This is a genomic window from Streptomyces sp. NPDC005576 (assembly GCF_042871745.1).
Taxonomy (GTDB): Bacteria; Actinomycetota; Actinomycetes; order Streptomycetales; family Streptomycetaceae; genus Streptomyces.
In genome coordinates, this window is record NZ_JBIAJC010000022.1 from 1 (window position 1) to 57,671 (window position 57,671).

At 73.2% G+C, this 57,671-nt stretch carries 42 protein-coding genes and 1 pseudogene (1 of these 43 running past the window's edge); 20 read left to right on the forward strand and 23 right to left on the reverse strand.

The features are described 5' to 3' along the window. Window positions 1-102 precede the first annotated feature (102 nt). Together ACFYPN_RS30420 and ACFYPN_RS30425 are read left to right on the forward strand one after the other, a co-directional pair. Window positions 103-2,130, forward strand: a complete 2,028-nt coding sequence (locus ACFYPN_RS30420; RefSeq protein WP_358760578.1) for an ATP-binding protein — start codon at window positions 103-105, stop codon at window positions 2,128-2,130. Beyond that, on the forward strand, window positions 2,124-3,659 hold the full coding sequence (locus ACFYPN_RS30425) for an ABC transporter substrate-binding protein (RefSeq protein ID WP_389302700.1): 1,536 nt from the start codon (window positions 2,124-2,126) through the stop codon (window positions 3,657-3,659). Before ACFYPN_RS30420 ends, ACFYPN_RS30425 begins: the two co-directional genes overlap by 7 nt. A 19-nt stretch (window positions 3,660-3,678) precedes the next feature. On the opposite strand, the gene ACFYPN_RS30430 is transcribed toward ACFYPN_RS30425, so the two are convergent. The 4 genes from ACFYPN_RS30430 to ACFYPN_RS30445 are packed head-to-tail and all read right to left on the reverse strand — an operon-like array spanning window position 3,679 to window position 8,808. Next, on the reverse strand, window positions 3,679-4,704 hold the full coding sequence (locus tag ACFYPN_RS30430) for a DUF5914 domain-containing protein (protein WP_389302703.1): 1,026 nt from the start codon (window positions 4,702-4,704) through the stop codon (window positions 3,679-3,681). Further along, window positions 4,701-5,756, reverse strand: a complete 1,056-nt coding sequence (locus ACFYPN_RS30435) for a phytoene/squalene synthase family protein (protein WP_389302706.1) — start codon at window positions 5,754-5,756, stop codon at window positions 4,701-4,703. Before ACFYPN_RS30435 ends, ACFYPN_RS30430 begins: the two co-directional genes overlap by 4 nt. After that, on the reverse strand, window positions 5,753-7,291 hold the full coding sequence (locus tag ACFYPN_RS30440; RefSeq protein ID WP_358760582.1) for a phytoene desaturase: 1,539 nt from the start codon (window positions 7,289-7,291) through the stop codon (window positions 5,753-5,755). Before ACFYPN_RS30440 ends, ACFYPN_RS30435 begins: the two co-directional genes overlap by 4 nt. Beyond that, on the reverse strand, window positions 7,288-8,808 hold the full coding sequence (locus ACFYPN_RS30445) for a polyprenyl synthetase family protein (RefSeq protein WP_389302709.1): 1,521 nt from the start codon (window positions 8,806-8,808) through the stop codon (window positions 7,288-7,290). The genes ACFYPN_RS30440 and ACFYPN_RS30445 overlap by 4 nt, the downstream gene beginning before the upstream one ends. Before the next feature lie 390 nt (window positions 8,809-9,198). Here ACFYPN_RS30445 and ACFYPN_RS30450 point away from each other — a divergent pair, with 390 nt between their 5' ends. Continuing rightward, window positions 9,199-10,779, forward strand: coding sequence for an SDR family oxidoreductase (locus tag ACFYPN_RS30450; RefSeq protein ID WP_358760584.1), 1,581 nt, complete (start codon window positions 9,199-9,201; stop codon window positions 10,777-10,779). 160 nt (window positions 10,780-10,939) lie between these two features. Then, a complete protein-coding gene (locus tag ACFYPN_RS30455) occupies window positions 10,940-12,319 on the forward strand; it encodes a cryptochrome/photolyase family protein (RefSeq protein ID WP_389302712.1) in 1,380 nt (459 codons plus the stop codon). 115 nt (window positions 12,320-12,434) lie between these two features. Here the strand turns inward: ACFYPN_RS30455 and ACFYPN_RS30460 are convergent, their stop codons facing one another. Both ACFYPN_RS30460 and ACFYPN_RS30465 read right to left on the reverse strand, forming a co-directional pair. Then, window positions 12,435-13,283 carry a DUF1206 domain-containing protein gene (locus ACFYPN_RS30460; RefSeq protein ID WP_358760586.1) on the reverse strand — a complete coding sequence of 283 codons (849 nt, stop codon included), beginning with the start codon at window positions 13,281-13,283 and terminating at the stop codon, window positions 12,435-12,437. A gap of 72 nt (window positions 13,284-13,355) precedes the next feature. Further along, on the reverse strand, window positions 13,356-13,889 hold the full coding sequence (locus ACFYPN_RS30465) for a DoxX family protein (RefSeq protein ID WP_358760587.1): 534 nt from the start codon (window positions 13,887-13,889) through the stop codon (window positions 13,356-13,358). Window positions 13,890-14,125: 236 nt separating this feature from the next. Between ACFYPN_RS30465 and ACFYPN_RS30470 the strand changes: the two genes are divergently transcribed. Beyond that, a complete protein-coding gene (locus ACFYPN_RS30470) occupies window positions 14,126-16,141 on the forward strand; it encodes an FAD-dependent oxidoreductase (RefSeq protein WP_389302716.1) in 2,016 nt (671 codons plus the stop codon). 37 nt (window positions 16,142-16,178) lie between these two features. Further along, window positions 16,179-16,787 carry a PadR family transcriptional regulator gene (locus tag ACFYPN_RS30475; protein ID WP_389302719.1) on the forward strand — a complete coding sequence of 203 codons (609 nt, stop codon included), beginning with the start codon at window positions 16,179-16,181 and terminating at the stop codon, window positions 16,785-16,787. Between the two features lie 67 nt (window positions 16,788-16,854). Here the strand turns inward: ACFYPN_RS30475 and ACFYPN_RS30480 are convergent, their stop codons facing one another. After that, window positions 16,855-17,961 (reverse strand): DMT family transporter, encoded by a 1,107-nt coding sequence (locus ACFYPN_RS30480; RefSeq protein ID WP_358760590.1) that lies wholly within the window; start codon window positions 17,959-17,961, stop codon window positions 16,855-16,857. After that, a complete protein-coding gene (locus tag ACFYPN_RS30485; protein ID WP_389302721.1) occupies window positions 17,958-18,857 on the reverse strand; it encodes a phosphatase PAP2 family protein in 900 nt (299 codons plus the stop codon). Before ACFYPN_RS30485 ends, ACFYPN_RS30480 begins: the two co-directional genes overlap by 4 nt. A gap of 184 nt (window positions 18,858-19,041) precedes the next feature. On the opposite strand from ACFYPN_RS30485, the gene ACFYPN_RS30490 reads away from it, so the two are divergent. The 6 genes from ACFYPN_RS30490 to ACFYPN_RS30515 all read left to right on the forward strand — a co-directional run bounded on the left by ACFYPN_RS30490 (window position 19,042) and on the right by ACFYPN_RS30515 (window position 25,478). Continuing rightward, window positions 19,042-19,686, forward strand: coding sequence for a TetR/AcrR family transcriptional regulator (locus ACFYPN_RS30490; protein ID WP_389302777.1), 645 nt, complete (start codon window positions 19,042-19,044; stop codon window positions 19,684-19,686). A 274-nt stretch (window positions 19,687-19,960) separates the two neighbouring features. After that, entirely contained in the window at window positions 19,961-20,974 is a 1,014-nt protein-coding gene (locus tag ACFYPN_RS30495; RefSeq protein WP_358760592.1) for an SPFH domain-containing protein, read from the forward strand. Continuing rightward, window positions 20,971-21,993, forward strand: coding sequence for a hypothetical protein (locus ACFYPN_RS30500; RefSeq protein ID WP_358760593.1), 1,023 nt, complete (start codon window positions 20,971-20,973; stop codon window positions 21,991-21,993). Before ACFYPN_RS30495 ends, ACFYPN_RS30500 begins: the two co-directional genes overlap by 4 nt. Before the next feature lie 258 nt (window positions 21,994-22,251). Beyond that, window positions 22,252-22,473, forward strand: a complete 222-nt coding sequence (locus tag ACFYPN_RS30505) for a hypothetical protein (protein WP_389302724.1) — start codon at window positions 22,252-22,254, stop codon at window positions 22,471-22,473. A gap of 532 nt (window positions 22,474-23,005) precedes the next feature. After that, window positions 23,006-23,752 carry a DUF4232 domain-containing protein gene (locus ACFYPN_RS30510; RefSeq protein WP_358760595.1) on the forward strand — a complete coding sequence of 249 codons (747 nt, stop codon included), beginning with the start codon at window positions 23,006-23,008 and terminating at the stop codon, window positions 23,750-23,752. A gap of 268 nt (window positions 23,753-24,020) precedes the next feature. Further along, window positions 24,021-25,478, forward strand: coding sequence for a serine/threonine-protein kinase (locus ACFYPN_RS30515; RefSeq protein ID WP_389302727.1), 1,458 nt, complete (start codon window positions 24,021-24,023; stop codon window positions 25,476-25,478). 213 nt (window positions 25,479-25,691) lie between these two features. On the opposite strand, the gene ACFYPN_RS30520 is transcribed toward ACFYPN_RS30515, so the two are convergent. From ACFYPN_RS30520 to ACFYPN_RS30530, 3 genes are all read right to left on the reverse strand, one after another. Beyond that, the gene (locus tag ACFYPN_RS30520; RefSeq protein ID WP_389302730.1) at window positions 25,692-26,585 is read right to left on the reverse strand and encodes an LAETG motif-containing sortase-dependent surface protein; all 894 of its coding nucleotides are present in this window, start codon (window positions 26,583-26,585) and stop codon (window positions 25,692-25,694) included. Between the two features lie 371 nt (window positions 26,586-26,956). Beyond that, entirely contained in the window at window positions 26,957-27,247 is a 291-nt protein-coding gene (locus ACFYPN_RS30525; protein WP_358760598.1) for a hypothetical protein, read from the reverse strand. 385 nt (window positions 27,248-27,632) lie between these two features. Further along, window positions 27,633-27,869: a hypothetical protein gene (locus tag ACFYPN_RS30530; RefSeq protein WP_358760599.1), complete on the reverse strand. Its 237-nt coding sequence runs from the start codon at window positions 27,867-27,869 to the stop codon at window positions 27,633-27,635. Between the two features lie 1,593 nt (window positions 27,870-29,462). Here ACFYPN_RS30530 and ACFYPN_RS30535 point away from each other — a divergent pair. After that, complete coding sequence (locus ACFYPN_RS30535; RefSeq protein ID WP_389302732.1) at window positions 29,463-31,658, forward strand: hypothetical protein; 2,196 nt, start codon at window positions 29,463-29,465, stop codon at window positions 31,656-31,658. Between the two features lie 87 nt (window positions 31,659-31,745). Here ACFYPN_RS30535 and ACFYPN_RS30540 read toward each other — a convergent pair whose 3' ends face one another. The 4 genes from ACFYPN_RS30540 to ACFYPN_RS30555 form a co-directional block, all read right to left on the reverse strand. After that, window positions 31,746-33,635, reverse strand: coding sequence for a hypothetical protein (locus ACFYPN_RS30540; protein WP_389302734.1), 1,890 nt, complete (start codon window positions 33,633-33,635; stop codon window positions 31,746-31,748). A 265-nt stretch (window positions 33,636-33,900) separates the two neighbouring features. Next, complete coding sequence (locus tag ACFYPN_RS30545; protein WP_389302737.1) at window positions 33,901-35,229, reverse strand: hypothetical protein; 1,329 nt, start codon at window positions 35,227-35,229, stop codon at window positions 33,901-33,903. Window positions 35,230-35,460: 231 nt separating this feature from the next. Beyond that, complete coding sequence (locus ACFYPN_RS30550; RefSeq protein ID WP_358762326.1) at window positions 35,461-36,111, reverse strand: response regulator transcription factor; 651 nt, start codon at window positions 36,109-36,111, stop codon at window positions 35,461-35,463. 294 nt (window positions 36,112-36,405) lie between these two features. Continuing rightward, a complete protein-coding gene (locus ACFYPN_RS30555; RefSeq protein WP_358762324.1) occupies window positions 36,406-36,690 on the reverse strand; it encodes a hypothetical protein in 285 nt (94 codons plus the stop codon). A gap of 583 nt (window positions 36,691-37,273) precedes the next feature. Between ACFYPN_RS30555 and ACFYPN_RS30560 the strand changes: the two are divergent. Both ACFYPN_RS30560 and ACFYPN_RS30565 read left to right on the forward strand, forming a co-directional pair. Next, window positions 37,274-37,630 (forward strand): annotated as a pseudogene (locus ACFYPN_RS30560) (cysteine/serine endopeptidase inhibitor); the annotation flags it as partial. A gap of 1,104 nt (window positions 37,631-38,734) precedes the next feature. Further along, complete coding sequence (locus ACFYPN_RS30565) at window positions 38,735-39,460, forward strand: polysaccharide lyase family 7 protein (RefSeq protein ID WP_389302780.1); 726 nt, start codon at window positions 38,735-38,737, stop codon at window positions 39,458-39,460. A gap of 81 nt (window positions 39,461-39,541) precedes the next feature. Here ACFYPN_RS30565 and ACFYPN_RS30570 read toward each other — a convergent pair whose 3' ends face one another. The 7 genes from ACFYPN_RS30570 to ACFYPN_RS30600 form a co-directional block, all read right to left on the reverse strand. Then, entirely contained in the window at window positions 39,542-40,444 is a 903-nt protein-coding gene (locus ACFYPN_RS30570; protein WP_389302740.1) for a hypothetical protein, read from the reverse strand. A gap of 256 nt (window positions 40,445-40,700) precedes the next feature. After that, window positions 40,701-41,363: a LuxR C-terminal-related transcriptional regulator gene (locus tag ACFYPN_RS30575; protein ID WP_358762319.1), complete on the reverse strand. Its 663-nt coding sequence runs from the start codon at window positions 41,361-41,363 to the stop codon at window positions 40,701-40,703. Between the two features lie 182 nt (window positions 41,364-41,545). Next, the gene (locus ACFYPN_RS30580) at window positions 41,546-42,385 is read right to left on the reverse strand and encodes a carbohydrate ABC transporter permease (protein ID WP_358762317.1); all 840 of its coding nucleotides are present in this window, start codon (window positions 42,383-42,385) and stop codon (window positions 41,546-41,548) included. Then, window positions 42,382-43,746 (reverse strand): ABC transporter permease subunit, encoded by a 1,365-nt coding sequence (locus ACFYPN_RS30585; RefSeq protein WP_389302743.1) that lies wholly within the window; start codon window positions 43,744-43,746, stop codon window positions 42,382-42,384. Before ACFYPN_RS30585 ends, ACFYPN_RS30580 begins: the two co-directional genes overlap by 4 nt. A 6-nt stretch (window positions 43,747-43,752) precedes the next feature. Beyond that, complete coding sequence (locus tag ACFYPN_RS30590) at window positions 43,753-45,075, reverse strand: ABC transporter substrate-binding protein (RefSeq protein ID WP_358762313.1); 1,323 nt, start codon at window positions 45,073-45,075, stop codon at window positions 43,753-43,755. Window positions 45,076-45,132: 57 nt separating this feature from the next. Further along, the gene (locus tag ACFYPN_RS30595) at window positions 45,133-46,782 is read right to left on the reverse strand and encodes an alpha-amylase family glycosyl hydrolase (RefSeq protein WP_358762311.1); all 1,650 of its coding nucleotides are present in this window, start codon (window positions 46,780-46,782) and stop codon (window positions 45,133-45,135) included. 254 nt (window positions 46,783-47,036) lie between these two features. Next, a complete protein-coding gene (locus tag ACFYPN_RS30600) occupies window positions 47,037-48,308 on the reverse strand; it encodes an ABC transporter substrate-binding protein (protein ID WP_389302746.1) in 1,272 nt (423 codons plus the stop codon). A 167-nt stretch (window positions 48,309-48,475) separates the two neighbouring features. Here ACFYPN_RS30600 and ACFYPN_RS30605 point away from each other — a divergent pair, with 167 nt between their 5' ends. The 3 genes from ACFYPN_RS30605 to ACFYPN_RS30615 all read left to right on the forward strand — a co-directional run bounded on the left by ACFYPN_RS30605 (window position 48,476) and on the right by ACFYPN_RS30615 (window position 52,075). After that, complete coding sequence (locus ACFYPN_RS30605) at window positions 48,476-48,991, forward strand: PadR family transcriptional regulator (RefSeq protein ID WP_358762308.1); 516 nt, start codon at window positions 48,476-48,478, stop codon at window positions 48,989-48,991. Next, window positions 48,973-49,737 (forward strand): ABC transporter ATP-binding protein, encoded by a 765-nt coding sequence (locus tag ACFYPN_RS30610; protein ID WP_358762306.1) that lies wholly within the window; start codon window positions 48,973-48,975, stop codon window positions 49,735-49,737. Before ACFYPN_RS30605 ends, ACFYPN_RS30610 begins: the two co-directional genes overlap by 19 nt. Before the next feature lie 67 nt (window positions 49,738-49,804). Beyond that, window positions 49,805-52,075, forward strand: coding sequence for an FtsX-like permease family protein (locus ACFYPN_RS30615; protein ID WP_389302751.1), 2,271 nt, complete (start codon window positions 49,805-49,807; stop codon window positions 52,073-52,075). 418 nt (window positions 52,076-52,493) lie between these two features. Here the strand turns inward: ACFYPN_RS30615 and ACFYPN_RS30620 are convergent, their stop codons facing one another. Continuing rightward, on the reverse strand, window positions 52,494-54,539 hold the full coding sequence (locus ACFYPN_RS30620; protein WP_389302754.1) for a cysteine/serine endopeptidase inhibitor: 2,046 nt from the start codon (window positions 54,537-54,539) through the stop codon (window positions 52,494-52,496). 445 nt (window positions 54,540-54,984) lie between these two features. Between ACFYPN_RS30620 and ACFYPN_RS30625 the strand changes: the two genes are divergently transcribed. Continuing rightward, complete coding sequence (locus ACFYPN_RS30625; protein WP_358762300.1) at window positions 54,985-55,131, forward strand: hypothetical protein; 147 nt, start codon at window positions 54,985-54,987, stop codon at window positions 55,129-55,131. Further along, window positions 55,128-57,671, forward strand: the 5' portion of a protein-coding gene (locus tag ACFYPN_RS30630; protein WP_389302757.1) for a hypothetical protein. It continues 267 nt past the right edge of the window; the window shows 2,544 of its 2,811 coding nt (coding positions 1-2,544); it begins with the start codon at window positions 55,128-55,130; its stop codon lies beyond the right edge, outside the window. The genes ACFYPN_RS30625 and ACFYPN_RS30630 overlap by 4 nt, the downstream gene beginning before the upstream one ends.

The window sequence follows — 57,671 nt, forward strand, 5'->3', positions numbered from 1 at the left end:
CACCCCCCAGGTCATCAAGATCGACAGGGGGACACAGTCATGCCGGGCCCGGAGGCCAGCGGCCCCATTGCAGGACCGCGAAAAAGATAACGGGGAGGCCGGATGCCCGACGACAGAGGTGGCAGTTCGGAGCGCGACGCCGCCGTACGGCGGTACGTGGCCGGATTGCTGAGCAGGGCTCAGGGGCCGCTGCGACCGGTTCCCGCACTGGTGCTGCTCGGGACGCGCGGCAGCGGAAAGACCTCCCTCGCGAGGCATCTGGGCCAGTGGGCGCACCGCGTGCCGCTGGCGAAAATAGACGTGGAGCCGGTCGGTGAGCGGGGTGGGACCGCCATCGACGTGCTGATCGAAATGGCTTTCCAGCTCGGCGCGCACCGCGACGGCATCCCGCGACTGGGCTTCCCGGCGCTGGGGGCACTGCTCGCCGCGGTCGGGACGGCGGTCGACGTGCGCAGCCGGGAGCGGGCGGTTCGCGAGATGGCGGACGCCCTGCGAGCGGGGCGGGCGCGGGAGTATTCGTACGAGGCGCTGGAGCAGGTCGTCGACGGCGTCGTCCAGATCGCCGGGATACCGGGACTGCCCTCACTGGGTCCCGTCGTCGTCACCCTCGTCGAGGGCGGGATACGCCTGCGGCTCAACCTGCGGCTGCGTCGCAGGTTCGCCGAGACGACGGCGGGAGGACCGGGGCGGGGCACGACGGCGGACTTCCTGGTCGGCGTCAATCAGCTCTATCACGGCTATCCCGCCCAGCGGGCCGAAGCGGAACGGGTACTGCTGGACTCCTTCCTCGCCGACCTCCGGGGTGCCTACGCTTCGGGCAGGTCCGACCGGCTGCGTACCACGCTCTGTCCGGCGCTCCTGGACAACGTGGACTCCCCCGTCGGTGAATCCTTCCTCACGCTGCTGCTCGAATCCCGGGAGCGCTCCGGCCTCCCGGACCCGCTTCTCGTCATCACGACCGCGCGCAAGCGGCCGGAGACACTGGTCCGCGCCGAGACCGGCAGCGGCCATCGCCCCGACTACCGCGAGAGCTGGCCCCAGCCCTCCCTCTTCCAGCCGCTGGCGGCGGGGCCCCAGGTACTGGTCGGCCAGTTGCGGGACCTCAGCCGCCGCGAGGTGGAGGCGCATGCCGCCGCCCTGCTGGACCAGTTGCCCGCCGGTTCCGTCCTTCCGCGCACGGACAACGCCGTGCAGTGGCTCGGCTGGCTCGTCTACGAGATCACCCGGGGCCACCCGGCGGGCACGGCCGAAGTGCTCGACTTCCTGCGGCGTACGCCGGCCGACATGCCGTGGGAGACCCGCGTGCACGAGTGCCTGGCACCACTCGACGGCAGTGTCCAGCCGGTGCCCCGCCTGTCCGTGGGGCCGCGGCTGCTCGGACTACTGCTCCGCGACTGCTCCGCCCAGCTCGCGCGGCTGATGCCGCGGGCCGCCGCCGCCGTCACGCTCGGCCGCGCCGAGACCTGCGAGTCCCTGTGGGAGGGACAGGAGCCGGTGCTGCGGGAGTTCGTCGGCTACTGCGCGGACGAACTGCGAACGGTGCCCGAGCCCGACGAGGGCCTCCCCGCGCTGCACCGGCTCACCCGCTTCCTGCTGCTGCGCCGGCTCGACGGCGCGCCGGAGAACGGCGGGCCCGGCTCGTGGACGGGCACGCATCGCGCACTGCGTGCGGAGGCGGCGGCACGGGGCGACCTGCGCGCCGTGGCTTACCACGACTTGGCGCTGGACGACCTGGACTCCGCGGTGGGCTATCTCCGGCACCGGTTCGACGAGGTGCGCGCCGACCAGTGGTGTGCGGACCTCGCCTGGCTGCAGCGCGCCCCCTGCCGCTGGAGCGGCGCGCTGCCGGAGGCGGCCCGCGACCGTTACGAGCGTCTCGTCGGTGTCGCCGAGGGCGATGCCCCCCAACGCGCCATCACCCGTCTCCTCGCGGCCGGGTGGATCACTCCCCATCCGCGGCCGGACGGGTCGGCCCAGCCGTACGGCGATCCGCTGGGTGATCCGTACGCGGAGCTGTACCCGGACATCGTGGAGGAGTTCCTGACACTCCGGCGGCCGATCGGAAACGAGCACGACCGCCATGTGCTGCTGCAGATGGCCCAACGCTACGAAAGGAAACCCTGGTGGTGACACTCGGCGACGGCTCCTTCGAACCCCGCGCGCCACGGCGGCTCAAGGCGCCGTGGATCGCGGCCGCCACGATCGTCCTGGCAGGAGCGGTGACGGGCGGCGTCGTGGCGTACCAGGCATGGCAGCAGAACGCGAAGGAGTGTGCGCCGCACATCCTCAAGAGGGGCGACCGCAAGGAGTGCATCGGTCTCAGCGACGGCTCCTTCTCCTTCGGACCCTCACTGGACGTGGTCATGGACAAGATCAAGAAGGAGAACGACCGTGTCCGGGCGTCCGGCAAACCGTTCGTCTCCCTCGCCTATGTCGAGCCGCTGACCACCGCGAAAGGGGAGGAGGAGACCAAGTACGGACTGCGAGCCGAACTGGAGGGGGCCTACCTCGCCCAGCGCGAGCTCAATGAGGCCAGCCTCGGAGGACACGGCGACCTGCCGCGGGTACGCCTGCTGGTCGGCAATCTCGGGCTCCGTTCGGAACAGTGGCGGCCCCTCACCGAGGAGCTCGTGGCGAAGTCCAAGGACAAGAACCACCTGATCGCGGTCGCGGGCTTCGGACAGAGCCGGGGCGGCACGAAGAACGCGGTCGACGCCCTGCGCGACGCGGGCATCCCCATGATGGGTGCGACGGTGACGGCCGACAGCCTCGCGGAAGCGGCGCGTCCCGGCTTCTTCCGGACCTCACCGCCCAACCGCGACCAGGCCGCCGCCGTGGTCAACTACCTGGTGAAGCGGCAGAAGGACGTCCCCGGTTACACGGTCGCCGTCATCCGGGACCGCAACGAGGACGACATCTACAACACCTCGATGTTCGACTCCTTCGCGACGGCAGCCTCCGTGAAGGGCCTGAAGACGGTGGGAAGTCCGCTGGAGTTCCTCTCCGGGGTGGACGGCATCTCCAACGCCTTCTCGTCGGTCGCCGACAAGGTGTGCGCGCTCAACCCCGATGCGGTGTTCTTCGCCGGACGTGGCGTCAACGTACGCAACTTCATCTACGCAATGTCCGCGAGCGAGCGGCGCTGCCCGGTCACCCTGATCACGGGCGACGACGCGGTCGGCGCGTACTTCGGCTCCCAGGACGGCGAGGCGCTCCACGACAAGCTCCGTACCGAGTGGACCGAGAGCAAGGTGACGGTCCTCTACTCCTCACTGGCGCACCCCTCTCTGGCCACCAAGCTCTACGACAAGGAGCACGACCCGCTTCCCGGCTTCCTCACCCTGTACAGCACGGAGTTCGGCGGCGACGACGCCGCCGCGCTCAAGGCCCTGCAGGACGGTCAGGTCATCATGGGACACGACGCCGTCTGGGCACTCGGCGTCGCAGTGCGGAACGCGGCGGGACCGGAGGGGAACGGCCAGGTCAACACGGGTTCCACCCTGCAGATGCTGCTCCAGCTCAGCGGGAAGTTCGCCGTGTCGGGGCTCAGCGGCCCGACCTCCTTCGCTTCGGACGGTAATCCCGACAACAAGGCGATGGCGCTCGTACAGATGGAACCCTCGGGGGGCTACACGTTCAAGGATGTCGTGCGCCCCTGATCCGCCGGGGCCGTCCCGCTCACCCCGGGAACCGCCCGCTGCTGCGCAGCTCCCAGCGGCGTTCGGCGTACGCGAGGTCGTCGCGCCAGAGCCGCCCCGCCGAGGCCCTCATGAGCGGGCGCAGCAGCGGGGCCGCCGCGCGGGCGACGGCGAATCCGCGCCGGTCGGACGCGGCGACGACCGCCTCCACCACGGCGGTGCGCGGCCGGCCGGCGGTGTCGGTGCCGAGGGGGGTGGCGTGGCTCTCGACCACGGAGCCCCGGCCCTCCCCCTCGGTGATGTGCATGACGACCGTACGGGGTTCGGGCGCCGTGAACACGGCTCGTACGGGCACGACGACGCGGCCCGCCACCTTGAAGGAGACGTCGACCGCGAACCCGTCCCGCCCGTCCCCGGCCTCGCCGCCGGGGACGTCGAGCACGGTCAGGTCCACGAAGGAGTACGGGTGGAACCAGGCGCCGTGCCAGGGGTCGAGGCGGTTGGCGACGACGTCCTCGGGTTCGCAGGTGCCGAATCCCTCGTACACCGCGTCGACCGCCGTCGCGGCCACCGGCCGTTCGGGGACGACGGGCCGGTCCAGCGGGGTTTCGCCGCCCGCTTCGTCGAGCCGTACCCAGGCGAGGACTCCGTCGTCGAAGGCGGGGTAGGGCTCCCAGCCGGCGAAGGGCCCGCCGTCGAGGGCGAGTCCGTGCCAGTGGCAGACGAGGGTGCCGCAGCGGACCGGGCTGTCCCGCAGCGGTGCGCCCAGGTGCGGGCAGGCGCCGGGGCCGGCGCGCAGGCGGCCCGAGGCGTCGCGCCAGGCGACGACCTCGGTGCCCTGGACGGTCCGTCCGAAGGAGCGGCCGGGGGTGATGCGGCGGGACGCGCCGATGACGTACCAGTTGCCGGAGGGTCGGCTCAGCGCGTGCTTGAGGGCGCCCGCGATGAGGGCGGGACGGGCGTCGCGCCAGGTGGGGCGCTGCTTCTCCCACGGCACCGGGTCGCGGCGCAGCCGCAGTGGGACACGTCCGCGGCGGCCGGGCCGGCCGGGGTGGGGATGCGTCATGCCACGTCCTCCCGTCCGGCCCGGGTGACGGCCGGGTCGCGGTGGGGCAGACCGGCCCGCTGAGCGTCCGTCACCGGCAGGGCGCGCGGCGGGACTCTCCGTCGCGGCGCAGGAGCGGTGCGGGCCCCGGAGCGTGCGGCGAGTGCGCGCACCAGGCCGTCCAGGGCGACCGTGGCGCGGCGGGCACGGGAGACGACCGCGCGCCGGTGGAGCACGGCGTAGCCGTCGGCCTCGACGGCGTCGAGGATGCCGCCGTACAGCACGAACGCGGTGCGGATGCAGGGGCGCGACTCGGGGGCGAGCAGCGCGATGCCGGGGAGCGCCCGCCGGTAGATCTCCCGGTTGTGCGCGGCCGCTGCCCGGAGCGCGGAGGTGATGCGCGGGTCGCGCAGGCCCGTCGCTCTGCTGTGCACCAGGAGTTCGCGGTCGACGCCGTGTGCGGCGAGCAGGTCGGCGGGGAGGTAGACGCGGCCCCGGTCGAGGTCCTCGCCGACGTCCCGGAGGAAGTTGCTGAGCTGGAAGGCGACACCCAGGTCGGCGGCGTACGGGGCGGCCTCCTCGCGTGGTCCGACCGTGCCGAGGACGGGCAGCATCTGGAGTCCGATCACGGCGGCCGATCCGTGGGTGTAGCCGCCGAGTTCCGCCCAGGAGGCGTACCCGGTCACCGTGAGGTCGCTGCGCATGGAGGCCATGAAGTCGGTGAAGTGGCGGTGGTCGATGCCGTACACGGCAGCCGTGTGGACCAGTGCCCGGATCACCGGTTCGTCGGCGGTGCCGTGGGCGAGGCCCTCGGCGAGCCGCTGTTCGAAGGCGAGCAGCGCCCGCGCGCGTTCCCCGGGGGTGGGGTCGCCGGTCAGGTCGTCCACGATGTCGTCGGCCCGGCGGGCGAAGCCGTAGAGAGCGTGCACGGCGGGCCGGCGGTCGGCGGGGAGCAGCCGGGTGGCGAGGAAGTACGTCCTCCCGTGGGCGGCGTTGAGCCTCCGGCAGGTGGCGTACGCGGCGCGCAGGGCGGGGTCGTGGATGGCTGCCGCGTCGAGTTCACGGGCGGTCATACGGAGGTGCCTTTCGGGACGGGGCGCGGGGTGGTCGCGGTGGCCGGCCGGGGCCGGAGCGGACCGGTGATCCGGGCGGCGGCGAGCTTCCCGGAGATCAGCACGGTCGGCACGCCGACGCCCGGGGTGGTGCCGCAGCCGGCGAGTACGGCGTTCGTGGTGCCCCGGACGAGGTTGCGGGGGCGGAAGGGGCCGGTCTGGGGGAAGGTGTGGGCGGCCGAGAACGGGGTGCCGGCCGCGTGTCCCTGGGCGGTCCAGTCGACCGGGGTGACCAGGCATTCCTCCTCGATGGCGGAGCCGAGCCCGGCGAGGCCCCGGCGTTCGAGTTCGGTGAGGAGGCGGTCCCGGTAGCGGGGGGCCAGTTCGTCCCAGGTGAGGGCGGACGGGCCGATGTCGGTGTTGGGGCAGGGTGCGAGCACGTAGTGGAGGTGCTTGCCGGGCGGGGCGAGTGTGGGATCCCCGGCCGTGGGGCGGGTGATGAGGAGCGAAGGGTCGCTCATCAGTGAGCCGGTGCGGGTGAGTTCGTGGAAGGTGCCCTTCCAGGCCCGGCCGAACGAGAGGGTGTGGTGGGCGAGTCCGGGCCAGGTGCGGTCCGTTCCCGCGTGCAGGACGACGGCGGACGGCGAGTGCCGCAGCCCGCCGGGCCGACGGGGTGTCCGGCCGAGCAGCTCGTAGCTGACGGGCAGGTCCGGGGTGAGGACGACCGCGTCGCACGGGATGCGGCCCCGGTCGGTGACGACGGCGGTGACCCGGTCGCCGGAACGTTCCAGCCGGCTGACGGACTCGCCGTAGCGGAACGCGGCACCGGCTTCGGCGGCCGAGTCCGCCAGGGCCCGCGGCAGGGCGTGCATGCCGCCGCGCGGGAAGTACACCCCGGCGACCGTGTCCATGTAGGCGATGACGGCGTACGCGGCGAGCGCGCGGGCCGGCGGCACTCCGGCGTACAGGGCCTGGAAGGAGAAGACGCGGCGGAGCCGTTCGTCGCGGAGGTAGCGGCCGATCCGCGCGTCGAGCCGGCCGAAACCGCCGAGCGCGGCGAGCCGTGCCAGGTCGGGGTGGAGGAGCTGGAACGGTGAGTCGAAGTTGGCGTCGATGAAGCGGCGCATCTGCACGGCGTAGAGGCGTTCCAGCCACTGCCGCAGACGTCGGTAGCCGAGCGCTTCGTCGCCGCCCGCGAACTCCTCCACGGCGGCCTCCATCGCCGCCGGTTCGGTGTGCACGTCGAGGGTGGAGCCGTCGGCGAACCAGGCACGGTAGGCGGGGTGGAGCGGGATCAGGTCGAGCCGGTCGGCGAGCCGGTGACCGACGGCGGCGAATGCCTCCTCGACGAGGTCGGGCATGGTGAGCACGGTGGGGCCGGTGTCGATGCGGTAGCCGCCGCGCTCCAGCAGGCCGGCGCGTCCGCCCGGCGTGAGGTCGCGTTCGACGACGGTGACCCGCCGGCCTGCGCCGAGCAGGTGGAGCGTGGCGGACAGGCCGGCGAGGCCGGCACCGACCACCACGACGTGGTCGGTGCGCCCGGGGACGGTCCTCATGGGGTGGTGTCTCCTTCACGAGCTTCACGAGCGGGGCCGGGTGCGGACGGTGGGGCGGGAGGCCCGGGTGGTGGGGTGCGCCCGCCCGCGGCCTCCCGCAGCAGCAGGCGCAGCTGCCGGGCGCCCTCCGGGTGGAGTCCGGCGAGGCCGAGGCGGGCGTCCGCCTCGGCGGCGAGCCGGTCCGCCCGGTGTTCGACGGCGGTACGCGCCCCGCTCCGGGTGAGCGCGTCCCGTACCCGGGCGAGGCCCTCGTCGGTGAGACCGGGGTCGCCCACGCCCGCGTCCAGGACCGCGAGCACGGCGGTGTCGCCCGCCGCCTCGGCGCGCTCCCGGGCGACGGCCACCAGATAGGTGGGCTTGCCGTCGCGGAGATCGCCGCCGGAGGGCTTTCCGGTGACCGCCGGGTCACCGAACGCGCCGAGCAGGTCGTCGCGGAGCTGGAAGGCGGTGCCCGCGCTGCGGCCGGCCGCGCAGAGAGCGGCGGTCGTACGCTCGTCGGCGCCCGCCAGCGCCGCCCCCAGCGCGATGGGGCGCTCCACGGAGTAGAGGGCGCTCTTGAGGCAGGCGGTCCGCAGGGCGTGCGCGGCGGTGCGGGTGGACGCGGCCTGCCCGTGCAGGTCGAGGTACTGGCCGGCCACCATCTCGGTGCGCATCGCCCGCCAGATCCTCAGGACCCGGGACCGGGTGGCGGGGTTCATCGGAAGCGCCGCGACGGTGTCGTCCGCCCAGGCCAGGGCGAGGTCGCCGACGAGGACGGCGGCCGAGGTGCCGAAGGCGGTGTCCGGAGGGCCGCCGGGGACGCCCGCCAGCTCGACGTGGACGGCGGGGCGGCCGCGGCGCAGCGGCGAGCCGTCCATCACGTCGTCGTGGACGAGGGCGCAGGTCTGGATGAGTTCGAGCGCGACACCGAGGCGCAGCGCCGCGCCGGTGGTGTCCGCGCCGCCGCCGCAGGCCCGCATCGCCCACCAGAGGAAGCGGGGCCGGGCGCGCTTCCCGCCGCCGAGCGTGAAGTCCGCGACCCGCCGGGCCACGTCCCGGGTGAAGACGGTGTCGATGGCGGAGGCCTCGGCGAGGTGCTCCCCCAGGACCGTGCGGGCGGTACGGAGGACGGCGCCGGCCACGTCCGCGTCGACGGACCCGACCGACTCGACGGGTTCGACGGGCTCGACGGGCTCGACGGGCTCGACGGATTCACGGGGTTCGACGCGTGCGAGGGGTTCGACGGATGGCGTGCCGGGCCGGGGCGCGGCGGGGCCGTCCGGGTCGCGGCCGCCGCGGGTCTCGTCGGAGCCGTCGGCCGCCCGCCGGGGCCCGTCGTGCGCCCGGGTGTGGCCGCCGGCCGCCGGGTCCTCGTGCGCGCGGACCGCAGCGCCGTGCGGCTCCCGGGCGTCCGGACCTGCCGGGGCCCCCTCGGCGGGGTGGGTCCGGTCGGGTGGCTGCGCGCCCCCGCCGGACCGCTCGGGCCGCCGGTGGTCGGGGTCGGCAGAGGCGGAAACCGCCGCCCGGGTGAGGCGCATCACAGGTCCTTCTGGTCGCATCGGTCTCCGTACCGCTCGGGCGGGTCCCGTACCGCCGAGCCGACGTGCCGGCGGTACGGGATCCGTCGCGGACCCGTGTCGTCCGGGCCCGTCGCGTCTCTTCCGCCGTCCCTCGTCCGGCGGATGCGGGCGGGCCCCGATCCGTGCCGGCGACGTGCCGGTGCCGCGGGCCCAGGCTTCCGAGGGGACCACGCCGACCGGCCGGGCAGTGGCTGCCGGGGCCGGTGGCGAGGCTCCTGAGCGGCCCCGCGACCCATTCGGCCGCCCCGACCGTGTCACGGTGCATCCACCGGGCCCCGCCGGGCGGAATGCGGTACGGGCGGGGACGGTGGAAGAAGACGACCGGAATCGACCCGAGGCGGAGGCGGCATGGAGACGGCCAGGGAGACGGCCAGCGGGACCGGGGACGACGGGAAAGGCCTGCGATGTCTGGTGACGGGGGCCACCGGCTACATCGGCGGCCGCCTGGTGCCGGAGCTGCTGGCGGCCGGCCACCGGGTGCGCGCTCTGGCGAGGACCCCTCAGAAGCTGCGCGACTACCCCTGGGCCGCCGAGGCGGAGGTGGTGCGCGGGGACGTCACCGATCCGGAGTCCCTGGCCGCGGCCATGCGGGACATCGACGTCGCGTACTACCTGGTGCACGCGCTGGGCACCGGTCCGGGCTTCGAGGAGACCGACCGCCGGGCGGCCCGGATCTTCGGCGAGCAGGCCCGTGCGGCCGGGGTGGGCCGCATCGTCTACCTGGGGGGCCTCACCCCCGGTGGCGTACCGGAGGAGGAGCTCTCCCCGCATCTGCGGTCCCGCGCGGAGGTCGGCCGCATCCTGCTCGATTCGGGGGTGCCGACGACCGTGCTGCGGGCCGCCGTCATCATCGGTTCGGGTTCGGCGTCCTTCGAGATGCTCCGCTACCTCACCGAGCGGCTGCCGGTCATGGTCACCCCGAGCTGGGTGTCCACCCGGATCCAGCCGATCGGCGTCCGGGACGTGCTGCGCTACCTCGCGGGCAGTGCACGGATGCCCCGGGACGTGCACCGCTCCTTCGACATCGGCGGGCCCGACGTCCTCACGTACCGGGTGATGATGGAGCGGTACGCCGAGGTCGGGGGCCTGCCGAAGCGGTTGATCCTGCCCGTCCCGATGCTCACGCCCAGGCTGTCCAGTCACTGGATCGGGCTGGTCACCCCGGTGCCCCGGTCCATCGCCCGGCCGCTCGCGGAGTCGCTGAAGTACGAGGTGGTCTGCCGCGAGCACGACATCGCGCGGTACGTGCCGGACGGGCCCGGGCAGCCCTTCCCCTTCGACAAGGCGCTCTCCCTCGCCCTGCGGCGGGTCCGGGAGGCGCAGGTGACCACCCGGTGGTCCTCCGCGTCGCTCCCGGGCGCTCCGAGCGACCCGCTGCCCACGGACCCGGACTGGGCGGGCGGCAGCCTGTACGAGGACGTCCGGGAGCGGGACGTGGACGCTTCCCGGGCCGCGCTGTGGCGGGTCGTGGAGGGCATCGGCGGCGACAACGGGTGGTACTCATTCCCGCTCGCCTGGGCGGTGCGGGGCTGGCTGGACCGGGCGATGGGCGGGGTGGGGCTGCGGCGGGGCCGCCGTGACGCCGCCCGTCTGAGGGTCGGGGACTCACTGGACTTCTGGCGGGTGGAGGAGATCGAGCCGGGCAGGCTGCTGCGGCTGCGGGCGGAGATGCGGGTGCCGGGTCTGGCCTGGCTGGAGATGTACGCGGAGGAGCGGGCCGACGGGCGCTCCCACTACCGCCAGCGCGCGCTCTTCCACCCGCGCGGGCTGCTGGGCCACGCCTACTGGTGGAGCGTCTCGCCCTTCCACGCGATCGTCTTCGGCGGTATGGCCCGCAACATCGCGCGCGCCGCCTCCCGCGATCCCGCCTCCTCCGGTGCGCGGGAGGAGACCGCGGCCGTGCGCCCGCGTCCTCGGGAACAGACCTGAGCCAAAAGCGCACCGCGGCGACCCGGGCGGCCGGTGTCCGGGTCGCGCGGTGCGCGGCGCATCCGGACCGCCGGGTGGTGCGGAAGCACCGGCCGTACCCCTTACACCCGTCGCACCAGACGTCCCCGTCCCCGTTCCGATCCCGTCCAGGAGTAGCGCCATGACCGTCTCGGTCGTCCTGTTCACCGCCGATCTGCGGCTGCACGACCATCCGCCGCTGCGCGCCGCGGCGGCCGCGGGCGACGAGATCGTGCCGCTCTTCGTCCTCGACCGGCGTGTGGAGGAGGCCGGTTTCGCGGTGCCCAACCGGCGGGCCTTCCTCGCCGACTGCCTGCGGGACCTGGACGCGGGGCTGCGCGACCGGGGCGGGCGGCTCGTGATCCGTACCGGGGACGTGTCCGAGGAGGTCTGCCGGGTCGCCGCCGAGACCGGTGCCCGGGACGTCCACATGTCCGGTGGGGCCAGCGCGTACGCCCACGCCCGCGAGGAGCGCTTGCGCACCGAGCTGGAGTCGCAGGGGCGGAGACTGCATGTGCACGACGGGGTGGTGACCGCAGTGGCGCCGGGCACGGTGCGGCCCACGGGGTCGGCGGCGAACCACTTCGCCGTCTTCTCCCCGTACTTCCGGCGCTGGTCCCAGGAGCGGCTGCGGGACCCCCTCGCACCACCGCGCGCCGTCCGGGTGCCGGACACCGCGCGCTCCGGTGAACTGCCCTCCCGGGCACAGGTGTCGGGGATCTCGCCCGGCTTGGCGGAGGGCGGGGAGAACGCGGGCCGCGCCCTGTTCGCCGCATGGCGGCGGTCGGGTCTCGGGTCGTACGACAACCAGCACGACGACCTCGCGGGCGACGCCACCTCCCGTCTCTCCCCGCACCTGCACTTCGGCACCGTCTCACCGGTGGAGCTGATCGAGCGTTCCCGCAAGGCCGGCGGGACGGGAGCGGAGGCGTTCGTACGGCAGTTGTGCTGGCGGGAGTTCAACTACCAGGTCCTCGCGGCCCGTCCGTCCGCGTCCCACGAGAACTACCGCTCGCGGGACGACGACTGGCGGGACGAGGAGGAGGCCCGGGACGACATCGAGGCATGGCGGGAGGGACGCACCGGCTATCCCGTCGTGGACGCCGCGATGCGTCAACTGCGCCACGAGGGATGGATGCACAACCGCGGCCGGCTGCTCACCGCCAGCTTTCTGGCGAAGACGCTCTACGTGGACTGGCGGATCGGCGCGCGGCACTTCCTGGACCTGCTGGTGGACGGCGACATCGCCAACAACCAGCTCAACTGGCAGTGGGTGGCCGGCACCGGGACGGACAGCCGCCCCAACCGGGTGCTCAACCCGGTGCTCCAGAGCCACCGTTACGACCCGGACGGGACGTACGTACGACGCTGGGTGCCGGAGCTGGCCGGCATCGGGGGTGCGGCGGTGCACGAGCCGTGGCGGCTTCCGGAACCGGATCGCGTGGCGCTGGACTACCCCGCTCCGGTGATCCACCTCCCGGACGCGCTGGCCCGGTTCAAACTGGCGCGCGGCCTGCGCTGAGCACCCGCCGCCGACCCCTCCCGGCCGCGCCCGCGCCGGGGAGACGGGACGGCCCCGCCGGGGGTTCGGTTGCCCGGCGGGGCCGTGTGAGGGGTGCGGGGGAAGTCAGGGGCAATCAGACCTTGCGCCAGCGGGCGTTGGCCCAGGAGAAGACGCCGAAGGCCGCCAAGCCGAGGGCGATCAGTGCGAGCAGCCAGGGTCCTGCGGGGGTGTCGGTGAAGGAGCGCAGGGTGTCGTCCATGCCCTTGGCCTGGCCCGGCTCGTGCTGGACGGCCGCGGCGATGGCGAACCCGCCCGCCGTGCCGAAGACGACGCCCCGGGCGACACCTCCGGCCACACCGACCACGTCGACGGCACGGCGGACCTTCTCGCTGCTGCCGGACATGTCGAGGTGCTTGCGGAACTTCAGGGTCACCGCGCGGAAGATCAGCCACAGCCCGATGCCCACGACAACGGCCCCGGCGAGCCCCACGATCCACTGACCGCCGGGCCAGTCGAGCGCCTTGGCGGTGACGTCGTCGGTCCGCTTGTCGCTGGACCCGCTGCCGCTGCCCTTGTCGCCGACGGCGTAGGAGATCACGGAGTACGCGACGAACGCGTAGAACACGCAGCGTCCGCCGGCCATGATCCGCTTCGTGGGCTTGTGCCCGTCCGGACCGGCCTGGCCGAACACCGCCTCGGAGAGCCGCCAGAGCGCCATGCCCACGAGTCCGATGCCGAGGAGCCACAGGAGGACCCCGCCGAGGGGCTGCTCGGCCACTTGCTTGAGCGCGCCGCCCCGGTCGGCCTGCTTCCCGCCGTCACCGTTGTTCGAGAACGCCACGCGCAGGGCGAGCACTCCGATGAGCAGATAGATGACACCGCGCGCCACGAATCCGGCACGCGCCGCCGTCTCGACCGCTTTTCCGTTGGCCGCACTCCGTGCCTGGCCTCTTCCGTGTTCCGCTATCGCACTGGTCTCCATGGACCGACGGATGCCCCAGTTCGGCGGATCAATGCCGACGGATCGCCTATCGGGGCTCCGGCCCCCGGGCCCTCAGACCGCTTCGGGCCCGTCCGGTACCGCGGCCTGCGCCTTCGCACGCTTGCCAACCACGGCAGCCGCGGCGACGGCGCTGCCGAGGAAGGCCAGCGCCACCGCCCACGGCTTGTCGAGCACGTGGCAGGTGGCGTGGTCGAGGGAGTAGTCACCGGCGCCGGTGAGGCCGATCGCGGCGGCGGTGAACCCGAGGAACGCCGGGTACTCGTACCCGCCGCCCTGGGCGAAGAAGCCGGCCGGGGCGTGGACCGCGACCGCGCCCGCCATCGCGCCGGCGGCGGCTGCGCCGGCAGCCGGCGTGGCGAGGCCGAGCGCGAGCAGCACTCCGCCGCCCATCTCGCCGAGTCCGGCGGCGACGGCGCTGTGCTTGGGGGGATGGAAGCCCATGGCCTCCATGGCCGCGGTGGTGCCTTCGACGCCTCCGCCGCCGAACCAGCCGAGGAGCTTCTGGGAGCCGTGGGCTGCGAGGACGGCGCCGGTACCGACGCGCAGGACGAGCAGGCCGAGGTCACGCCGGTTGATGCAGGCCATGGGAACTCCCGGGGACGAGGGGGCGGGCTACCGCTCCACTGTCGCCCGGCGCCGAAGCGGGGGCGCGACCGGTTGGGCCGTACGGAGGATGCCCGGGAGGGTGTCCGGGCAAGGGCGGGCGGGTCCGGGAGGGGTCCGGACCGCACGAATGCGACGCAGGTCATTGTGCAACTTGTTGCACAACAGCGTTCCGGTCCTCTACAACTGGCGTGACGACACCGTGCGAGGAGACCCCGATGAGCCCCTACCCCACGCTGCTGAGCCCGCTGGACCTCGGATTCACCACCCTTCCCAACCGGGTGGTCATGGGGTCGATGCACACGGGACTGGAGGAAGCCGAGAACGGCTTCGAGCGGATGGCCGCGTTCTACGCCGAGCGCGCCCGCGGCGGCGCCGGCCTCATCGTCACCGGCGGCATCGCGCCCAGCGAGCGCGGCTGTTCCGTGCCCGGCGGCGCCAAGCTGACCACGGAGGCGGAGGCCGAGGAGCACGCCCGGATCACCTCGGCGGTGCACGCGGCGGGGGGCCGGATCGCCATGCAGATCCTGCACTTCGGCCGGTACGCCCACCACCCGGACCTGGTGGCGCCGAGCGCGCTCAAGGCGCCGATCAGCGGGTTCACCCCGCGCGCGCTGACCGACGAGGAGGTCGAGGAGACGATCGAGGAGTTCGTCCGGGCGGCCTCCCTCGCCCGGCGGGCCGGTTACGACGGGGTCGAGATCATGGGCTCCGAGGGCTACCTCATCAACGAGTTCATCGTGGCGGAGACCAACCACCGCACCGACCGCTGGGGCGGCTCGTACGAGAACCGCGTCCGTTTCCCGGTGGAGATCGTGCGCCGGGTGCGCGAGGCCGTCGGCGAGGACTTCATCCTGATCTACCGGCTCTCCATGCTCGACCTGGTGCCGGACGGATCGACGCTGGAGGAGGTCGTGCACCTCGCCCGCGCGGTCGAGGCGGCCGGGGCGACCATCATCAACACCGGCATCGGCTGGCACGAGGCCCGCATCCCCACCATCGCCACCTCGGTGCCGCGCGGCGCGTTCACCTGGGTGACCGAGAAGGTGCGCGGCTCGGTCTCCGTACCGCTGGTGACGAGCAACCGCGTCAACACCCCCGAGGTCGCCGAGGAGATCCTCGCCTCGGGCCGCGCGGACATGGTCTCGATGGCCCGTCCCTTCCTCGCCGATCCCGACTTCGTGGCGAAGGCCGCCGCCGGACGCTCCGACGCCATCAACACCTGCATCGGCTGCAACCAGGCCTGCCTGGACCACGTGTTCAGCCTCAAGATCACCTCCTGCCTGGTCAATCCCCGGGCGTGCCACGAGACCGAGCTGGTCCTCTCCCCCACCCGGACCCGCAGGAGCGTCGCCGTCGTCGGCGCCGGCCCGGCCGGTCTCGCCTGCGCGGTCACGGCCGCCGAACGAGGCCACGCGGTCACCCTCTTCGACGCCGCCGACGAGATCGGCGGGCAGCTCAACGTGGCGCGCCAGGTGCCCGGCAAGGAGGAGTTCGACGAGACGCTGCGCTACTTCCGCACCCGGCTGCGCGAGCTGGAGGTCGACGTACGACTCGCCACCCGCGCCGGGACGGGGACGCTGGAGGGGTACGACGAGGTGGTGCTCGCCACCGGGGTCGAGCCGCGCACCCCTCCCATCGAGGGGGTCGATCACCCCAGCGTGGTCAGTTACCTGGACGTGCTGCGCGACAAGGCGCCGGTCGGCGACCGGGTCGCGGTCATCGGGGCGGGCGGGATCGGCTTCGACGTCGCGGAGTACCTGACCGACTCCGGGGAGGGGACGAGCCGGGACCCGGAGGCGTTCCTGCGCGGCTGGGGCGTGGACACCACCTATGCGCACCGGGGCGGGCTGCGCCTGCCGGAGCGCCCGAAGCCGCCGCGCACGGTCCATCTGGTCCAGCGCAAGGCGACCAAGGTCGGGGCCGGGCTCGGCAAGACCACGGGGTGGATCCACCGCACCGAACTGCGTCACCGCGGCGTCACCATGATCGCGGGTGCCACCTACGACCGCATCGACGACGACGGACTGCACCTGACCGTCGACGGTGAGCAGCACGTGCTGCCGGTCGACACCGTCGTGCTCTGCGCGGGGCAGGAGCCGCGCCGCGACCTGTACGAGGAACTGCGCGCGGCGGGCCGGCCGGTGCATCTGATCGGCGGCGCCGACGTGGCCGCCGAACTGGACGCCAAGCGGGCCGTCCGCCAGGGCACCGAGTTGGCCGCAGCGCTCTGAACCCGGTCCTCGTGCCCGCGTTCGTAGGATGCACCCCATGTCACTGCCGCACGCGATCCTCACCGCTCTGCTGGAGAAACCGTCGTCGGGGCTCGAACTGACCCGCCGCTTCGACCGGTCGATCGGCTACTTCTGGTCGTCGACGCACCAGCAGATCTACCGCGAGCTCGGCAGGCTGGAGCAGGCCGGGCGGATCCGGGCCCTGCTGCCCGACCAGCCGGCCAGGGGCAGCAGGAAGGAGTACGAGGTGCTGCCGGCGGGCCGCGAGGAGCTGGCGGCCTGGGTCGCGCTCTCCGAGGCCCCGAAGCCGGTCCGCGATCCGCTGCTGCTCCGGATGCGGGCGGCGGCGGTCGTCGGGGCACCCGGGCTCGGCGCGGAGCTGCGCCGCCATCTGGAGCTGCACCGGCGGCAGCGGGCGGAGTACCTGGAGATCGAGAGGCGCGACTTCCCGCCGGAACGCCGGACGGGCCAGGACGACCGGCTCCGCCACCTCCTTCTGCGCGGCGGCATCGACCTGGAGAGCTTCTGGATCACCTGGCTGACCGGGGCGCTCGATGAGCTCGACGGGCCCGTCGGGGGCCCCGTCATGAGTGCCGTCGAAGGCCCCGCCGCGACCCCCGTCGACGGGAGTCCGGGGAGCCCGTGACCCGGCGTCCGCAGAGCCCGTGACCCGCAGGACGCCGGGCCCGGAGGGACGCGTTCCCGGTGTCCGGTCAGCTACCGGCCGCGGCAGCGGGTTCGGGGCTGTCGGCCGCCGGGCGCTCCCGGACTCTGGGACTCCCGATGACCGTGCGCCGCCGTACCCCGGCTTTGCGGCGGATGCCCGAGGCTGCCGGCACCGCAGAGGCCGGGTGGCGCCCCGGCACGGCGACGGGCGCGGGCACGGGTGCGGACGCAGGGGAGGACGCGGGCAGGGGGTGTGCCGGACCGTGCGCTTCCGGGAGCGCCGACGGCCTGGGTGGCGCTGCCGGCGCCACCGGCTCCCCGGCAGCGGTCCTGGACTGCGCCCTGCTGAGCAGGATCACTCCGTACGCCGAGAGGACGACGCCCGCGACCGCCGGGATCAGGCTGAGGGGGCCGCCCTGGAGGCGCTCGCCGAGCAGGACCATCCCGATCGCGGCGGCGGCCACCGGGTTGGCGAGGGTCAGTACGGCGAGCGGCGCGCCGAGACCGTCGCGGTACGCGGTCTGGGAGAACAGCAGCCCGCCCATCGAGAAGGCAGCGACCAGCAGGGTCACCACCACGGTGCGCGGGGTGAACAGGGCGCCCGAGGCATGGTGGGTGAGGGCGACCGTCAGGGTCTGGGTCAGCGCGGAGGCGACACCGGAGGTGATCCCGGAGGCTGCGGCGTGCCGCAGTCCGGGGCGGGCTCCGGGGCGGCCGAGGGCGGACACCACGGCCAGGGTGACCGCCCCGACGCCGAGGGCTTCGGCGAGGCCGAGGGTCTCGTGCGGCGCGGCGCCGCCCGCCGCCGTCAGCAGTGCGGCCAGCCCGACGAGGGTCAGGACCGTGCCCCGCCACTCGGTGCCGCTGACCTTCCGGCCGGCGGTACGGGCGCCGAGCGGTACGGCCGCCACCAGGGTCAGCGCACCGAGCGGCTGGACCAGGGTGAGCGGTCCGTACCTCAGGGCGGCGACGTGCAGCAGAGCCCCGGTGGCGTTGAGCCCGACCGACGCCCACCAGGCGCCGCGCCCGAGCAGCCGGAGACCACCGGCGCCGGGTTCGGTGCGTCCGGCGAGGCGGGACTGAGCCACGGCCGCGGCGGCGTAGGCCACGGCGGAGACGAGGCAGAAGAGGATGGCGACGAGCGTGGCGTTCACCGTCCGGCTCCCGGTGCGACGAGGGTCCGCTGCTGGGCGGACGAGCTGCCGGCGTAGGCCCGGGGGCCGGCCGGGGCGGGCATGCCGGGGTCGTAGGGCGGGTGGCCTGCGGCGGGAGCGAATCCGGCCGGGGTCACGGAGGGCCACGTACCTCGGAGGCGTACCGCCCGGGAGGGCCGGTACAGCGGGATCGCGGCCAGCGCGAGCGCGAGGAGGGCCGTGACGACGAGGGCGTCGAGCCAGTAGTGGTTGGCGGTGCCGACGATCACCAGCAGGGTGGCGAGGGGGTGCGCCGACCAGAGCCAGCGCCATCGGGAGCGGCCGGCGGCGACGAGTCCGATCGCCACCATGAGGGCCCAGCCGAAGTGGAGCGAGGGCATGGCGGCGAACTGGTTGGCCATGGTGTCGGTGGTGGGCGTGGCGCCGTAGACCGTGGGTCCGTACACCTGGCCGGTGTCGACGAGTCCCGCGGCGGCCAGCATGCGCGGCGGGGCCAGCGGGAAGAGCAGGTGGAGCGCGAGGGCGGCGCCGGTGAGCGCCGCGAGTATTCGGCGGGACCAGACGTAGTGGTGGGGGTGCCGCCAGTACAGCCAGATCAGGAAGAGCACGGTGGCCGGGAAGTGGACCCACGCGTAGTAGGTGTTCGCCAGGTGGATCAGGGTCTCGCTGTACAGCAGGACTCCCTGGACGTCTCCCTCTCCGGGCAGGCCGAGCGCGCGTTCGAAGTTCCAGACGTGTCCGGCGTTGTGGAAAGCCTCGTCGACGTGACCGTTGGCCGCTTGGCGGCCGAGCTTGTAGACGAGGAAGAGCCCGACGACGAGCAGGAACTCGCGGACGAGGGGCGGGCGGGCCGAGGCGTCCGACTCCCGTCCCCCAGGCGTTCTGCGGGCGTACATCACCCGTGCCCCTAACTGACGGTTGCGGAGATACACCGGGCATGGTCCAGTCCACACCCAATCGATACGCCAGTGTACCGATACGCAAACGTATCGGTACACTGGCGTATCGAAGCGCTTTACCGCCGAGCCCCAGGAGGAACGAACCGTGCCGACCCGGGACTCCGCGCAGGGAACTCAGGAAATCCCGGCACCCCCGGACGCCGGGGCGCCGGAGACCGCGGCGCCCTCTCCCCGGTCGCCCCGCTCGAAGATCACCCCGGAGCGGGTCCAGGAGCTGTACGCGGCGGTGCTGGAGCTGCTCCGCGAGAGCGGGTACGAATCCCTCACCATGGAGGGCGTCGCCGCGCGGACCCGCTGCGGCAAGTCGACCCTCTACCGGCAGTGGGGATCGAAGCCCGAGCTGGTCGTCGCCGCGCTCCACAGCACCCGGCGCGGATCGCTCGCCCACATCGACACCGGAACCCTGGCCGGGGACCTGCTGGCGGCGGCACGGGCGATCGGCGCCCGTTCCGGCCTCGACACGACCCTGGTGCACGCCCTGAGCCACGCCGCCCTGCAAAGTCCCGAGCTGCTCTGCGCGATGCGTGAGTCGCTGGTGATGCCGGAGATCGCGGCGATCGAAGCGATGGTCCGCAGGGGCCGCGAACGCGGGGAGATCGCCCCCGACTGCGCGACCGCCGAGTACGTCGCGGCCCAGTTGTTCGGCCTGGTCCGCGTACGGCCGCTCCTCGACAGCCTGCACGCCGACGAGGAGTACCTCGCGCGTTTCACCGAGAGAGTCATTCTTCCCGGCCTCGGTCTGGAGACATCACCGACCGAGTCCTGACAGAACGTGGGCCGTCCATCCCAGCGGAGGGAACGGCCCGCTCGCGTCGCACCGTGGGGACGGGGGCGGCGCACTCCGACGGCCGGCGACTTCCACCGAAGCCGCCGGCCGTTCGTGTGCCCGGAGAGCTCCGGGGCTCCCCTCCGACTCTCCCTCCGACCCATCCATCCGCACCCCCTTGCCCTCCCCTTGTCGTCCTCTTGACGATATCCCCTGACAGGCCCTATCGTCCTACTTGTCGTCATCCTGACGAGAAACGGAAGGGGCCGTTCCCATGGCCGACATCACACGGCGCTTCGGCTGGCGCCATCTGCGCTCCGCACCCACCGCACACATCCGTCACCACAAGCGCGGCACACTCGCCCATGACGGGCCCGGGCTGAGCTTCTGGTACCGCTCGCTGAGCGCCGCGCTCTCCGAGGTGCCGGTGGACGACCGGGAGCTGGCGATGGCGTTCCACGCCCGTACCGCGGACTTCCAGGACGTGACCGTGCAGGCCACCGTCACGTACCGGGTCAGCGACCCCGCGCTGGCAGCGGCCCGTCTGGACTTCTCCGTGGACCCGGACACCGGGGTGTGGCGCGGCTCCCCGCTCGAACAGATCGCGACCCTGCTGACCGAGACCGCGCAGCAGCACACCCTGGACGCCCTCGCCCGCACCCCCCTGGCCACCGCTCTGGTGGACGGCGTGGCCCTGGTGCGCGAGCGCGTGTCGGCCGGACTCGCGGCCGAACCCCGGCTGCCCGCGACGGGGATCGACGTGGTGGCGACGCGGGTCGTGGCCATCCGCCCCGAGGCGGAGGTGGAGCGCGCCCTGCGCACCCCCGCCCGTGAGCAGATCCAGCAGGAGGCCGACCGGGCCACCTACGAACGCCGCGCGGTGGCGGTCGAGCGGGAACGCGCCATCGCCGAGAACGAGCTCGCCAGCCAGATCGAACTGGCCCGCCGGGAGGAGCAGCTGGTCGACCAGCGCGGCACCAACGCCCGGCGCGAGGCCGAGGAGAAGGCGGCGGCCGACGACGTCCGGGCCGGCGCCGAGGCGTCCCGCTCGGTGCGGCTGGCCAGGGCCGAAGCGGAGGCCGTACGGGAGACGGGCGCGGCCCGCGCCGACGCCCAGGCGGCCTGGCTGCGCGTCCACGCGGAGGTCGACGCGGCCACCCTGCACGCCCTCGCGGCGACCAGACTGGCGGAGAACCTGCCGCACATCGACAGCCTCACCCTCTCCCCCGACGTACTGACCGGGCTGCTCTCCCGCCTCGGCCGCCCCGGCGGCGGGACCCCGGCGTGAGCCTCGCCCCCCGTGCCGTCCTCGTCCACCGGACCACGGAGTACGAGGAGCTGCTCGCCCGGCACGGTACGCACGGCCAGGCCGCCTTCTTCCTCTCCACCCGCGGGCGTTCCCTGGACGAGGTGGCTCAACGGCACCACCGGACGCAGCGGGCCCTGGCCGACGTGGCGTCCGCCGTGCCGCTCACCTGGCGGCGCTCCCGGGTGGAACGCGCGGACCTGGACCGCTTCCTCTTCGCGCCGGAGGACGTGGTGATCGTGGCCGGGCAGGACGGGCTCGTCGCCAACGTGGCGAAGTACCTCTCGGGCCAGCCCGTGATCGGCATCGACACCGAACCGGGGCGCAATCCCGGCGTCCTCGTGCGCCACCGCGTCGCGGACGCCGGGGCCCTGCTCCGCGCGACGACCGCAACCGCGGCCGGTCGCCGGGTGGACGAGTTGACGATGGTGGAGGCGGTCGCGGACGACGGCGAGCGGCTGGTGGCCCTCAACGAGATCTACCTCGGCCCCCCGGGACACCAGACCGCCCGCTACCGGATCGGGCCGGACGCGCCAGGCGCCGGCCCCGCGCGCGGGGGGCCGGGAAGCTCCGGCGCTCCCGTTCCCGGCGCCTCCGGTGTCTCACGTCCCGGTGCCTCGGGTGCCGGCGTCGGCGGTTCCGTTCCCCGTGCCTCCGGTGCCGGTGAGGCGCAGGCATCCTCGGGCGTGCTGGTCGGCACCGGTACGGGCGCCACCGGCTGGCTCCGATCCCTCTGGCAGGAGCGCGGCAGCGCCCTGCGGCTGCCCGCCCCTTCGGACCCCCGTCTGCTCTGGTTCGTACGCGAGGCCTGGCCGTCGCCCGTGACGGGGACCTCCCTGGTCGCCGGTGAGCTGGGGCGGGGTCAGGGACTGCGGCTGACCGTGGAGTCGGACCGGATGGTGGTGTTCGGCGACGGAATGGAGTCCGACGCGCTGGAACTGACCTGGGGCCAGTCGGTGCGGCTCGGCATCTCCCCGACCTCGTTGCGGCTGGTCGGCTGAGGGGGCGGTCGGCGCTTTCCCGCCCTTCGCACGGTGGGGGGTAGGGTGCCCCTCCGATCACGGGATCGCCGAAGGGATGGCCATGGCCTGGGGTCCGGCCGGGGTGCTGAAGCACCGCAACGCACGCGTCTGTCTGGCGGGGGTCCTCGTCTCCGGGTTCGGCGACTCCGCCATGTTCCTGGCCGCCGGAATCTGGGTGAACTCACCGGCTCCGACGCTCTCGCGGCCCTCGTCACCTTCTGCGCGTGGGTCCCGGCGATGGCCGGCCCGCTCATCGGCACCCTGGCCGACCGGGTACGCCGTCGCCCTCTTCTGATCACCGCCTGCCTCCTGCTGGCCGCCGTGATGACCGCCCCCCTCGCCGTAGGCTCCGCCACCGACGTCTGGCTGCTCTTCGCGGTCCTGAGCCTGGTGGGTACGGGCAGTGTGCTGATGGACGCCGACCGTCCGGAGACGACCAACCGGACGAGCGGCCCGTGACGCACCCACGCGGCGGCGCCGAAGCGGCTCCGGCCCCGCCACGTAAGTGACGGGGCCGGAGCAGGGTCCGGCAGGCCGGGCGAGTCGGGAGTGCCGCCGCCACCCGCTGCCACCCGCGGCCACCCGCGGCCACGAGGAGGCGTATCAGCGGGTCGTCACGGCATCGCCCGGTGCGCCGGCCCACACGGCCTACACCGTGCGCGCGAGGGACGAAGAACGGCCCCTCAGGTCTGTGGCTTCTTGCGGTGGTTCGCCGCGTGCTTGCGACGGGCCTGCTTCTTCCGCCGACGCTTCGATGACATGGCCACCTCCAGCAGTATCGGGATGGTCGGGAGGCTGCTGTTCCGACCGGTCCATGGTCCCAGCACCAGGGGCGCCCCGCGATTCGGAGATTCCGGGCGCGCGCTCGTCGGACTCGTACCGGCCCCGATCCGTACGGGCACTTCCCGGTCCGGTCCCGATTCCGGTGCTGTTCCCCCACGGAAGCCACGACGGAAGGTTCGGACGGCGCAGGACCGAGCAGGCGGGAGACATGGACTCTTCCTCGCACACCCCCGTACCTCCAACCGTCCACTCGGCCGCCCCGAGGTCCCGCGCGCGGGCCCCGCGGCACGGCGGATTCCGCAGGTTCGGCCTCGTCCCGGTCCTGGCCGCTTCGATCACTCTCGCCGTGGCCGGTTGTGGCGGCGGCTCCACCTCGACCGATCCGGCCGGTGCGAGCAGCTCCATGGCAGGCGGAGCCACACCCGAGGCGCCCGGCACGTCCGTCGAACCCTCGGCGGGCAGCCCCTCGGCATCGGCCACCGGCCCCTCCCCCTCCACTCCGTCCGATCCCGCCGAGCCTTCCGCCACGTCCGGAGCCGGTGCGGCGAGCGCCGTGCAGCGGTGCGCCGCCGAGGCGCTGACCCTGAGCCTCTCCCCCGCCGACTCCGGCGCGGGCCAGGTCTACTACCGGCTCACGTTCACCAACACGTCCGCGAAGGCGTGCACCCTGAAGGGCTACCCGGGTGTCTCGTTGATCCGGCGCGACGGCAGTGCGATCGGGGTGCCGGCCACGCACGAGGGAACCGCCGGAACGAGTACGGCGCTCGGCCCGGGCAGAACGGCAGAGGTCACCCTGCACACCACCAACCAGGGCATCTCCGACTCGCCGTGCTGGGGCCGGCCCGATTACCTCAAGGTCTATCCGCCGGGCTCCACCCGGGCGCTCACCCTGCGGACCGCACAACCCCTCGTCTGCGGCGACCGTTTCACGACGACCGCGGTGGTGGGCGGCTGACCCCGCCGCCCGGCCCGGTGCAGCCCCGTCAGCTGTCGGGGGAAGGCCGCCGTGCTGCCACGGGGCGACGGCTTCGTCGATCCGGTCGGGCGCGCACGATGCCGCGCTCGGCTTCCCCCGTCAACGCGCCGACGCACGTGGACGCCTGGACCCCGGAGGTTACGGTCCGGCGGAGTGCGGGGTACTCGGGTCTTTCGCGGGTACGCGCGTTCGGGGCGGGTCGGCGGCGACGCGCTCCTGGCCGGGGCTGCGACGCAGGGGAGAGGGAATGACACTTCATCAGGACCTGTTTCCGCTCGAGGACTCCGTTCGGGCCACGCCCCCCGAATGCTCCGCCGAGGTCCTGGGCGGACGCTACCGGGTGGAGGAGCTGCTGGGTTCGGGCGCCACCGCGTACGTCCACCGGGGGTTCGACCTGCGGTTGCGACGACCTGTGGCGATCAAGATCTTCCGGCCCGATACCGCCGTCGACGCAGAGGAGAACCTGCACGAGGAAGCGTCGATACTGGCCCGACTCCACCATCCGGGGCTCGTCACCGCGTACGACACCGGTCGGCACGACGACCGCGCCTTCCTGGTCATGCGGCTGGTCGAGGGCGAGACGCTGCGGGACCGCGTCGCCAGGGGTCCCCTGTCCCCGGCGGCAACCGCCGCGATCGGCGCCGGCGTTGCCGAGGCGCTGGCGCACGTGCACGAAGCGGGCATAGTCCACCGCGACGTCAAGCCGTCCAACATCCTGCTGGATGCCACGCAACGGCCCTGTCTGGTCGACTTCGGCATCTCCGGCCTTCCGGATGCCTCCGCCCGCAGCGATCGCGCGCCCATCGTCGGCACTGCTTCCTACCTTGCTCCCGAGCACGTCCTGGGCCGTCCCGTGGGCAGGGCCGGCGATGTGTACGCCCTCGGGCTGGTGCTCCTGGAATGCCTCACGGGCCGGGTGGAGTACGACGGAGCCCCCATCGAGGCGGCGATCGCCCGGGTACTGCGCCCTCCCGTCTTCCCCGCCTGGCTGCCGGAACCCTTGCTCCTGCTGCTGCGGGACATGACGTCCCCGGACGAGGAGGAACGCCCCACGGCCCGGACGTGCGCCCGCGCACTGTCGGCACTGGCCGACGGAGCGCCCGTCGGGGTCGTGTCGTCGGCGCCCGCCGCGCACGCGCCGACGCTCGGGAGTGCGCCGAGGCAACCGGGCTCACCCACCGGTCTCCGGCGCACCGTGCGGCGCGGGCGGCTGGTGACGGCCGGAGCGGGTGTCGTGATGGCTGCCGTCGTGGCGACAGCGTTCACCGTCACCGGTAACTCCGGCCCGCAGGAGGCCGGGCGGAGCCCGGCCGGGAACGCCGTCGCGTCGACCGGGACGTCGAAGTCGTCCGAAGGGGCCGAGCCGCGGAAGGCGGACGCGGCACCCGCACCGCCCTCCGCTCCCCGTCCCCCTGGCGGGGGCCCCGCCGAACGCGCGGACCGGGACGGTTCGGGGACAGAAGCGGAGCAGTCCGGACGCGGGGACCGCGCCTCCGATACGCCGACGGCAGCGGCGGCGACTGCAGGGACGGCAGCGACTGGGACTGCGACGACTTCTCCAGCGGCGGCAACGCGGGGCGGCCCTGGCCCGGGTGCCAGCCACCTCGCGCCCGGGCAGGTCAAGAAGGCGGCAGCCGGTGAGGGCCGAGGGACTCGGCCCACCGGCGGGGCCGCCGCGTGTGCTCCGTGCAAGAAGAACAAGTGACCCTTTGAACGTGCCCGGCTCGCCCGGTGGAAGCCGCCTGTGACATGTCGCCGGTGACGCGCTGCCACAAACGCGCACCGGAGCGAGCCCGGTTCCGCGCCACTGGACGCGCCGGACGACGGGGGGGAGCGCCGGATCGAAAGACAAGGGCCCAACGGCACTACACCGTTGGGCTCTTGCGGTCATGTCGTCACGACTCCTCGCGTGAGGTGGTCAGTTGGCGATGCTCTGACGGCGCCGACGGGTGAACACGAACAGCCCGACGCCGATCGCCACCAGTACGGTCGCCGCGAGGGCAGTGACCAGGGTGGTGGTGCTGTCGCTGCCGGTCTCCGCCAGCGTGCCGGGGACGGTCGAGCTGGTGGGCGGCTCGTCCGGGGTGGTGGCCGCGGGAGGGGTCGTGGAGGCGGACGGGGACGGCGTGCCACCGGCGGGGGTCTCACTCGGGGTGGGCGCCGGGGGGACGGTGCCGGGGGTCTCGCTCGGAGTCGGCGTGCCGGCGGGCGGGGGTGTGGTCGCCGCGGGCGGGGGTGTGGCCGGGGTGGTCGTCGTGGGGACCGGAGGAGGGGTGTCGGTGGGGGGCGTGGGGGCGCAGGCGGTGCCTCCGTTCCAGTGCGCGATGAGGTGGTCACCTATCTGGGAGTCCGGGTAGTGCGGCACGGGGGCGTCCTTGCCGTCGTACTTGCGGTCGCCGCTGTAAAGGTCGATCTGCCCGAAGCACTCGCGCGCGAAAACGGTCACCTCCAGCGCCGTCCGGGCCAGGTCCCTCGTGAGGACCGTGGTGTCCCAGCCCAGGAACTCCTGGGTCCCCGAGCTCTTCCAGTCCGGCCCCTCGGTGCTGTACGAGGCGAGAGAGATGGCGTACTGGCATCCTTCCGCCGGCTGCCCCTTGAGGCGTACGTCGATCCTGGTCGCGGGGGCCTCCTGGGCGATGGACCCACCGCTGAGCCAGTGCTGCCCGCGGTCCGCGGTGTACTCGATGCCGATGCGGTCGCACGCGTGCGCGTCCCGCGCCTGCGCGGACACCGCACCGCACAGGGGCAGTACGGCGGAGAGGCCGAGGACGGCGGCGACGCTGCGGGAGCGTCTGAGGAAAGGCGAAAGCACCTGGTGCTCCTGAACTTCGGAGGAATGAGATCGCGGCGGGGACGGACCGAGGGGCCGGTCGGCGCGTGCCCGGAACGTAGGCTCCAGGGACTCCGTCACCACCGGCTGCGCGGCACAGCCTGTCCGCCGCCTGCCCGGACATTCCACAGGCACCGAACGTCAGCCCTCACGGCTCCGGCCGAACTCTGCCCCTCCGCCGGGGGACGCTGCCCGCCCACGCGTTCCGGTCGCCCCGACCGGCGACCGCGGTGCGCGCCCCCCTCTGTCTCCCCGGCCTTCTGCGGCTTGCCCGTCACCCAGTCACCCCGTCACCCGACGGCTGTGACCTGCCCCCGGCCGGTCGCGGGCCGCTGACCGGTCGGCGGATCAGGTCACTTGTTCCACAGCGGGGTACCGTGGGACACGGCGGTGACGTAGTCGTCGCGGTAGGACGAGACAACTCTCTGCGCCTGTGCGGCGAAGCACCGCATGTTCGCGGTGGCTTGGTTCCACTGGTCCTTGTTCGCGTCGAAGAGCTCTTTGACGGAGCTGTCCCACCCGCTGACCGCCACGGTGTGGTCCGATGCGAATTGCTCGCCCAGTGCCTTGATCTCCGTCTGAACGACCGCCAGTCGGTCGAGCACCTCATTGACGGCGCCCCAGTTGATCATGTAAGTCGGCATGTTCTTCCTCCGGTTCAGGTGAGTGCGCGTGACATGCGGTCCTGTCCCGCCGACCGTTGACGCGAAGCCGACAGAAGTCGCTTGCGGGAGCTTGGCGGACCACGCCCGGGAACACCGTGCGGCCCGATCCGCCGGACACTGCCCGGGAACCTCCGGCAAGCCCTGCCCCGTCGTGATGTTCGGCCCACACGTCTGCCGCGTGGCCGCCCCCCGCCCCCGTACGTCCGCCACCGGGCCCGCCGACCGCCGGGCGGTCGCACGCGCTCGACATCGCTCGTCGCGGTGCGGGCGTCGCCGGTCGTGGTGGTGCGGGTAGTCCCGTGATCCCTCAAAGGCGCGCGGCAGCCATCGAGGTGGGGTCCGACCTTGATCCGCCGGACAGCTCTCAGGCGCCGGCGAGCCCGGCGGAGTCCGCCACGGCCGTTCCGCCCTGCCGGGCGACCGTGGCGGCCGCCTGCGTGCCCACCGAGGCCGCACGGTGGGCCACGACGTGCTCGCGCATCTGGTCGAGCACGCCGCCCACGACCAAGTAGTTACCGAGCCACGCGTCCATCGCGGCCTTGAAGTCGGCGCCCGCCTCTCCCACCCAACCGGCCCCCGCCTCCGCAGCCAGCGACTGCATGCGCGTGAATGTCGCTCGGTGGCTCTCCAGAGCCGACAGGTGGATCCCGCCGGGCTCATGGGCACTTTCGAGGCTGCACGCCTCAATTCCCGAACTTGCGAACATTTCGGGCCCTCCGTATGAATGGGTAGGATTGACGGAGCTTTCGCTCCGCACGATTCATCCTGCCCGCACCTCTGAGACGGTGACAGCTCAACGGGTTCGGCCTGCACGCTGGGACACACCCCCTGCCCCTGTGACCCAGAGGCGAACGCGGGGTTACGCCCAGCGCCATCGGGTCTGCCCGGTGGGCCCACCCGGCCGTCCGCGACCGGGCGGGCCCCGTGACCCGATCACCCGGTACCCGGGGGCCCGGATGGACGGGTGCCACGGCGCGCGTCCCGGCCCGCCGCCGGACCCGACGCCCACGTACCGGTTCCCCGGGCAGCCGCGACCGTGCCCGGGGCCGGGCCGCCCGGGAAAACAGATGCACTCGGGCGGTATGACGCCGCGAGGTGCGGTGCCTCGCGACGCCCGGGCCCTGGCGGGAATGGCCGGACCCGGCTCAGGGGTACGGGTAGGCGGTCCCCGCTCGGCGGCGACGGGCGCAGGAGGGGGCCCGGGGACGGCGGCGGTGCCCCTACCGCTCCTGCGTTGGATGTCAGCCGCAGCGCTGTCGTGCGGGAACGCGCGGAGGGCGCCGGGCGCCGCATCCACGCTCGCGCCGTCACGTGTGCCGGAGGGCCGACGACCGCTGGTGCCGCGCCCGGCCCGTCGGCGAGCTCGCCCGCTGAGGTGCCTCGCGGTGCGATCGCCCCCGCGTACGGGGAGATACACGGGGTCGGACTCGCACCGCGGGGCACCCAGTGCCCCTGCCGGCACTCGCCGGACATCAGGCGTCCGGTGGGAGCGGTCGATCGCGGTCGTGGAACCCACCCTCCGCTCCGACGCTGCTCGCGCGGCCCGGTGCGACTCGGCGGCGGCCCTCCGACGGGGAGAACCTAGGAAGGAGAGCTCGGACGATCCAGCGTCTGCGCGGCGTCGTGCCTGGTCGGACACGGGGGCTGCCCCGACTCCCGGTGCGCGGGGAAGCACCGGGGGCACAGTGATCGCACGGGCAGGTGCGCGAGGCGGTGGCAAGCCGGGCGGAGAGAGTCCGCACGGACGGGCACAACCCCTTCCCCGGAAGCTCCGAGAGGGTCGTTCCCACTCGTTCTCGCCTACTATCGGCCCGGACACCACCGAGCGGCGACAGGGGTCGGCGCGGTACGCGGAGTCTCGGTCGTGCCCGGCCGGCCCGGCTGAAGGCGCGACGCCTGCACGGCAGTCGGCGCCTTACGTCGCCCGAGGGGCCCGCGTCGGTAGTGCGAGGCCGCTCCGGACTCCTGCGGGTACCGCCCCGGACACCACGCCCCCGTCCGGTGCGGTGTCCGCAGGACGCCGGACACCGCTCAGGCACGACCACGGAGATACCGCGGATGAAACGCAGTCAGACGGCCCGGACGGTCCGTCCGCGCCTCTCGGCTCCGGCCCCGTCGTCGACGGCGGTCCCGGAGGTCGCGCACGCGCCGCACGGTGTCGCCGGGCCAACCGCGCGCTCCCGAGGAACCGCACTTGACGTCTCGGAGCGCTGACGGTGGCGGGGCCGCCAGGAAACGCCCATGGCTGCCGTCGAAAGCCCGTCAGGCGTCGTCGGCCGTAACCCCCGTCGCCGCATCCCCCGCCACCGCACCCACGCCCTCCGCACCGCGTGCGGAGGGACTCGGGGTCCGGCGGGTCAACCACGCCTGGCTGGTCCACCCGACAGCCGTCCCTGATCGCCGCTCCCTGCTGTTCGCCGCCGGTCTCGCCGCCGACCCCGAGTACGCCCTGGTGGTGGTGGACCTTCCGGACAACGTGCCGCCGGAGGCGGTCGAGGAGGCGGTGGCCCGTGCGGTGCCGGTCGGACCCCGCGGTCTGCGGGTGGTGTTCGGCCGGGCGCCGGCGCGGGGCGCCACCCCGGCAGGAATCCGGCTGGCCCGACGGCTGGGGCAGCACGTCGTCGTGCCCGACGGCCTCGTGCGACCGTCCGCGGGGGGAGTGCTCTTCATCGGCGCGGACCGGGGCCGGGGATGGGTGCTGTGCACACCGGAGGGACAGGTCCACTACGTTTCCCGCCGGTTCCCGCGCCCCGGCTGGGACGGGAACGTGCCGGGACGGCCCCGGCCGGTGGGCCCGGCCGCCGTCGCGGAGCCGGTGGGCGCCGGGGTGTGGGTGCGCCCGGTCCTCGAGGACGCCTCCCAGCACCGGCACCGCGGCCTGCTGGCGTCCAGGCTGCGGTGCCGGAGCGACGCGCCCACCGTCGTGGTCGGTACCCCGGGCTCGCCGATGCCCGCTGCGGCGGACCTGGCCCACTTCCTGCGCGGGCTGCGGGGGTCGCCCGAGAGCACCGCAGCCGCGCCGCGCCTGGTGTTCTACGGCCCTGCGCAGCCCCTCGGCGCTCCGCCGCCGGCAGGGGTGCTCGCCGCCCTGACCGGCGAACCCGTGCACGTCACCAATGGCTTCCCCACCGGCGATCCGCTCGTCGGCCGGCCCTCGGCGGACCAGGTCCTGCTCCTCACGGCGGAGGGAACACCGGGACGCCCCGTCCTCGCGCGCGAGTTCCTCCACCTGCCCCCGGAAACGCTGGGGCCCTCGCACCCCCCGCTCGCGACCGACCACCGCTGGCCCCTGGACCACCTGCCCATGCTCCGTCAGGGCCTGCACCACGGCGGGTCGGGCACGGTGCTCGAAGTACTGCCCTGGGGGCTGTGGATCCGGCCGTCCACCGAGCCCCCGCACGCCGACGAGGTACGCCAGGCCCCCGCCCATCCGCACCACGAGCTGGTCCTGTGCGACGACGGCGTCCCCGAGGCGCTGCCCAGGCTGCGGCGGATCGCCGACGACGTCCTGCGCCGTCTGCCGACGGGGGGTGCTCCGCCCGTCCGGGTGCGAAGCGGCGCCCGACCGTGGCGGATCGCGGAGGGTGCGGAAACCGCGGCGGTCGGCGCGATACGGCCGGAGGCGGCCGCGCCCGTAACGGCCGGGCCGATGCCCGCGCGCCCGGTTTCGCGCCGGGACACCGCCCTCGTCGCGCGGGCGCTGTGGCAGGAACCGGGGATCGGCGGCCTGCTGCCCCGGGAGACCGTCCTGGCCGGACTCACCGCGGTGCGGCTCCGGCTCACCGTCGCCGGGAGCGTGGGCGGGGCAGGGAGCTCGGCCGCCCCGCACGAGGTCGAACCCTCGGCGCTGGCCGCTCTCTCCCTGCTTCCCTTCTACGACGGGGTGGTGGCGCTCCGGGTGGACCTCGCCCCCTCGGCGCTCCGCCGGTACCGGGAGGAACGCGTGGCCACCGCGAACAGCGTGTGTGCGGCCTCCCTCACCGGCACGCCCGGACGGCCGGGCAACACGGACGTCCTCATCAGCTCGGCCACCGGCCGCCGCACCGCCCTGCTGGAGCCCGAGGTGCCGGACCGGGTGCTGTTCCCACCGGGGACACGGTTCGACGTCCTCGACGTCCGCGTGCGGCCGGGCGAGCGGGCGGTGGTCATGCTGGGCGAGCTTCCGCCGACGGGGTTCTGCGGTACCGGCCGCACCGGTGCGCCGGCTCTGCGCGACCTCGATGCGGCGCTGCGGATCTGGCGTCAGGACGAGGTGAGCGGCATGGTGCGCGGCCCGGTGGGGGACCCGTTCGCGGTTCCGCCGATGCCGGAGGTTCCGGGCGACCGGGACGGCGTGAACGGCCGGGCTCGCACACCGGCCCGTGCCGGGGCCGGTACGCGGCTCGGATGACACGAGGCACGGCTGCCTCCGGCGGGATCGCGGCGCCTCCACCGCGCCGCGGGCCGTCCGGCCCCGGCGGTTCGGGGCCCGGTCCGCTCAGGTGCGCGGGCGGGACAGCCATTCCTGCCAGGCGCGGAGGTCGCGCGCCGCCGCCCTGTCGAGATCGTCGTCGGCGGCCGGCTCGCCCGGAACCGTCTCCCGCATCATGAGGAGTCCCGGGGTGGTGTCGTGTCCCACTACCCGGAACCGGGTGCCGGGCAGGAAGAGCACCCGGTCCGGACCGTCGGGATCCAGCAGCCCGGTGCGGCGGCCGTTCACGGACCAGATGAGGACATCGGTGTTGCCCGGAACGTCGGCGGGCCCCAGCGTCGATGCCTCGCAGGCGTCCGGGTCGGTCACCGCTGCCCGGCCTTCGTACCACCGGCGCGTCCGCTCGTCCAGGGTGGCCCGCAGGCCGGTAGGACCACGGTGGACCGGGAGCATCCGCAGTCCGCGGTCGAGCAGTCCGGGATCGGGAGGGGGGTGCGGGGCGGTACGACCGTCCGCGTGCGTTCCGGGGCCGTCCGGTACGCCGTGTCCCGCCAGACGGCGGAGTACCGCCGCCAACGCGGCGGCCGGGTCGGGTTCCCCGTCGGCCAGTTCCGGGTGTGCGCCGAGCAGTCGGGCGGCGCGGGACTCCACGCCAAGCTGCCCCGCCGCCCCGGTGGCGGCCGGCGGCCACGCCCCCGGTCGGTCGACCCGCCGGGCCGGGGGCGTGGGGCGGCAGACCCCGAGGCGTACGCGGTCCCGCAGTTCAGGGGAGAAGGAGCGCACCAGCTCCCGTGCGAGCCGCTGGAGCCGGGGCAGCTCCTCTGCCGAGCCGGCGTCGCAGAGCACACGTTCCCGCTCGGGGTCGGGGTCGGCGTCCCGCACCTGCGGGGCGTGTACGGGGGCCGGCGACGGACGGATCCAGAGGCCGCTGCGGACCACTTCCACGAGGACGTCCTCGGCGAGGCGGTGAACGCCGGGCCGGATCTCCGGAAGACCGTCCAAGGGCCACCGGTGCACCGCCGCGTACGGCACGGGCGGCGGACCGGGGAACTCGGCCGGCGGTACGTGGACGAACTCGTGCGCCCACAACGGACGGCCCGGACTGCCGTCGGCTCCCACCAGCAGCACGTCGTCGTCTCCGGAACCCTGGACCATGCCACCGTGGAACCGTACGGGCTCGCCGACGGCCTGGGCGAGGACGTCGCCCAGGTGGCGCCCGCCGCTCAGCCGTGCGGGGCCGTAGCAGAGGAAGCGCACCGCCGACCGCGAAGCCGGGGGGAGGCTCTGCCAGAACCGGGCGATGTCCGCCACCGACGGGGCCGGACCCGCCGGGGTTCCGACCGCCACGGTCAGCAGATCCGCGGAGACCGCGATCCCACTGGTGAGGCGCGTCCGGTGCAGGTCCAGGTCGGGGTACTCCCCCGCCGGCCGCAGCCAGACACCTGCCGGGACGGGTTCCACCACGCTCCGCCCGAGCGACCGTGGGCCCGGGGGCACGACCGGCTCCCACTCGGGCTTGGGGAAAGCCCGTGAATCGGGCACCTCGGGCGCCCCCGGTACGCACCGAACCCATCCCGGGCCCTGCTCGGGACCTATGTGGAGGCCGCCCCCCGGAGTCGGCAGGGGGATGCCCTCGGCCGCGATCACGGTCCGGCCCAGGTGTTCGGCGAGGTACCGGGCGACGGCCACCGCACCCTGGAGCGGTGGTCTTGCGAACACCAGCCGCAGACCGCCTGTCCCGGCCGGGACGACCCGGGCGAGCCGGTCGAGGATCGCACCGTCCGCTCCGTCCGGCAGGTCGACGACGAGGACGGTGCAAGCGGTGTCCGGTGCGATCCGGGCCGTGAATTCCAGGGCACGTGGATCCGCGGGGCCCGCCGTGGCCAACAACCATGCGGTGCCCGCGCGGCGTGCGGTGAAGACCGGGCCGCCGTGGCCGGACCCGCTTGCGGGCACGGACGGGCGGCCGGTTGCGGGCACACGGGCGGGCCCGGGCGCACCGATACCGGAGGGCGGGCCGGGCGTCGCCGGAACCTGGGTCCGCCACGCCCCGGGCGGGGGCGCGGCGGACACCGCTCGGGCGGGGGCGGGGGCTGCCGCCCGCACTCGGCTCATGTCCTGGCACTCGGTCGGCCCGCGCCCGTACACCCGCGCGGGAGGCCGTCGACGACCGGAGTCGTGCGGTACCGGGGCACGGTGGCAGAGGATCGCCGGGAGGACATCACATCGCGGTGCCGCTGGACCACAGCACCGTGCCGCCCTGTTGGACGACCATGTTGCCGTCGGCCCTCAGCACCAGCGACGCACCGTCGTGTCCTTGGGTCCGCGAGGACCAGGCGGTGCGGGAGTCCTGGGTGTAGACGGCCAGGTTTCCGTCCGCCTGGAACACGGCCTTGGCGCCCTGGCCGACCGTCCCGGACCACCACAGCGGGGTGCCCTGCTTGTCGTAGAGCACCAGGTTGCCGTCGCCCTGGAAGGCGAGCACGACCCGGTTGGTGGACCAGGACTGGCCGGCCTCCAGCACGCTGGTGCTGTTCACCACGGTGGTCGTCCACTGCTGGGCGGGGGCGCTGGTCCTGGGGGCCGTGCCCGGCTGCGCGCTCGCGCGGGCCGTCGCGGTGGGGCGGGAGGGGGAGGCGGGCTCCAGGGACGGCGCGGTCGCGGTCGCCGTCGCGTTCGCGGGCACGGTCGCCGCCACCTCGACGATGGTGTCGTGTCCACCCTGGCCGGTGGCCCTGCCGTGTGACGCTCCCGACGCGCCCGGGCTCGGCGACACCTTCGGCGCGCCCGGACGACCGGAGGCCGGTGCGGCCCCGGCTCCGTCATCCGGCTGTCGGTCCTCGGCCCCGGCCTGGACCGCGGGCAGGGGCGGCGCGTCGTCACCGAACAGGTGGGGGGCAAGGAAGAGCAGCGCGCTGAGCAGCCCCGCCCCGGCAATGATCGGCTTGGCCAGGTGGCCGCGCGAAGCGGGGCCACGGGTGGCTCCGCCCGAACGCCCGCCACCCGAACGGCCCTCGCCGTCCGAACGGTCGGTGCCGCCCGAACGGTCGGTGCCGCTCGGACGGTCGGTGCTGCTCGTGCTTCCGGCGCGTACTGAGCGGCGGTCCCGCCGCCGTCCCCCCTCGTCGGCGGGGGCCGGCCCGGACGCGGACGTACGCAGCGGGGAGCCAGGCGTGTCGGCACCGGCGGAACCGAAGTCCCGTCCGGCCCCCGGGGCACCCGCCTCGCCCGCACCGCGGGGGGTGCCGGGGCGGTGCGGGGTCCAGGTCCCCGTCTCCGGGCCTGCGGCGTGGAAACCCTCGGCGGGATCGGTAGGGGCGAGGGAGTGCGGGAACGCCTCCGGACCCGCGAGGAGGTTGTCCCCCACCGTCGGCTCCTCCACCGGCGGAAGCTGCCAGGGCAGTTCGGTCTCCCAGACCGCCTCTCCGCCCGGTGCGCCGGCGAACTCGTCGGAACGGCCGGCCTGCGGCTCGCGGTGGTTCATCTCCACGCCCTCCCGGTCCTCACCACGGGTGAGGTCGTCGGTCATCGGCCATGGGCCGTCGGTCATTGCCGGGTCCGTCCCGGCCCGTGTGTCGACGGGGCAGGCGCGGCGTCACCCGTGTCTCTCGGCCGGGGAGCTTCCACCCACCTCACCGGCACCGGTCGCGCGAGAGGTCCACACGGCGCGCCCCGACGGCCTCTCGGCAGCCTAGGGAGGACGGGTGGTCGATGCGGGCCCGACCATGCGGGCCTGCACGGACGCACACCACTCCTACCCTTCTCGACAGGTGACCGCCGGTCAGAGAATGCCCATCCGAATGGCGTAGGCGACGGCATGCGTGCGGTTGCGCAGATCGAGACGCTTGATCACCGCCTGGATGACGCTCTTGATCAAGCGCTCCGAATAGCTGAGCTTGTTGGCGATCTCCACGGTGTCCATCCCCTCCGCGAGGAGTTGGAGTACGTCGAGTTCGCGCTGGGACAGCTCGACCGGCAGCAGTCCGGTGGGGCACTCGTCCTTCTGCATGGTGCGCATGCGGTCCAGCAGCATGTTCATCAGGATCGGCGGCAGAACGGCACGCCCCCGATGCGCCTCGACGGTCGCAGCGAGGATCTGGCTGAAGCTGGTGTACGGCCGCACCAGGAAGCTCACCAGACCGTGGTTGACCGCGAGTGCCAGCTGTTGCTCGGTGATGTGGTCCGCGACGAGCACGATGCGCAGCCGTCCGCCGGTGGCCTGAGCCGCCCGGCTCATCATGGACAACGTCTTGCCGCTGACGGTTGCCGTGAGGACCACCAGGATGTCGGCATCCTCCATCTGGTGATCCGTCACCAACGTGACCTGGTTGTCCGCGCCCAGAAAGGCGGCCGTCCCGTCGCGGGTGAGGAGGTCGTCGGCCAGGACGACGACCCTCGGGACGGGACGCACTTCGTCTGTGTGATCGGGCATGGGACTCCTTGTCGAGGGCGCGACACCGCGCGGAAGGAGCGCGAGACGGCCCGGCATCCGCACCATTGCCGATCGGGGAGGGGTCCGTCCTGTCAAGGACGGACCATGCCTCGGAGAGCGCGCTTTCCTTCTCTCGACTCCGATCTTCACAGCTCTCCGGAGGCGTTTTCGCCCAACCTGCTTGCCCATGCACGATCAAGCAGAAGCAGTGCACTGTCGGACAAGCCACTTCACGCCGGACGAACGTCGCGCTGGGAGCACCCACCGCTCGGTGAGATCGGCCCGACGGAGGCGTTACGGCCGGTCGGCCGGCGGTCGGACCGGCGGGGTCAGCGGCGGTACGCGGGGCGGTACCTGCGGACTCCCCACGGCTCGCCGCACGGGCACGGGCGAGGGCGGGGTGTCGGCGGTCGAGTCGGCGCGCGAGGCGCGCAGGGCGTTGTTGTAGGCGCGTCGCAGGTGTTTCGCCGCAGCGCACGGCGTCGTGTCCGCCGCGCACTGCCGACAGGCGCGGAGGTGCGCCTCGTAGGGGTCGCGCGCTTCACCGGGGGACGACTGGGCCGGGACGGTCGGTTGCATGGGGGTGGCTCCTGGCGGACGCGATCCCGCGGGCCCCGGAGGGGCGGGTGTCGGGTGGGTGCTTCGAGGGGAAGTGGGCGCCGCCCGACAGTGCCCGGACCGCGCCAATTCATGATCATCTTATTACTCCGGGCAGGGCGAGGCAGATCGGGGATCCCTGCACCAGAGGACTTCGGCCCTGCCCCGGACACGCTTGTGGAACGCTGCGGTCCGGCGCCCGACAGGGGTACCCCACCGGACGCACGCCCGGGCGCCCGCTCCCCCGGCAGCCCGCCGGAGCGGGGAGCGGAGGGGAGCGGGGCCTCCCCCGCCGAAGCGCCGGTCCTCAACCACCCGGCCGTGCCACCAATGGCCGAAGAGGCGGAGTGAATGGCTTGTGGGGCAGACGCTCCCGCCCATCGCCGCCCTGCCGTTCCGCTTCTCCGATGATCGGCCCAGCGCGGCGTCCGTGTCCGTCCTGGACCACCGGGACCCCGTGGGGCGCGCCGGACGGGGCGGAGCGTCGCCCGGGCTTCCCGGCCGCAAGCCGATCCGCATCACACGAGAGCGATCAGGAGATTGCGTGTCCATCCGTAATCGGATCATGGCGGGCGGTGCAGTCGCCTTGGTGACCGTCACCTTGGGAAGCGTGTCATGGGCGCTGGCCGACGATCCGCTCAGCACCCAGACCATCTCGGGTCAGATGACGTACTACAACGACAAGGGGTACGGCGCCTGCGGCACGCAGGTCGACGCGGCCACCGAGGACCTCGTCGCCGTCTCCCACACATGGTGGACGTCCGCGAATCCCAATGAGGACCGGCTCTGCGACGGCGTCGAGGTACAAGTGACGTACAACGGCAAGTCGATCACGGTGCCGGTCAAGGACATGTGCCCGTCCTGCGACGCCGGCCACCTCGACCTCAGCCAGACGGCGTTCGAGAAACTCGCTCCTCTGGAGAAGGGCCTCGTCACGGGTATCTCCTGGAAGTTCCTCACCGATGACGGCAAGGCCATCGCGCTCCCGTCCCCGTCCGGTGGGCCGGAGGGCAGCGCGGCACCGACGTCGGGCGGGACGGGCTGGCCCTCGCGGTACGCGGCTCCCTACGTGGAGACGTGGGGGTCGCCCTCCGAGCTGGAGAAGGCGCGGCAGGCGGGCCTTCGTTACGCGACACTGGCCTTCATCCTGGACGGCGGGGGCTGCAAGGCCACCTTCAACGGGAACACGCCGGTCACGGACGAGGGCTGGTTGTCGGCGGTGAAGGCGCTGCGTGCCTCCGGCGGCGACGTGATCGCGTCGTTCGGCGGAGCGTCGGGTACGGAGCTGGGGCAGGCCTGCGACTCCGTCACGGCCCTGCAGGACGAGTACCGGTCGGTCGTGGACACACTGGACCTCACGCGGATCGACTTCGACATCGAGGGCGCCGCGCTGGCCGACACGGCGGCCAACCACCGTCGCAACGAGGCTCTGGCCGCGTTGCAGAAGGAGTCGGAAGCAGCGGGCCACCCGCTGGACGTGCAGTTCACGCTGCCCTCCGGAACGCGGGGGCTGGAGGCCGGCGGCGTGGCCCTGCTGCGCGACGCGGAGAGCGCGGGCCTGCGCGTGACGTTGGTAAACATCATGACGATGGACTACGGGTCCTCGGTGGACGACATGGGGCAGACCGCTGTCGACGCGGCCACCAGCCTCCATGAGCAGCTGGCCCAGATCTGGACGGGGAAGACTCCGGAGGAGCTGTGGGCGATGGAGGGCAACACGCCGATGATCGGGGTGAACGACACTCCCGGCGAGGTGTTCACCACCGCCGACGCCGAACTCCTGGCGAAGTTCGCCGCGGAGAAGGGGATCCAGCAGTTGTCCTTCTGGGCCGCGGGACGTGACAAGGCCTGTCCCGAGGCGGGGAGCCTCTCGGACTCCTGCAGCGGCACCGAACAGAGCGACTACCAGTTCCTCAAGACCTTCAACACCGTCACCACGACGACCCCCGGTACCCGGACCGCCAAGGAGCCGGTCCGTGGACTCGCGACAGGCGGCAGCCCGGCTCCGTCGGCCTCGGCCACCGCCATGACCGGCCTCCCGGACAGCGGCAGCCGCACCGGCCCGGCCACCGCGGACCTCGCCGCCGGACCCGGCGGCGCGATCGACCTGTCGCGCTGGGAGCTCCAGGAGCCGATCGGTTCTTCCGGGTCCCCGACCACCATCTCGTCCTCGCAGCTGCAGGGAGGCTTCGAGGACCCGTACTTCTTCACCGACACCGATGGCGCCATGACCTTCTGGTCACCCGAGAAGGGTGTCACCACCCCCAACTCCAACTATCCCCGTTCGGAGTTGCGGGAGACGGAGCCGGGCGGCGGCAGCGCCAACTGGTCGCTCTCCGGCACCCACCGGATGAGCGCGACCCTGCGCGTGGTCTCCGTGACGTCCAGCGTGTGCGTCGGCCAGATCCACCTCGGTGAAGGGGGCGGGTCCACCAAACCGCTTCTGGAGCTGTACTACCGCTCCGGCGGCGACATCGTCCTGGGCACCGAGAACTCCCCCGACGGGGGGCAGACCACGCACACGATCGGACACGTCCCGGTCGGCGAGAAGTGGAGCTACACCATCGGGGTCTCCGGTGGCGACACCATCGACCTCACGGTCGACGGCAGCACCACCCACTACCCCATCGCCGACTCCTTCAAGTCGTACCAGCAGTACTTCAAGGCCGGCGCGTACAACCAGTCCGCGTCGGACAGCACCACGCAGGGGGCGAAGGTCGCGTTCTACGCCCTGGACGTCTCGCACGGCTGACCGGCCGCGCGGGACACGGCACGGGGGCCCACGCCGGAAGGCCTGGAGCCCCCGTCCGTTCCGCGGTCGCCGGTGGCCGCCTCACCCCGTGGTGCCCGCGGCCCACAACGTCGCGTCGCCGTGACGGACGACGAGGTTGCCGTCGGTCCCCAGCACCAGCTCGGCGCCGTCGTGGCCGTCGGTCCGTGAGGACCAGGCCGGCCGCATGTCGCGTGTGTAGACGACCAGGTTCCCGTCGGCCTGGAAGACCGTCATGGCCCCCAGCCCGGTGGTCCCGGATGCCCACGTCGGGCGGCCCTCCCGGTCGTGGAGAACCAGGTTGCCGTCACCCTGCAGGGTGAGGACGACCCGGTCGCCGGTCCAGCTCTGCCCGGGTTCCAGGACGCTGGTGCCGTGGACCACGACCGCGTTCGCGCGCCGCGCTCCGGCGGTGGGCGAGGACCTCGGGGAGGTCTGCGGCTCCGTCGCGCCCACCGGTGCGGCCGGCAAAGCAGTGGTGGGGCCGCGGAGCGCGGAAGGGAAGGCCGAGGCGGACGGGGAGGACGGTGCCTCCGGGCGCGGTGCGGGCCCGGGACCGGGCGGGGGACGCGTACCGGAGTCCGAGGACGGGTGCGGGGACGCGGACCCGCGGTCGGCGGGGGGTGTGGCAGTCGCTTCGGGGCGCCGGACGGGGCCCTCGTCGTTCAGCAGCAGCGGTGGTACGGCCAGCGCCAGCAGACACAGCCCGACGGCCCCGGTCAGCAGGTGCCCGGTGAGGTGCACGCGGTCGTCCGGGCTGCCGTCCGGGCTTTGGTCCGCGTTCTCCGCGTTCTCGGGGTCGCCCCGGACGGCTCGGAATCCGGCGGCCCGTGATCCGGCCCGCCCTCCGTCCGGGGGCGTCGAGGGGGCGTGCCGCCAGAGCGGTCGCCGCCCCTGCGGGGGCTCCCCCGCTTCCTCCCCGAAGGGCCCCCACCCACGCCCGGTGCCCCGATGTTCCTCTGCCACGTGCGGGCCCTTCTCCGTCGCGAGGCGCGAGCCGGGGCGGCAGGACCGATTCCGTCGGCTCTGCCGTGGTGCGGCGCACCGTGGAGCCCGGTTGCTCCGGGGTGCCCGGTCGGTCGCCAGGCGTGATGGTACGAGCGATCACGCCGGAGGACCGGCCTTCGGTCCGTACCGTGCCCGGACCGACAGCATCACTTCCCCTCGCGCCGTCCCGGGTCGTACTCGTCAGGTCGCCGGCTGCGCACCGCACCGCCGGGGGTCACAGGATGTCCATCCGGATCGCGTGAGCGACGGCCTGCGTACGGTTGCGCTGTCCCAGCCGCTTGACCGCGGTGTGGATGACGCTTTTGATCAGCCGCTCGGAGTAGCTGAGTTCGGCCGCGATCTCGGCCACGTCCCTCCCTTCGGCCAGCAGGCGCAGCACGTGCACCTCGCGGGGTTCGAGGTCGCTCCGGGGCCGCACGGCCGCAGGGCGCTCCGTGCCCTCCGTCCGCGGCCGGCCGGGCCGTCCCCCGGGCGTCACCGGCCCCGGGGCCGGCTCGCCGCGGTGGGCGGCCACCGCGGCGGTCTCGATCTGGGTGAAGCTCGTGTACAGCCGTGGGAGGACGGCGACCGTACCGTGCCGGACCGCGAGCGACAGGTGGGGCTCGGCCACCTGGTCGGCCACCAGGACGATCCGGGCGCGCCGACCGGTGCTGCGTCCGACCCGGCTCATGGCGGCGAGCGTGTCCCGGGTCACCTCCGAAGTGATCACCACGACGACGTCGGCCTCCGCCAGCCGGTCCTGCGGCAGCACCGTGGTGCGTCCGCCGGCCGCCATGAAGGCATAGGTCCCGTCGCGGGTGAGCGGGTCGTCGGTCAGGACGACCACGTTCGGCGGCGCGATGACCGCACGGGGGCTCGGGCTTCTCTGGTCGATCATGGTGAGGAATCCCCTCTTCACAATGGGGCGTCGCGCGGAGGAACGGGCCCGCCACGTCGAGGAGGCGGAGCGTCGTCCCGCCGTGTCCTGCCGTTGAGCGGGCCGATGGTGCATGGTGGGCAGTCCTGTGTCTTTCCGGATCGTCGTGGTACGCCCGGGACGTGTCCCGGGCGTACCACCTGTCACTTCACCGAACCGGCCATCACGCCCTGGACGAAGTACCTCTGGAAGGCGAAGAACACCACCAGCGGTACGACCAGGGAGAGGAAGGCCCCGGGTGCGAGGACGTCGATGTTGCTGCCGAACTGCCTGATCTGCGACTGCAGCGCGACCGTGAGCGGCTGGGACGAGGAGTCGGCGAACAACATCGCCACCAGCATGTCGTTCCACACCCACAGGAACTGGAAGATGGCGAGCGACGCGATGGCCGGCCGTCCCACCGGGAGGACCAGCTGCACGAAGATCCGCCACTCGCCGCCGCCGTCCATCCGGGCGGCCTCCAGCATCTCCTTCGGCAACTCGGCGAAGTAGTTGCGCAGCAGGAACACCGCGAACGGCAGCCCGTAGGCGACGTGGAACAGGATGACCCCGGGTATGGAGCCGAACAGGCCGAGCTGACCGAAGAGTTTCGCGACCGGGAGCAGGCCGATCTGCACCGGCACCACCAGCAGGGCCACGACGATCAGGAACACGGTGTCCCGGCCGGCGAAGTCCAGCCATGCGAAGGCATAGCCGGCGAGCGACGCGACGACCACCACGAGCACGGTCGTCGGAACGGAGATGAGCACGGTGTTCCACAACGCCCGCGTCATCCCGGTATTCCGCAGCAGCGCGGAGTAGTTGTCGAAGGAGAGCTGCTGGGGGTCGGTCAGCGCCGTCCACCAGCCGCCCTTCGCCGTGTCCTCGGAGGAGCGCAGCGACGACAGGAACAGTCCCGCGAGCGGGGTGAGCCAGACCAGGCCGACGAGTACGAGGAATGCCTGGACGAGACCACTGCTCAGCAGGCGCCGGACGGCGGTCATCGCTGACTCCTTCGGAAGCGGCGGACGTTGAAGATCATGGCCGGGACGACCAGCAGCAGGAGGAGGACGCCCAGAGCGCTGCCGAGGCCCTGGTTGTTGCCGCCGCCGAAGGACACCAGCCACATCTGGGTGGCGAGCACGGTGGCGTCCTCCTGGACCGGCCCGGGCGCGATGATGTAGACGAGGTCGAAGACCTTCATGACGTTGATGACGAGGGTCACGAAGACGACCGTCAGCACGGGGCCGAGCAGCGGCACGGTGATGCGGCGGAAGATCTGCCACTCGGTCGCCCCGTCCATCCGTGCCGCTTCCAGCGCGTCGCGGGGCAGCGCGGCCAGGCCGGCGCCGATCAGGACCATGGCGAAGCCGGTCCAGATCCACAGATAGGCGCCGATGATGGCCGGGGTGACGAGGGCGGGACCGAGCCAGGATATGCCGTCGTAGGGCTGGGCGAAGTTGGAGGCGGGGAGCGCCAGCGTGTACCGCCCGGGGCCGAGGCCCTCGAAGGCGAAGGAGCCGTCCGCGCCGGTGGTGGTGGTGGCCACCGTCCTGCCGTCGCGGAGGACCTGCACGCTCATCCCCGGCAGTCCGTTCTCGTCACGGTCCACCGTGCCGGGGGCGCCTTCGCCGCCAGGGACGAAGTCGAGGTAGGCGACGCCCCGCAGTTCGCCCGGTTCGGCCCGCTCCAGGGAGCTCCCGCGGGCGGGTTTTGCGCCGGAGGGCAGGTCGCCAGGGAGCACGCCGATCAAGGGAAGGGCCACGGTGCTGCCGGCGGGTACGGCTGTGCCCGTGCGGTAGGAGCCGTCCTTCGCGTGCACCAGGTCCTGGCCGTCGCGCGCACGGGCGGTCGGATACGGCGAGGTGCCGGCGAAGGTGTCGTGCACGGCGACGGCCGCGGCGTTGAGCGCGCCCTTGTCGGGGTCCTCGTCGTAGGCCAGCCGGAAGACGATCCCCGCGGCGAGGAAGGAGACGGCCATGGGCATGAAGAGCAGCAGCTTGAACGCTGTGGCCCAGCGGATCTTCTCGACCAGTACCGCGAGGATCAGCCCGAGGCCGGTCAGCAGCGCCGGCGCCACCACGATCCAGACCACGGTGTTGCGCACCGCCTTGAGCGTGGCGGGGTCCCGGAACATCTCGGTGTAGTTGTCCGCGCCCACGAACCGGTCCCCGGAGGCGTCGAAGAAGCTGCGGCCGACGGAGAAGAGGACGGGGTAGACGACGAACGCGCCCAGCAGGAGCAGTGCGGGGAGGACGAAGAGCACGGCGATCATCCGGCTCCGCCGTTTGGCCCGCTTCCGGTGGTCCGGGCCGGTCGCCGGGGGCGCCGGGCGGGGGGACTCCTTGAGGAGTGTGGCGGTCATCCCGGATCAGCCCTTGTACGCCTTGGCCGCGGCGGTCTCCAGAGCGGCGGCCGTGGCCTTGGGGTCGGACGGGTCGCGGAGGAAGTCCTGCAGGGCCTTCCACTCACCGGTGCCCTTGGTGCCGCCGAAGGCCGCCGGAGTCTGGTCGGACATGTCGAAGCGGACGGAGTCCCCCGCCGCGATCAGCGACTGCGCGGTCGCCCGGGTGACGTCGTCGCCGTAGGAGCTGGGGTTCAGCTTCTCGTTGGGCGAGATGAAGCCGCCCTTCTTCGCCCACACCTCGGCGGCCTCCGGCGTGGCCAGGTACTCCAGGAGCGCCATCGCCGCCGCGTGGTGCTTGCCGTCCTTGAGGACGACGGCGGCGTCGCCGCCGCTGACCACGGGTGCCTTGCCGCCGCCGACCGCCGGGAAGGGGAAGAAGTTGGCGTTCTCACCGATGGTCTTGCCGAACTGGTCCTTGGCGACACCGCCGACGAAGTCGCCCTCGTAGACCAGGCCGGCCTCCGGCTCGGGGCCGAACACCTTCTCCACGGAGCCCGGGAAGTCGGTGTTGAGCGCGCCCTTCTGACCGCCCGCGATCAACTGCTTGTCCTGGAAGAGCCGGCTGAGGGTGGTGAGGGCCGTCACCACGCTGGGGTCGGTCCACTTGAGTTCGTGGGCGGCGAGGGCGTCGTACTTCTCGGGACCGGCCTGGGAGAGGTAGATGTTCTCGAACCAGTCGGTGAGGGTCCAGCCGTCCTGGCCGGCGACGGCGAAGGCCGCGAGGCCGGAGTCGGAGAGGGTGTGGCCCGCCTTCAGCATCTCCTCGTAGGTGGTGGGCGGCTCGACGCCCGCCTGGGCGAGGGCGTCGGGGCTGTACCAGACCGTCGACTTGTGGGCGGCCTTGAAGTAGAGGCCGTAGAGCGTGTCGCCGACGCTGCCGTACTTCTTCCACACGCCCGCGAAGTCGGAGTCGACCTGCTTCTCCACGTCCGGGGAGAGCGGCTGGAGCCAGCCGCTCTGCGCGAACTGCTGCAACACACCGACCTGCGGGACCATGACCACGTCCGGCGCGTCGCCGCCTTCGATCTTGCTGCCGACGACGGTGGAGACGTTGTCGCCGGTGGAGACGAACTCGGTCTTGGCACCGGTCTTCGCGGTGAAGGCGTCGAGCACTTCCTGGAAGTTCTTCTGTTCGCTGCCGGACCAGACACCGGCGACGGTGACCGTCTGGCCGTCCAGGCTCTTGCCGCCGGTGGAGGCGACCGGGTCACCGCCGCAGGCGGTCACGCCGAGGGCCAGGACGAGGGAGGTGCAGCCGGTGAGCAGGGCGGAACGTCGTCGCATCATCATTGATGGCCTTTCAGGAGGACGGTGTGGAGTCCGGGTGGGTGCGGGTGGGACAGGTCAGTCGAGGTCGGAGGCGTCGGTGACCCACCAGGCGGCGGTCGAACCGGCGAGCACTCCGGGCGGGCAGGGCCCGCTGGTGAGCAGGGGGATTCCTTCGACCGGGGCCGGCACGGGAGCCGTGCCGAAATTGACGGCGCAGATCAGGCCGTCGCCCCGCGAGAAGGTGAGGACGCCGGGCGCGGAGTCCAGCCATCGCAGCGATCCGTCACCCAACTGAGGCAGCGTGGAGCGCAGTTGCAGGCCGTCACGGTAGAGGTGCCAGAACGAGCGGGTGTCCGCGAGCGCGCGGTCGGTGGCGTGCTCGGCGAACCACTCGGGTTGCGGCAGCCAGGGCTTGACCCCTTCGACCTGGGCGGTGAAACCGAACGGTGACGCCTGCCCCGACCAGGGCAGCGGCACCCGGCAGCCGTCACGGACGCGGGCGCGGCTGCCGGTGCGGCGGAAGATGGGATCGGTGAGGACGTCGTCGGGCAGGTCGACGACCTCGGGGAGCCCCAGCTCCTCACCCTGGTAGATGTACGCGGCGCCGGGCAGCGCCAGCATCAGCAGCGCGGCGGCGCGGGCGCGGGCCGCCCCCACTCCGGTACCCCCGGGGGCGGGCTCGCCGTAGCGGGTGACGGTGCGGATCTGGTCGTGGTTGTTGAGGACCCAGGTGACGGTGGAGCCGGTGCCCGCGATGTCCTGCATCGCCTCCGAGATGACCTTGCGGAAGGCGTCCTCGTCCCAGGGTGCGCTGAGCAGGTCGAAGAAGAAGGCCTGGTGCAGTTCGTCCGGGCGGACGTAGCGGGCGTGCTCCCGGGCCGTGGGCACCGAGACCTCGCCCACCAGGAGCCGTTCGCTGCCGTCGCGGGCGGTGTACTCCTCGCAGACCGCTCGCCAGTGCCGCCACACGTCGTGGACCTCCGGCTGGTTCCACGCCAGCGGATTGACGGAGTCCCGGGTACGCGCGTCGGCCTCGGGGTCCGGCGAGTCCGGCAGGTCCGGGTGCTTGAACAGCCCGGCGGCGACGTCGATGCGGAAACCGTCGACACCCCGGTCGAGCCAGAAGCGGAGGACCTCGTCGAAGGAGGCCGGCACCTCCGGGTGGCGCCAGTTCCAGTCGGGCTGCTCGGGCGTGAACATGTGCAGGTACCACTGACCGGGTGTGCCGTCCGCCTCCGTGACGCGGCTCCAGGCCGGTCCGCCGAACATGGCGTACCAGTTGTTGGGCGGCTCCGCCCCGTCGGGCCCGCGGCCGTCGGCGAAGTGGAAGCGTGCCCGTGCCGTGCTTCCGGGCGGCGAGGCGAGCGCCTCCCGGAAGTAGTGGTGCTCGATGGAGCAGTGGTTGGGCACGATGTCGAGCAGGACCTTGACGCCCATGCGGTGGGCGGCCGCCACCAGCCGGTCGAACTCGGCGAGGTCACCGAAGAGGGGGTCCACGTCGCTGTAATGGGCGACGTCGTAGCCGTGGTCGTGCTGGGGCGAGGGGTAGAACGGGCTGAGCCAGATCCCGTCGACGCCGAGCTTCTTGAGGTACGGAAGACCGTTCCGGACGCCGGCCAGATCTCCGATCCCGTCCCCCGTGCTGTCGAGGAAACTGCGGACGTAGACCTGGTAGATCACCGCGTCGCGCCACCAGCGGTGCGCGACATCATGCTGGGGAATCACCTCATGTACCTGTCTGTGAGGCGGAGTTGTTATGCATGCATGTTAGGTATCGATGACAGACATGTGTCAATGGACCGGACGGCCACTGCCCGAAGGTGCACAAAATTCAAGGCGATATGTCATCATTTTTTCGCCCACGGGGAAGTGACCAGTTACCTAACAGTTAGGTAGAAGGGGGTAGTCCCGTACGCCGGCCACCGTGAGCACCACGCGTTCAACGCCTGCGGCACGTACGGCTCGTGGGCCGAACGCCGCTACTGCCCCTTCGCGACGGCGGCGAGCTCGGCCGCCAGACGGCGGACCGCCGCGTCGGGCGACTGACGCCCGGTCAGGCAGTCGTGCACGATCGCCTGCACCACCAGGCTGACCTGGTCGTAGCGTGGGCTCTTGGGGCGCGGGGCGGCCGTCAGCACGGCGGCACGGAGGACCGGAAGATACGGGAAGCGCCGCACCAGTGCGGGGTCCTCGTAGAGCGCGGCACGCACCGGCGGGAGGGCGCCCGAGGTCAGGACCTGGCGCTGCACCGGCTCGCTCGTCAGGTACGCGATGAGCCGCTGGGCCGAGTCGGGGTGCCGGGCACGCGCGGCGACGGCGAGGTCAGAGCCACCGAGCACGCTCGTGCCGGGCCCGTCCGGCCCCGGCAGCCGTACGGCCCCGACCTTGCCGGCGACCGCCGAACCTGCGGATTCGGCGGCCACGTACGCGTACGGCCAGTTGCGCAGGAAGAGCAGACCGCCGTCCTCGAAGGCGTGCCTCGACTCCTCCTCGGTGTACGTCAGGGCCTCCCTCGGTATCCAGCCCTCCCGCACACCGCGGGCCAGGAACCCGATGCCCTCGCGTGCCGCGGGGGAATCGACGGTGACGCGCGCACCGTCGTCGTCGAGTATGGAGCCGCCGGCCGAGTAGACCGCCTCGACGGCGTTCACGGTCAGCCCCTCGTACGGCATCAACTGTCCGGCGTAGCCGTCGAGTCCGTACTTCGGCGCCACCGTCTCCGCGTCCCGCTCCAGTTCCGCCCAGGTGGTGGGCGCGGGGAGGCCCTCACGGGCGAGGACGTCCTTGCGGTAGAGCAGGAGTCCCGCGTTGGTGACGTAGGGGACGGCGTACAACCGCCCGTCGTACGTCGCCGTGTCGACGACGGGCGGGAGGAAGGTGTCCAGCGGGAAGCGCGTGCGGGAGAGCGGGCGGATCCACCCCGCGGCGGCGAACTGCGAGGTCCAGTTCACGTCGATGTTGAGGACGTCGAACCGGCCACCGTCCCCGTCGCGCAGATCGGTCTCCATCTGCGCCCGGGTCTCGTCCGCGGAATCGGGCAGTTCGACGAGGGTCACCTTCTCGCCGGGGTGCTTCCGGTTCCAGCCCCCCAGCAGCGGACCCAGGTATCCGGTCAGGTCACCGGCGGTCGCCAGGGTGAGCGGACCCCGGCCGGCACCGCCTCCCCGGGTGACCCCACCGGCGGAGGCATGTGCGGCGAGGAGCACGATCAGTACGAGCAGCCCCCTGCCGGCGGCGCGTGCCCCTCGCATGGCCCCTCCCGCTCGACGGCACCGGGCCCCATTCGCCGCGGCGGCACCCGCATGTATACCTGTTAGGCATACGCAATACTAGGGGCTGCGGCCCGGCGTACCCCAACGCACTGCCATCGGGCCCCCGGAACTACTGACCCGACACGGAGACGAGGTGGAGAGCGCAAGTGCGGCTGCCTCTCCTGGCTTTGCTGGCGCAAGGGCCGGCCCACGGGTACGAACTCAAACGGGATCTTGAACAACTCCTGGGCGCCGCATACCCTAAGACCAACATCGGCCAGATCTATGTCACCCTCGGCCGCCTGGAGAAGTCCGGGCTGATCGACGGCGAGGAAGTACAGCAGTCCAGTCGGCCCAACAAGAAGATCTACCACCTCACCGACGCCGGACGTGAGGCGGTGCTCGCCTGGTTCGAGGAGTCTTCGGAGGAACCCCGGGTCAGGGACGGCTTCTTCATGAAGTTCGCGCTGGCCTCGCACACGGGCCTCGTCGACGAGATCGGCCTCATCAACAAGCAGCGGCGGCAGTACCTGAACACCATGCGTTCCCTGTCGAAGCTGGCCGCCGAGGAAGACCGTGGCAACCGCGTCTCCCAGATCCTGATCGAAGGCGCCATGCTGCACCTGCAGGCCGACCTCGACTGGCTGGAACGGTGCCAGGAGGAATGGGAGGATCAGAAGTGAGCGACGTCCCCCCTCCCCTGCTGCGTGCCGAGGGCCTGGTCAAGACCCACCACGGCGAGGGCGCGCCCGCCCACGCCGTCCGCGGAGTCGATCTCACCGTACGCCGGGGGGAGTTCCTGGCGGTGACCGGCCCCTCCGGGGCGGGGAAGTCGACGCTGCTGCACCTGCTCGCCGGATTGCAGCAGCCGGACGCCGGACGCATCCTGCTGGACGGCGAGTGCACCGGGTCCTACGACGAGGCCCGCTGGGCGGTCACACGCAGGACCCGCATCGGCCTGGTCTTCCAGTTCTTCAACCTGGTCTCCGACCTCCGCGTCGCCGACAACGTCGAACTGCCCGCCCTGCTGGCCGGCGCCTCGCCGCGCGCGGCACGCGCGCGGCGCGCGGAGCTGCTGACCGAGCTGGGGCTGGCCGGCAAGGAGCGCAACATGCCCGGTGAACTCTCCGGCGGTGAGCAGCAGCGGGTCGCACTGGCCCGTGCCCTGGTCAACCAGCCGGACCTCCTGCTGGCGGACGAGCCCGCCGGCAGCCTCGACAGCAAGGGGACGCGCGAGGTCACGCGCCTGCTGACCCGCTTCCACGCGCGCGGCCAGACGATCGTGCTGGTCACCCACGACGCGCGGCTGGCGAGTACGGCGGACCGGGTCATCAGCTTCTTCGACGGGCGCATCACGGACGACGCCGAGTTGAGCGCCCGTCCGACGCGCGCACGCGGTACCTCGGGCGTACTCGAACTGAGGGACTGAGCAGCGGTGGACCAGAGGCGGACGACCGCGCCTTCTTCCGGCGCGGTCGAGCGGAGGCGGTGACGCGGTGCGGGCCATGGTGCGGTGGGCGCGGGCGGACTTTCGCCGGCATCGGGGCGAGGCGCTCTTCCTGGTCCTCTCCACGGTGGGGATCGTCGTCTCCCTGCTGTTGGCCACGGCGCTGTTCGCGTACGCCACCAACCCCTGGCAGCGGGTGTTCAGCCAGTCCGAGGGCGCCCATGTCTGGATCCGTACGAGCGCTTCCGCGGACCCTCGCCCCCTCGCCGCCATCGACGGTGTCACCGGGGTGTCCGGTCCCTACCCGACGGAGTCGGTGACGCTCACCACCCACGGCGCCCGTGCCTCGGCGGAACTGCGCGGGACCACCGCGATGCCGTCGGTGGGCCGGCCGCTCCTGACCGCCGGCACCTGGCTGCGTGCCACCCAGCCCGACGGTGTCGTCGTGGAGAGCGGACTCGCCCGTGCGCTGCTGGCCGGGCCCGGCGACACCCTCGACCTGCCCGGCACGGGGCGGACCCTGACCGTCCTCGGTGTGGCCGAGAGCGCCGAACCCGGCTACAGCCCGGGTGAGCGGCCCGGTGCGGTGTGGGCGCTGCCCAGCGCCGTGGCGACACCCGACGGGCAGATCACCGGTCTGCGTCTGAGGAATCCGGGCGCCACCGACTACACCGTCCAGCGGGCGGTCACCGTGCTCGGCGCGGGCGCCGTCGACGAGGTGACGACCTGGCAGCAGGCCCGCACCCGGGCGCAGGGGGACAACCGCCTGCTCGGGCAGGTGCTGGGGCTGTTCGGTCTGGCCGCTCTCGTCGCCGCCTGCTTCGCCCTGCACGGTGCGATCAGCACCCGCGTCCGGGGACACCTGCACAACATCTCGGTACTGAAGACCATCGGCTTCACCCCCAGCTTGGTCGTGGGGGCCTTCGTGCTCCAGCATCTCGTCTACGCGCTGCTCGGCGCCACGGGCGCTGCGCTGCTCGTCACAGCGCTCGGTGACCGAGCCCCGGGCCGTCTCGGCGAGGCGATCGCCCTGTGGCAGGGGCTGCCGCACTCCGCGACGGGGCTGCTCGCCGTGGTCGCGGGCACGGTGGTGTTCATCGGTGCGACCACGGCGCTGGCGGCCTGGCGCGCCGGGCGGGTCCCCGCGGTACCGTCGCCCCGGTACGCCGCGCAGCCGGGAGCCTCACTGTCCGGGGCCGCCCGCTTCGCGCTCGGCCGGGGGCTGACCCCCGCTCTGGTCCTGGGCGTGCACCGGGTGGCGGCCCGGTGGGCCCGCTCGCTGGCCACCTCGGCGCGGCTGGCACTGCCGCTGCTGCTGATCGTGGTGGCGATGAGCGCGTGGACCACGATCGACCGCCTCCACGACCATCCCGAACAGGCCGGCCGGCCGGCGGCGCTGGTGGCACACGCGGACGGCCTCGGTGACGCCGAGGTCCGCACGGTACTCGGCTCCGACCCGCGGGTCACCGCCGTCTACCCGGGTGTGGAGATGAGCGCCCTGGTGCCGGGGCAGACCGCCACCATCGCCCTGCGCGGTGTCGGCACCCGGGAGGACCCCTATCCGTTCGCGGTCGCCGAGGGCCGCGCTCCGCGCGGGTCGCACGAAGCGGTGGCCGGCCAGGGGCTGTTCGACCTCCTCCACGTCCGGGTCGGGGACTGGGTACGCATGACGGTGGGCGCACGACCGCAGGTCCTCCACCTCGTGGGCCGCTCCATCGAGCCGGAGAACGCGGGGCGGGTCGTCTCCACCTCCCTGGACAACCTGCGCGCCGACGACTCCGGCCTGCGCCCCTCGGTCTACGGGCTGAGGCTTGGTGCGGACGCGGAGCCCGCCGCGGTCGCCGCTCACCTGGCCGGACTGGCGGGCGGCAGGCTCGACGTGTACACCGCCGCCAACCCCGTCGCCGGACTGTCCCCTCTCCGCGAGGTCATCGCCGGGCTGATCGCGGTCCTCGCGCTCATCGGTCTGGTGGAGCTGCTCACCTCCGTCGGGGCCGGCGTCCGGGAGGGGGCCCGCGACGTACTCGTCCTGAAGGCGATCGGACTGACACCCCGCCAGATCACCGCCTCCGCGACGGTGGCCACCCTCTCCACCTCCGTGGCCGCCCTTCTCGCCGCCCTCGTCTGCGGTCTGCCTCTCGCCAGGTGGCTGATCGACGCCCAGGGGCGCTCGACCGGCCTGGGCAGCGGGCTCGCCCACCTTCCCCCCGCCGGGATGCTCGTCGTGTTCGGCGTGACGGCGGTGGCCGGTGCCGCCGCCCTCGCCACCCTCTCCGCCGCTCGTGAGGTGCGCCGGTACCGGGCGGACGCGGTGCGCTGACACGCGGCGGCGTTCCGCAAGGACGCCGAGGACCCCGAGTGCGCGAGGGGCGCGAGGACAGCGAGGGGCGCGAGGACAGCGAGGGGCGCGAGGACAGCGAGGTGCGCGAGGACAGCGAGGTGCGGACCCGCCGGGCTGGAAGAGCACCCCGGCCTCAGGTCCTGACGACCGTGCCGCTCGACCGACGCACCGTTCGCGGACGCCGGTTCGCCGCAATCCGCGCCGGACCGGCCGCTTCCCCCTCGTTCTCCCGCCCGCGGGCAACGCGACGACACCCGCACCGCCGGCTCAGCGGTGCGGGTGTCGTCGGTCGATCGACCGGGGCGCGGGCCGCGGACCACGCGGTACACCCCAGCCGGTGTCCGGCGGACCGGGGTCGCGCGACCCCGGTCGGCCCGACGGGCCGGACCTCTCTCCGTCAGTCGTCGTAGGTGGCCGTGCAGGTGTCGTCGGCGAAGAGGGGGCCCTCGGTGACGGGGAGTCCCTCGGCGGGGTCCTGGATCACCGTGCTCAGCCCGGTCAGCTGGTCCGCACAGGCGTGCGCGGCGGAGTCACTGTCGCCGCTCCCCCCACCCAGGTACATGTCCAGCCACGTCGTGGCGCCCTCGGGCGCGCTCTCCAGGCTGTGACAGGGCCCGTTCTGGGGGCTTCCGCCGTCCCCGCAGGCGTCCTCCACGATGAAGTACCGCCGGAACTTCGGCATGTAGAAACGTGTACCGGCCGGGTAGTCGAGCGTGTCCTTCCCGCCCTCGATCGTGTGGCCGACCGCAAGCGTGATCGGGTCCTCCCACGTCCCCGTTCCGCCCGCCGCGTCGTGGATCACCGGAGCGGAGATCTCGGCACTCCCCCGAGGGGTGTTGTCGAACCATGTGTAACCCGTGGTGAACGCGTTGCTGATCGTCTTGCCCGAGCCCGCCGCAGCCGCCGGCACCTCGCCCGCACGGCCGCCGGCCGGGGTGGCGGACGGTGTCGCGCCCTTCGACGTGGAGGCCGGGAGCGGATCGGCGACCCCCTCGGGCAACGTCACGGGAACCGAACCGGGAGCGGTCGTGTTCACCGCGCTGAACGTCTTCAGGAACTGGTAGTCGCTCTGCTCCGTGCCACTGCAGTCCTCGGAGAGGGTGCCCGCGGCCGGGCACGCCTTGTCCCGGCCCACCGCCCAGAAGCCGAGCTGCTGGATCCCCTTCTCCACGGCGAAGTCGGCGAGCCTGGACGCGTCCTCGGTGGTGAACACCTCTCCCTCGGTGTCATTCACCCCGATCATGGGCGTGTTGCCCTCCATCCCCCACAGCTCCTGATCGGACTTCTCCGGCCAGATCTGGCCCAACTGCCCGTGCAGACCGGTTGCCGCATCGATCGCGGCCTGCCCCATGTCCTCGACCGCGGACCCGTAATCCATCGTCATGATGTTCACCAGGGACACCCGCAGACCCGCGCTCACCGCGTCCTGGAGCATTGCCACTCCGTCCGCCTCCAGGCCGCTCGTTCCCGACGGCAGCGTGAACTGGACGTCCAACCGACCGCCCCTGCCCTCGATGTCCTTCTGCAACGCCGTCAACGCCTCGGCGCGACGCTGGTTCGCCCCGGTGTCCGCCAACGCGCTGCCCTCGATGTCGAAGTCCAGCCGCGACAGCCCCAGCGTGTCCACGGCCGCACGGTACTGCTCCTCCAAGGCGTCGGCCGAGTCGCATCCCAGGGCCAGCTCGGTCCCCGATGCCCCACCGAACGACGCGATCACCTCGCCTCCGGACCCGCGCAGCCCTTGCACCGCGGAGAGCCAACCCTCGTCCGTCAGCGGGGTGTTCCCGTTGAACGTCGCCTTGCAGCCGCCGCCGTCCAGCACGAACGCCAGCGTCGCGTACCGCAACCCCGCCGCCCGGGCCTCTCCCAGCGCCGACGACGGCCCCCACGTCTCGATGTACGGGGCCGCGTAACGCGAGGGGAAGCCCATGGACCCCTTGCCGCCCGAAGATCCGGCGGCAGGGGTTTCCGCGTCGTCGGGACTGGACGAGGGCGAGTCCGGGCGGGTCATCCGTCTGCCGTCATCGGTGACGAACTTCCAGGTGATGCCCTTGACGAGACCGTCCGCCAGGGGCGCGAGCTTCTCGAACGCCGGCTGGCTGAGGTCGATGTGGTCCGCGTCGCAGGGCGGACACTCGTCCTTCACGGGCACGGTGATGGACTTGCCGTTGTACGAGACCTCGACGGAGACGCCGTCGCAGATCGGGTCCTCGTTGGGGTCCTCGGTCGTCCACCATTCGTGGGACACCGCGACGAGGTCCTCGGTGGCGGCGTCGACGACGTCACCGCAAGCGCCGTAGCCGCTGGCGTTGTAGTACGTCATCTGGCCGGTCATCTCCTGATTGCTCGCCGGGTCGTCGGCCAGAGCCAGGGACACACCTCCCAACGTGACGGCCAGCAGGGCGACTCCGCCGCCCGCGATGATCCGGTTCCGGAGGGACACGTTTTCTCCTGACGCTCTGATGTGTCGGCGGTTCGGCCGCGGGGGCGGGCGCGCGAGCAGGCGTGAGGCATGGGCGACCCGCGGGCTCTGCACCGTGCCGCGGAAGCCCCGACGGTGTGGGGCCGGGCGCAGTTCATGCCGTGCCAAGGCAGATCATGGGAGCCGCGGGCCCCGGACGGCGGCGAACCACCGAGCATCTGCCCTGTGAGCCACCTACTCCGCCTCTTCGGCCACCGCGCGGCGGCCGACGCCCGAGGCCACCGGGGCGCTTCACCCGGGGCCGCACCGTGACCACTCGTGCACGGCGGGCCGCAAAGGGGCAGGACGGCGCCACCTCCCTTGTGGGTCTTCGCGGATCTCTGCTGCGATGGTCCGATCGGATGCGACCTCCCGGTGGAGGGGCACGCGCACGCGGCAGGGTGGAGACGGCGAGCGGTGAGAAGGCATGAGCGGGACTCCTGACCGGCTCACCGGTTCCGGGACGGCCGGCGGCCGGCTCCCGCGCCGTGCCGGCACGGCCACCGATCCGCGCTGCGGCGCCCACGGCAGCGGGGGCACGGAGTGCCCGACGGCCAGGGGTGTCACCCCGTGAGCCGGTGGACCGGCGGGCGGGGGCCCCTGCGGACGCTCGCCGCCAGGATCGGGGGCGCGCCGGGACCCGACGACTTCGGCCCCGTTTTACTGCTTGCCCCGCAGGCCTACGATTCGGCGGACCTCGCGGCGGCGGTCGAAGCCCTCCGGCACGAGGACCGCAGCCACGCGACGGTGCTGGTGCCCGCAGGCTTCGAGGGTTCGAGAGTCCTGTGGCGGCAGCTGACACCGGCACTGAACGACTTCAGGAAGTCCGGGATCACCACCGTACGGCTGGTGTGGGCGGGCGCCGCCGCCGATCAGCCGGGTCGGCCCGCTCCTGCCCGGCGGATCCGCGACGACTGGCAGTTGGAGGTCGTCGCCCCCGCCGGACCGGTGGTGATCTCTCCCGGCGGCTCACTGTTCGTGCCGTCCGGTTCCGGCGGTACCGGTGGTTGGTGGCGGTTCGCTCCCGGCGTGGCGCCCCGCCCTCTGGGTCTGCGCCACCCCGTGCCGAGCTGGGAGGACGCGGCGGCGCACCTCCTCTCCGGGGCGATCGAGGGCCATGTGGTCGAGTCGGTGCCCGCCGGTGTGCTGATCCGCAGGGCGGTACCGCTGCCGGACCCCGCGCCGAGCGTCGGCGCATCCATACCGGTGGACGAGCACCGGCTCGCGGTCGTGGTCGGCATCCCCGGCACGCCCCCGGTCGCCACCGGGGCGGTGACGCAGCTCCTGACCCGGATGACCCCGCGGGCGCGGTCGACCGCACGCCTGGTCCCCGGTGACGGGCGCGACCTGCTCGCGGCCGGCCAGCAGACCGCGAACCTGCTCGGCACCGAGGTGGAGGTCGTCAGCGGTCTGCCGGCCCTGCTGGAGTCGGCGACCGGTACACCCGCCGAAGAGGCCGTGGTGCTCATCGGGCCGGACGGCGAGCCGTCGTGGCGGGCCTACGCGGAGACGGTCGCCTGCCGCCCCGCCCGTGACGGTCGCGCTCCCGCGCCCCGGATCGTTCAGTGGCGGTCCCCGGTGCCCGGCTCTCGGGGCGCCCCGGAGAGCGGGGCGTCGCCGCTGGACGATCAGTGGCAAGTCGCCGTCACTCGCGCGGGGTTGTGGGTGGGTCCTCGGGAGGGCGTCCGGCCCGGCGCCTTCGGGTGGGTACTGGATCCCGCGACGATGGTGGTCGACGTCGGCGAGCCCGGGCAACGGCTGGACGACGAGGTGTGGCAGGTGCTCGACACGCTCCTGGACCGTCTGGAGCCCTCCGCGATCGAGCGTACGACCCTGCACGTGAGGGGCGGATGCACCGCGCACGGCGGACGGCAGGTGCGACGCCTCGCCGATCGGCGGGGGCTGTCCCTGGTGTTCGAGGAGTTGCCTTCGACCGACCGCGGCGGCGAGGACGCCGGGGAGAGGGCGGCGGCGCCCGCCGGGACGCGGGTGGAGAGCACTCCCGAAGTCCCGTGGCACGCCTCGCCCATGAGTGTGCGCATCCGGCACGTGGCGGCGCTCTCCCCCTCCGCGTCCGGCGGCGCCGCAGCCTCCGCGGCATCGGCGCCTGTCGGCCGGAGTGCCTCCTCCTCCGCGCGCGCGGCCGGTCCGGCCTCGCCCGCCCCGGCGTGGGCCGGTGGGCCGGCGTCATTCGCCGCGGGGAGGCCCGGTGGTTTCTCGGCCACCGTGGTCGGGTCCGGCCTGTCGGGCGCGCCCGGAACCGGGAGCCCGGCCGTCGTCTCCTCCCGGCCGGGTGGCGGGCCGGACACATCGGCCGCGACGGGCGCCGACCGCCCCCGCCCCTCCGCCGCGCCCGCCGTCCGCACCGGCACATCGCACGCGTCCGCCGCCGGGGCCGGGGTGCCACCCGGGTTCGCCGAGGCGTTCGCGGCCAGCCGTCCCCCGGTCGGTCCGTCGCAGCCTCCCGTGCCCCGCGCGGAACCGGCCGACGAGCCGGAGCCTGCTCCTGCCGACCCCGTGGTTCCGGCCGTCGCCCCGCCCGTGCCCCCGGTCCCGGCCCCGGAGCCGCCGGTCACGCCCGTGCCGGCGACCGCCCTCCCCGTGCGGGTCGGCCCTCTCCAGCGGAGCACCCCCGCCGATCAGCAGGCGCTACGGGCCCTGGCCGGTGAGCAGTGGTGGCAGCAGAAGGCGTCGGTCGCGCGCACCCTGACGGTGATGCCGGGGCTGCGCGGTCATGACGAGAACGACGCCGTGCTGGCGGATCTGACCGCCGTGCGCTCCTTCCTCACCCTCGACGACGCCCCGACGGGGTGGCGGTGGCTGGAGCGGCAACTCGCCGCGGGGTCGGCCGACGCGTACCCCTCCCTGGTCGGGCTGGCGTCCGGTCTGCGACGCCTTCCGTCGTACCGGGGAGTAGTGGTCCGCGGCGCGGGCGTGCTCCCGGCGGAGGCGCGGGCGGTACCGGCCGGGAGGGAGCTGTGCCATGCCGGACCGGTCGCCGCCTACGTGCTGGAGGGCGCGCCGGCGACGGCGGGCGACCGGTACCTCATCTGGTCGACGACCGGGCGGAGGGTGCGCATCCTGACCGGCGGCGCCTCCCGCGCGGAGCGGGGC

Coding starts and splice junctions, on each gene's coding strand:
- ACFYPN_RS30420 (WP_358760578.1), top strand. CDS start 103: ATGCCCGACGACAGAGGTGGCAGTTCGGAGCGCGACGCCGCCGTACGG.
- ACFYPN_RS30430 (WP_389302703.1), bottom strand. CDS start 4,704: ATGACGCATCCCCACCCCGGCCGGCCCGGCCGCCGCGGACGTGTCCCA.
- ACFYPN_RS30435 (WP_389302706.1), bottom strand. CDS start 5,756: ATGACCGCCCGTGAACTCGACGCGGCAGCCATCCACGACCCCGCCCTG.
- ACFYPN_RS30440 (WP_358760582.1), bottom strand. CDS start 7,291: ATGAGGACCGTCCCCGGGCGCACCGACCACGTCGTGGTGGTCGGTGCC.
- ACFYPN_RS30445 (WP_389302709.1), bottom strand. CDS start 8,808: ATGCGCCTCACCCGGGCGGCGGTTTCCGCCTCTGCCGACCCCGACCAC.
- ACFYPN_RS30450 (WP_358760584.1), top strand. CDS start 9,199: ATGGAGACGGCCAGGGAGACGGCCAGCGGGACCGGGGACGACGGGAAA.
- ACFYPN_RS30455 (WP_389302712.1), top strand. CDS start 10,940: ATGACCGTCTCGGTCGTCCTGTTCACCGCCGATCTGCGGCTGCACGAC.
- ACFYPN_RS30460 (WP_358760586.1), bottom strand. CDS start 13,283: ATGGAGACCAGTGCGATAGCGGAACACGGAAGAGGCCAGGCACGGAGT.
- ACFYPN_RS30465 (WP_358760587.1), bottom strand. CDS start 13,889: ATGGCCTGCATCAACCGGCGTGACCTCGGCCTGCTCGTCCTGCGCGTC.
- ACFYPN_RS30470 (WP_389302716.1), top strand. CDS start 14,126: ATGAGCCCCTACCCCACGCTGCTGAGCCCGCTGGACCTCGGATTCACC.
- ACFYPN_RS30475 (WP_389302719.1), top strand. CDS start 16,179: ATGTCACTGCCGCACGCGATCCTCACCGCTCTGCTGGAGAAACCGTCG.
- ACFYPN_RS30485 (WP_389302721.1), bottom strand. CDS start 18,857: ATGTACGCCCGCAGAACGCCTGGGGGACGGGAGTCGGACGCCTCGGCC.
- ACFYPN_RS30495 (WP_358760592.1), top strand. CDS start 19,961: ATGGCCGACATCACACGGCGCTTCGGCTGGCGCCATCTGCGCTCCGCA.
- ACFYPN_RS30505 (WP_389302724.1), top strand. CDS start 22,252: ATGGCCGGCCCGCTCATCGGCACCCTGGCCGACCGGGTACGCCGTCGC.
- ACFYPN_RS30510 (WP_358760595.1), top strand. CDS start 23,006: ATGGACTCTTCCTCGCACACCCCCGTACCTCCAACCGTCCACTCGGCC.
- ACFYPN_RS30515 (WP_389302727.1), top strand. CDS start 24,021: ATGACACTTCATCAGGACCTGTTTCCGCTCGAGGACTCCGTTCGGGCC.
- ACFYPN_RS30525 (WP_358760598.1), bottom strand. CDS start 27,247: ATGCCGACTTACATGATCAACTGGGGCGCCGTCAATGAGGTGCTCGAC.
- ACFYPN_RS30530 (WP_358760599.1), bottom strand. CDS start 27,869: ATGCAGTCGCTGGCTGCGGAGGCGGGGGCCGGTTGGGTGGGAGAGGCG.
- ACFYPN_RS30545 (WP_389302737.1), bottom strand. CDS start 35,229: ATGACCGACGGCCCATGGCCGATGACCGACGACCTCACCCGTGGTGAG.
- ACFYPN_RS30550 (WP_358762326.1), bottom strand. CDS start 36,111: ATGCCCGATCACACAGACGAAGTGCGTCCCGTCCCGAGGGTCGTCGTC.
- ACFYPN_RS30555 (WP_358762324.1), bottom strand. CDS start 36,690: ATGCAACCGACCGTCCCGGCCCAGTCGTCCCCCGGTGAAGCGCGCGAC.
- ACFYPN_RS30565 (WP_389302780.1), top strand. CDS start 38,735: ATGACCGGCCTCCCGGACAGCGGCAGCCGCACCGGCCCGGCCACCGCG.
- ACFYPN_RS30575 (WP_358762319.1), bottom strand. CDS start 41,363: ATGATCGACCAGAGAAGCCCGAGCCCCCGTGCGGTCATCGCGCCGCCG.
- ACFYPN_RS30580 (WP_358762317.1), bottom strand. CDS start 42,385: ATGACCGCCGTCCGGCGCCTGCTGAGCAGTGGTCTCGTCCAGGCATTC.
- ACFYPN_RS30585 (WP_389302743.1), bottom strand. CDS start 43,746: ATGACCGCCACACTCCTCAAGGAGTCCCCCCGCCCGGCGCCCCCGGCG.
- ACFYPN_RS30590 (WP_358762313.1), bottom strand. CDS start 45,075: ATGATGCGACGACGTTCCGCCCTGCTCACCGGCTGCACCTCCCTCGTC.
- ACFYPN_RS30600 (WP_389302746.1), bottom strand. CDS start 48,308: ATGCGAGGGGCACGCGCCGCCGGCAGGGGGCTGCTCGTACTGATCGTG.
- ACFYPN_RS30610 (WP_358762306.1), top strand. CDS start 48,973: ATGGGAGGATCAGAAGTGAGCGACGTCCCCCCTCCCCTGCTGCGTGCC.
- ACFYPN_RS30625 (WP_358762300.1), top strand. CDS start 54,985: ATGAGCGGGACTCCTGACCGGCTCACCGGTTCCGGGACGGCCGGCGGC.